The 56,865-nt window shown below is 73.4% G+C and carries 51 protein-coding genes (2 of these 51 running past the window's edge); 38 read left to right on the forward strand and 13 right to left on the reverse strand.

The annotated features are described in order from the left end of the window. On the reverse strand, positions 1-964 hold the beginning of the coding sequence (locus ACFOWE_RS06710) for an FdhF/YdeP family oxidoreductase (RefSeq protein ID WP_377286124.1). It extends 1,280 nt beyond the left edge of the window; 964 of the gene's 2,244 nt are visible here — the first part of the coding sequence; the start codon lies at positions 962-964; its stop codon lies off the left edge, out of view. 262 nt (positions 965-1,226) lie between these two features. Between ACFOWE_RS06710 and ACFOWE_RS06715 the strand changes: the two genes are divergently transcribed. The 9 genes from ACFOWE_RS06715 (at position 1,227) to ACFOWE_RS06755 (ending at position 8,771) form a co-directional block, all read left to right on the forward strand. Continuing rightward, positions 1,227-2,000, forward strand: a complete 774-nt coding sequence (locus ACFOWE_RS06715; RefSeq protein WP_377286461.1) for a biotin--[acetyl-CoA-carboxylase] ligase — start codon at positions 1,227-1,229, stop codon at positions 1,998-2,000. A gap of 94 nt (positions 2,001-2,094) precedes the next feature. Beyond that, on the forward strand, positions 2,095-2,694 hold the full coding sequence (locus tag ACFOWE_RS06720; protein ID WP_377286125.1) for a PH domain-containing protein: 600 nt from the start codon (positions 2,095-2,097) through the stop codon (positions 2,692-2,694). 51 nt (positions 2,695-2,745) lie between these two features. Then, positions 2,746-3,750 carry an adenylate/guanylate cyclase domain-containing protein gene (locus ACFOWE_RS06725; protein WP_377286126.1) on the forward strand — a complete coding sequence of 335 codons (1,005 nt, stop codon included), beginning with the start codon at positions 2,746-2,748 and terminating at the stop codon, positions 3,748-3,750. Positions 3,751-3,901: 151 nt separating this feature from the next. After that, the gene (locus tag ACFOWE_RS06730; RefSeq protein WP_377286127.1) at positions 3,902-4,987 is read left to right on the forward strand and encodes an S-(hydroxymethyl)mycothiol dehydrogenase; all 1,086 of its coding nucleotides are present in this window, start codon (positions 3,902-3,904) and stop codon (positions 4,985-4,987) included. Further along, a complete protein-coding gene (locus ACFOWE_RS06735) occupies positions 4,984-5,595 on the forward strand; it encodes an MBL fold metallo-hydrolase (protein ID WP_377286129.1) in 612 nt (203 codons plus the stop codon). The genes ACFOWE_RS06730 and ACFOWE_RS06735 overlap by 4 nt, the downstream gene beginning before the upstream one ends. 249 nt (positions 5,596-5,844) lie before the next feature. Next, on the forward strand, positions 5,845-6,024 hold the full coding sequence (locus ACFOWE_RS06740; protein WP_377286130.1) for a (2Fe-2S)-binding protein: 180 nt from the start codon (positions 5,845-5,847) through the stop codon (positions 6,022-6,024). Between the two features lie 16 nt (positions 6,025-6,040). After that, complete coding sequence (gene bfr / locus ACFOWE_RS06745; protein WP_377286132.1) at positions 6,041-6,520, forward strand: bacterioferritin; 480 nt, start codon at positions 6,041-6,043, stop codon at positions 6,518-6,520. Between the two features lie 301 nt (positions 6,521-6,821). Beyond that, positions 6,822-7,490, forward strand: a complete 669-nt coding sequence (locus ACFOWE_RS06750; protein ID WP_012888073.1) for a response regulator transcription factor — start codon at positions 6,822-6,824, stop codon at positions 7,488-7,490. Between the two features lie 3 nt (positions 7,491-7,493). Then, positions 7,494-8,771 carry an ATP-binding protein gene (locus tag ACFOWE_RS06755; protein WP_377286134.1) on the forward strand — a complete coding sequence of 426 codons (1,278 nt, stop codon included), beginning with the start codon at positions 7,494-7,496 and terminating at the stop codon, positions 8,769-8,771. 43 nt (positions 8,772-8,814) lie between these two features. Here ACFOWE_RS06755 and ACFOWE_RS06760 read toward each other — a convergent pair whose 3' ends face one another. Next, positions 8,815-9,330: a GtrA family protein gene (locus ACFOWE_RS06760; protein WP_377286135.1), complete on the reverse strand. Its 516-nt coding sequence runs from the start codon at positions 9,328-9,330 to the stop codon at positions 8,815-8,817. A 385-nt stretch (positions 9,331-9,715) separates the two neighbouring features. Here ACFOWE_RS06760 and ACFOWE_RS06765 point away from each other — a divergent pair, with 385 nt between their 5' ends. The 4 genes from ACFOWE_RS06765 to ACFOWE_RS06780 all read left to right on the forward strand — a co-directional run bounded on the left by ACFOWE_RS06765 (position 9,716) and on the right by ACFOWE_RS06780 (position 12,226). Beyond that, complete coding sequence (locus tag ACFOWE_RS06765) at positions 9,716-10,873, forward strand: 5-(carboxyamino)imidazole ribonucleotide synthase (protein ID WP_377286136.1); 1,158 nt, start codon at positions 9,716-9,718, stop codon at positions 10,871-10,873. Positions 10,874-10,964: 91 nt separating this feature from the next. Next, positions 10,965-11,468, forward strand: a complete 504-nt coding sequence (purE, locus tag ACFOWE_RS06770; protein ID WP_377286137.1) for a 5-(carboxyamino)imidazole ribonucleotide mutase — start codon at positions 10,965-10,967, stop codon at positions 11,466-11,468. Between the two features lie 135 nt (positions 11,469-11,603). Next, the gene (locus ACFOWE_RS06775) at positions 11,604-11,807 is read left to right on the forward strand and encodes a type II toxin-antitoxin system VapB family antitoxin (protein WP_377286138.1); all 204 of its coding nucleotides are present in this window, start codon (positions 11,604-11,606) and stop codon (positions 11,805-11,807) included. Then, entirely contained in the window at positions 11,804-12,226 is a 423-nt protein-coding gene (locus ACFOWE_RS06780) for a PIN domain nuclease (protein WP_377286139.1), read from the forward strand. Before ACFOWE_RS06775 ends, ACFOWE_RS06780 begins: the two co-directional genes overlap by 4 nt. Positions 12,227-12,282: 56 nt before the next feature. Here the strand turns inward: ACFOWE_RS06780 and ACFOWE_RS06785 are convergent, their stop codons facing one another. Further along, complete coding sequence (locus tag ACFOWE_RS06785) at positions 12,283-13,602, reverse strand: UDP-glucose dehydrogenase family protein (protein ID WP_377286140.1); 1,320 nt, start codon at positions 13,600-13,602, stop codon at positions 12,283-12,285. A gap of 145 nt (positions 13,603-13,747) precedes the next feature. Here ACFOWE_RS06785 and ACFOWE_RS06790 point away from each other — a divergent pair, with 145 nt between their 5' ends. After that, complete coding sequence (locus tag ACFOWE_RS06790; RefSeq protein ID WP_377286141.1) at positions 13,748-14,911, forward strand: acyl-CoA dehydrogenase family protein; 1,164 nt, start codon at positions 13,748-13,750, stop codon at positions 14,909-14,911. Between the two features lie 204 nt (positions 14,912-15,115). Here the strand turns inward: ACFOWE_RS06790 and ACFOWE_RS06795 are convergent, their stop codons facing one another. After that, positions 15,116-16,888: a serine/threonine-protein kinase gene (locus ACFOWE_RS06795; RefSeq protein WP_377286142.1), complete on the reverse strand. Its 1,773-nt coding sequence runs from the start codon at positions 16,886-16,888 to the stop codon at positions 15,116-15,118. Positions 16,889-17,379: 491 nt separating this feature from the next. Here ACFOWE_RS06795 and ACFOWE_RS06800 point away from each other — a divergent pair, with 491 nt between their 5' ends. Further along, positions 17,380-19,347: a sensor histidine kinase gene (locus ACFOWE_RS06800; RefSeq protein WP_377286143.1), complete on the forward strand. Its 1,968-nt coding sequence runs from the start codon at positions 17,380-17,382 to the stop codon at positions 19,345-19,347. Positions 19,348-19,418: 71 nt separating this feature from the next. Here the strand turns inward: ACFOWE_RS06800 and ACFOWE_RS06805 are convergent, their stop codons facing one another. Next, the gene (locus tag ACFOWE_RS06805; RefSeq protein ID WP_377286144.1) at positions 19,419-19,778 is read right to left on the reverse strand and encodes an STAS domain-containing protein; all 360 of its coding nucleotides are present in this window, start codon (positions 19,776-19,778) and stop codon (positions 19,419-19,421) included. A 58-nt stretch (positions 19,779-19,836) separates the two neighbouring features. After that, positions 19,837-21,435: an LCP family glycopolymer transferase gene (locus ACFOWE_RS06810; RefSeq protein ID WP_377286146.1), complete on the reverse strand. Its 1,599-nt coding sequence runs from the start codon at positions 21,433-21,435 to the stop codon at positions 19,837-19,839. A gap of 65 nt (positions 21,436-21,500) precedes the next feature. Here ACFOWE_RS06810 and ACFOWE_RS06815 point away from each other — a divergent pair, with 65 nt between their 5' ends. Then, positions 21,501-22,523: a glycosyltransferase family 2 protein gene (locus tag ACFOWE_RS06815; RefSeq protein ID WP_377286462.1), complete on the forward strand. Its 1,023-nt coding sequence runs from the start codon at positions 21,501-21,503 to the stop codon at positions 22,521-22,523. Between the two features lie 74 nt (positions 22,524-22,597). Here the strand turns inward: ACFOWE_RS06815 and ACFOWE_RS06820 are convergent, their stop codons facing one another. Further along, positions 22,598-23,344: an IspD/TarI family cytidylyltransferase gene (locus ACFOWE_RS06820; RefSeq protein ID WP_377286148.1), complete on the reverse strand. Its 747-nt coding sequence runs from the start codon at positions 23,342-23,344 to the stop codon at positions 22,598-22,600. 255 nt (positions 23,345-23,599) lie between these two features. On the opposite strand from ACFOWE_RS06820, the gene ACFOWE_RS06825 reads away from it, so the two are divergent. The 6 genes from ACFOWE_RS06825 to ACFOWE_RS06850 all read left to right on the forward strand — a co-directional run bounded on the left by ACFOWE_RS06825 (position 23,600) and on the right by ACFOWE_RS06850 (position 28,726). Beyond that, positions 23,600-24,382 carry a CDP-alcohol phosphatidyltransferase family protein gene (locus tag ACFOWE_RS06825; RefSeq protein ID WP_377286149.1) on the forward strand — a complete coding sequence of 261 codons (783 nt, stop codon included), beginning with the start codon at positions 23,600-23,602 and terminating at the stop codon, positions 24,380-24,382. Next, positions 24,379-25,020 (forward strand): DUF5941 domain-containing protein, encoded by a 642-nt coding sequence (locus ACFOWE_RS06830; RefSeq protein ID WP_377286150.1) that lies wholly within the window; start codon positions 24,379-24,381, stop codon positions 25,018-25,020. Before ACFOWE_RS06825 ends, ACFOWE_RS06830 begins: the two co-directional genes overlap by 4 nt. A gap of 103 nt (positions 25,021-25,123) precedes the next feature. Next, positions 25,124-25,858, forward strand: a complete 735-nt coding sequence (locus ACFOWE_RS06835) for a phosphocholine cytidylyltransferase family protein (protein WP_377286152.1) — start codon at positions 25,124-25,126, stop codon at positions 25,856-25,858. 5 nt (positions 25,859-25,863) lie between these two features. Beyond that, on the forward strand, positions 25,864-26,904 hold the full coding sequence (locus ACFOWE_RS06840; protein ID WP_377286153.1) for an iron-containing alcohol dehydrogenase family protein: 1,041 nt from the start codon (positions 25,864-25,866) through the stop codon (positions 26,902-26,904). After that, positions 26,882-27,649 carry a CDP-alcohol phosphatidyltransferase family protein gene (locus ACFOWE_RS06845; protein WP_377286155.1) on the forward strand — a complete coding sequence of 256 codons (768 nt, stop codon included), beginning with the start codon at positions 26,882-26,884 and terminating at the stop codon, positions 27,647-27,649. Before ACFOWE_RS06840 ends, ACFOWE_RS06845 begins: the two co-directional genes overlap by 23 nt. A gap of 174 nt (positions 27,650-27,823) precedes the next feature. Further along, positions 27,824-28,726: a glycosyltransferase family 2 protein gene (locus ACFOWE_RS06850; RefSeq protein ID WP_377286463.1), complete on the forward strand. Its 903-nt coding sequence runs from the start codon at positions 27,824-27,826 to the stop codon at positions 28,724-28,726. Positions 28,727-28,897: 171 nt separating this feature from the next. Here ACFOWE_RS06850 and ACFOWE_RS06855 read toward each other — a convergent pair whose 3' ends face one another. The 5 genes from ACFOWE_RS06855 to ACFOWE_RS06875 form a co-directional block, all read right to left on the reverse strand. Then, a complete protein-coding gene (locus ACFOWE_RS06855; protein WP_377286157.1) occupies positions 28,898-29,650 on the reverse strand; it encodes an acetoacetate decarboxylase family protein in 753 nt (250 codons plus the stop codon). Next, complete coding sequence (locus ACFOWE_RS06860) at positions 29,635-30,879, reverse strand: glycosyltransferase (protein ID WP_377286159.1); 1,245 nt, start codon at positions 30,877-30,879, stop codon at positions 29,635-29,637. The genes ACFOWE_RS06855 and ACFOWE_RS06860 overlap by 16 nt, the downstream gene beginning before the upstream one ends. A gap of 49 nt (positions 30,880-30,928) precedes the next feature. Beyond that, positions 30,929-32,563, reverse strand: a complete 1,635-nt coding sequence (locus ACFOWE_RS06865) for an acyltransferase family protein (protein WP_377286160.1) — start codon at positions 32,561-32,563, stop codon at positions 30,929-30,931. 314 nt (positions 32,564-32,877) lie between these two features. After that, positions 32,878-34,467, reverse strand: a complete 1,590-nt coding sequence (locus ACFOWE_RS06870) for an LCP family protein (protein WP_377286161.1) — start codon at positions 34,465-34,467, stop codon at positions 32,878-32,880. A gap of 108 nt (positions 34,468-34,575) precedes the next feature. Continuing rightward, positions 34,576-36,165, reverse strand: a complete 1,590-nt coding sequence (locus ACFOWE_RS06875; RefSeq protein WP_377286163.1) for a hypothetical protein — start codon at positions 36,163-36,165, stop codon at positions 34,576-34,578. Positions 36,166-36,269: 104 nt separating this feature from the next. Between ACFOWE_RS06875 and ACFOWE_RS06880 the strand changes: the two genes are divergently transcribed. From ACFOWE_RS06880 to ACFOWE_RS06925, 10 genes are all read left to right on the forward strand, one after another. After that, entirely contained in the window at positions 36,270-38,564 is a 2,295-nt protein-coding gene (locus tag ACFOWE_RS06880) for a hypothetical protein (protein ID WP_377286164.1), read from the forward strand. 44 nt (positions 38,565-38,608) lie between these two features. Further along, entirely contained in the window at positions 38,609-39,487 is an 879-nt protein-coding gene (locus ACFOWE_RS06885) for a permease-like cell division protein FtsX (protein WP_377286165.1), read from the forward strand. Between the two features lie 53 nt (positions 39,488-39,540). After that, positions 39,541-40,491, forward strand: coding sequence for a permease-like cell division protein FtsX (locus ACFOWE_RS06890; protein WP_377286166.1), 951 nt, complete (start codon positions 39,541-39,543; stop codon positions 40,489-40,491). A 108-nt stretch (positions 40,492-40,599) separates the two neighbouring features. Further along, the gene (locus ACFOWE_RS06895) at positions 40,600-41,643 is read left to right on the forward strand and encodes a hypothetical protein (protein WP_377286167.1); all 1,044 of its coding nucleotides are present in this window, start codon (positions 40,600-40,602) and stop codon (positions 41,641-41,643) included. 90 nt (positions 41,644-41,733) lie between these two features. Beyond that, complete coding sequence (locus ACFOWE_RS06900; RefSeq protein WP_377286168.1) at positions 41,734-42,678, forward strand: hypothetical protein; 945 nt, start codon at positions 41,734-41,736, stop codon at positions 42,676-42,678. A 78-nt stretch (positions 42,679-42,756) separates the two neighbouring features. After that, a complete protein-coding gene (locus tag ACFOWE_RS06905; protein ID WP_377286169.1) occupies positions 42,757-43,002 on the forward strand; it encodes a type II toxin-antitoxin system Phd/YefM family antitoxin in 246 nt (81 codons plus the stop codon). Continuing rightward, positions 42,999-43,433, forward strand: coding sequence for a type II toxin-antitoxin system VapC family toxin (locus tag ACFOWE_RS06910; protein ID WP_377286170.1), 435 nt, complete (start codon positions 42,999-43,001; stop codon positions 43,431-43,433). Before ACFOWE_RS06905 ends, ACFOWE_RS06910 begins: the two co-directional genes overlap by 4 nt. Before the next feature lie 368 nt (positions 43,434-43,801). Next, positions 43,802-44,683, forward strand: coding sequence for a permease-like cell division protein FtsX (locus ACFOWE_RS06915; RefSeq protein ID WP_377286172.1), 882 nt, complete (start codon positions 43,802-43,804; stop codon positions 44,681-44,683). Between the two features lie 182 nt (positions 44,684-44,865). Continuing rightward, the gene (locus ACFOWE_RS06920; protein ID WP_377286173.1) at positions 44,866-45,759 is read left to right on the forward strand and encodes a glycosyltransferase family 2 protein; all 894 of its coding nucleotides are present in this window, start codon (positions 44,866-44,868) and stop codon (positions 45,757-45,759) included. Positions 45,760-45,761: 2 nt separating this feature from the next. Then, complete coding sequence (locus tag ACFOWE_RS06925) at positions 45,762-46,871, forward strand: glycosyltransferase family 4 protein (protein ID WP_377286175.1); 1,110 nt, start codon at positions 45,762-45,764, stop codon at positions 46,869-46,871. Here ACFOWE_RS06925 and ACFOWE_RS06930 read toward each other — a convergent pair. Then, positions 46,790-47,812, reverse strand: a complete 1,023-nt coding sequence (locus tag ACFOWE_RS06930) for a lysylphosphatidylglycerol synthase domain-containing protein (protein WP_377286176.1) — start codon at positions 47,810-47,812, stop codon at positions 46,790-46,792. The genes ACFOWE_RS06925 and ACFOWE_RS06930 overlap by 82 nt on opposite strands. 208 nt (positions 47,813-48,020) lie before the next feature. Here ACFOWE_RS06930 and ACFOWE_RS06935 point away from each other — a divergent pair, with 208 nt between their 5' ends. From ACFOWE_RS06935 to ACFOWE_RS06960, 6 genes are all read left to right on the forward strand, one after another. Next, positions 48,021-48,875 carry a class I SAM-dependent methyltransferase gene (locus ACFOWE_RS06935; protein WP_377286177.1) on the forward strand — a complete coding sequence of 285 codons (855 nt, stop codon included), beginning with the start codon at positions 48,021-48,023 and terminating at the stop codon, positions 48,873-48,875. After that, on the forward strand, positions 48,872-49,972 hold the full coding sequence (locus ACFOWE_RS06940) for a lysylphosphatidylglycerol synthase domain-containing protein (protein ID WP_377286179.1): 1,101 nt from the start codon (positions 48,872-48,874) through the stop codon (positions 49,970-49,972). Before ACFOWE_RS06935 ends, ACFOWE_RS06940 begins: the two co-directional genes overlap by 4 nt. A gap of 307 nt (positions 49,973-50,279) precedes the next feature. Beyond that, positions 50,280-51,374: a sugar phosphate nucleotidyltransferase gene (locus ACFOWE_RS06945; RefSeq protein WP_377286181.1), complete on the forward strand. Its 1,095-nt coding sequence runs from the start codon at positions 50,280-50,282 to the stop codon at positions 51,372-51,374. Between the two features lie 9 nt (positions 51,375-51,383). Continuing rightward, on the forward strand, positions 51,384-52,280 hold the full coding sequence (locus ACFOWE_RS06950; protein ID WP_377286183.1) for a DNA-3-methyladenine glycosylase family protein: 897 nt from the start codon (positions 51,384-51,386) through the stop codon (positions 52,278-52,280). A gap of 336 nt (positions 52,281-52,616) precedes the next feature. After that, positions 52,617-55,181, forward strand: coding sequence for a bifunctional FO biosynthesis protein CofGH (locus ACFOWE_RS06955; protein WP_449301203.1), 2,565 nt, complete (start codon positions 52,617-52,619; stop codon positions 55,179-55,181). Between the two features lie 192 nt (positions 55,182-55,373). Beyond that, positions 55,374-56,865 carry the 5' portion of a substrate-binding and VWA domain-containing protein gene (locus tag ACFOWE_RS06960; protein ID WP_377286185.1) on the forward strand. 149 nt of this gene lie beyond the right edge of the window, so 1,492 of the gene's 1,641 nt are visible here — the first part of the coding sequence; its start codon is at positions 55,374-55,376; its stop codon lies beyond the right edge, outside the window.

The following is a 56,865-nucleotide window of genomic DNA, read 5'->3' on the forward strand; positions in this document are numbered from 1 at the left end:
CCTCGAAGCCCGTCGTGTGGGCCTCCACCCACGCGGTGTCCACCCGGCCGCTCTCGACGAGGTGCTTGAGCACGCCGTTCAGGAAGCCGATGTCGCCGCCGACGCTCACTCCGAAGAAGTGGTCGGTGATCTTCGTGCCGAAGACGGCGGACTCGGCGTTGGACGGCACCCAGTACTTCTCCATGCCGGGCTCGCGGTAGGCGTTGACCATCGCGACCTTCGTGCCGGCCTTCTTGGCGTGGTAGAGGTACTTCATCGCGACCGGCTGGTTGTTCGACGGGTTCGACCCGATGAAGACGATCAGGTCCGAGCCGATCCAGTCGGTGTAGGAGCAGGTGGTCGCCGCCGCGCCGATCGCCCGCTTCAGCGTGACCGTCGAGGGCGAGTGGCAGATGCGGGCGGCGTTGTCGACGGAGTTGCTGCCGAGCGCCCGCACGGCCTTCTGCGCGGCGAAGTAGTTCTCGTTCGGGATGCCGCGGCTGGTCAGGAAGACGCCGAGCCGGGAGGGGTCGCGCAGGCGCGGCGCGGCCAGCTCCAGCGCCTCGTCCCAGCCGATCCGCCGGAAGCCCGGCTCGCCCGCGCGCCGCAGCATCGGGTACGGCAGGCGCCCCAGGTCGCGCAGCTCCGCGCTGCTGCGCCGCTCCAGGGCGGAGACGTCGGCCAGCACCGGGACGTCGAGGGCGGGCATGGTGTTCAGCTTGAGCAGCCGGAGCCGGATGTTGCACAGGTGGATCTCGTCCATGGTCCAGTCGCGCATGCCCTTGGTACCCAGCGCGCACCCGTCGCAGGTGCCCTGGTTGAGGAGGCGCCAGGCGTAGCGGCGGTTGCCCTTCACGGACCGGAAGGCCTCGACCAGCTCCATGTAGTTGTTCGGTTTGCGCTCGCCGATCCCGAAGGGCTTCCAGCTCGCCCAGTTGCGCGGGTCGAGCAGCCTCCGCCTGCGCACGTTCCTCATACGCTCCATTGTCGGCTCCTTCCGGCGGGCGTGGCCGGCGGGGAAGGCGGCCATCGGTCCACCATATGCGCGCGGCGCCGGCCGCCCACCGCCCCGCCGGGCTGCGGGCGCCCGCGCGGGGAGGGAGAATGGCGGGGTGTCAGAGCCCGAGTCGCCCGAGTCACCTGAATCGCCCGAGCCGTCCCGGCGGTCCGGGGGGCCCCGGCCGTCCGAGAGGTCCCAGGCGTCCCCGTACACCGACCTCGACCGGCCGCCGCTCTCGCAGGCGGCGCTGAAGCGCGCCCTGGTCCGTCCGGGCGCGCTCTGGTCGGACATCGTCGTCGTCGAGCGGACCGGCTCGACCAACGCCGACCTGGCGGCGGCGGCGCGTGAGGGCGCCCGTGAGGGGACGGTGCTGGTCGCCGAGGCGCAGCTGGCCGGGCGGGGCAGGCTCGGCCGGGTCTGGTCCGCCCCGCCGCGCTCCGGGCTGACGTTCTCGATGCTCCTGCGGCCCGGCCCGCCCCCGGCCCGGCAGGGCTGGCTGCCGCTGCTCGTCGGCCTGGCCGCGGCCTCGGCGGTGCGCCGGGTGGCGGAGGTCGACGCCCGGCTCAAGTGGCCCAACGATCTGCTGGTCGGGGAGCGCAAACTCGCCGGGGTGCTCGCCGAGCGGGTGGAGGACGCGGTGGTCGTGGGCGTCGGGCTCAACGTGAGCCTGCGCGCCGGCGAGCTGCCGGTGCCGACCGCCACCTCGCTCGCCGTGGAGGAGGCCGCCTGCGCCGACCGGGACCCGCTGCTCCGGGCGGTGCTGCGGGAGGTCGAGACGCACTACCGCGAGTGGTCGCAGGCCGGCGGCGACGCCGACGCGTGCGGCCTGCGGGCCGCCTACCTCGGCTGCAGCGCGACGGTCGGCCGGCGGGTCAGGGTGGAGCTGCCGGGAGAGCGGGTGCTCACCGGGCGGGCCGCCGGCGTCGACCGCTCCGGCCACCTGATCGTGGAGTCGCAGGGGCGGCAGCACACGCTCAGTGCGGGTGACGTCGTGCACGTCCGCCCGGACGCCGCCCCCTGACCCGCGGCCGGTCCGCTCCGGGGCCGCGCTCTCCGCGGTGAGGAGCCTCGTGGCCCGCTGACGGGGGAGAGCGGATCGTGCCACGATTCATCCCATGGGTCTCCCCGATCACCACCTGACGGAGGGGGAGCGGCGCATCCGGTCGTTCCACCCGCACTGGAAGCGCCTGGCCGTCCCGTTCCTGGCGCTGCTCGTCATCGCCGCGGCCTCCGGCGCGGCGATGTACCTCATGCCCGGCTTCGCCTACGAGGGGTACGCGCGGATCGCCGTGGCCGCGGTCGCCGTCGGACTGCTCACCGTGTGGTCCTTCGTGCCCTACCTGCAGTGGAAGAACACCTCCTACGTGCTCACCACGCACCGGTTCACGATCAGCGCCGGTGTGCTGAGCAAGTCGCACGACGACATCCCGATGAGCAAGGTCAACACCGTCAGCGCGGACCAGACCCTGCTGGAGCGGCTGCTCGGCTGCGGCACGCTGATCGTCGAGTCGGCGGGCGGGCAGGGCCGCATCACGCTGCGGGACATCCCGCGCATCCAGGAGGTGCGCGCCGAGCTGTTCGGGGCCCTCGACGCGCTGGACGACGCCCATGACGCGCTGGACGGCGTCCACGGCGGCGTCCACGGCGGTGCCCACGGCGGTGCCCAGGACGACGCGGCCGACGGCGGGCCGGGCGACGCCCGCCGCCCGGTCTGACGGACACGGGTGAGAGCCGTGTGGCGTAGCCTCCTGGGCGGGAGGGGGAAGATGGGCACAGAGGGAGCGGGCGCGCGGGAGGGCCGCCCGACGGCCGAGCAGATCGAGCGTCTCTTCGTCGGCCCGCCGCCCCGCTACACGCGGATCCAGGTGGCCGAGATCTCCGGCGTCCCGCAGCGGGTCACCGAGCAGATCTGGCGGGCGCTGGGCTTCCCCACGCTCCCCGACGACGAGGTGGCCTTCACCGACGCCGACGTGGCGATCCTGACGCGGGTCCGGACGATGATGGACGGCGGTCTGCTGGACGAGCGGACGATCATCCGGATGACCCGGGCGCTCGGCCAGACCACGGCCAGGCTCGCCCAGTGGCAGGCCGAGATCATCGTCGGGGCGATGCTGGAGCCGGACCGGCCGCCCACCGGGGCCGACCTGGAGGCGGTGATGGCGCTCGCCCGGGAGCTGCTGCCCGACTTCGAGCGGGTCCTGGTCCACGTCTGGCGCGCCCAGCTCGCCGCGGCCGGGACCCGGCTGCTCGCCATCACCGACATGGCCGAGGAGGCGGCCCCGCCCACCCGGCTGACGCTCGCGGTGGGCTTCGCCGACCTGGTCTCCTTCACCAGGGCCTCCCGGGAGCTGGACGAGAACGGCTTGGCCGAGCTGGTGGAGGGGTTCGAGTCCCGGGCGGCCGACGTGGTCGCCTCGCACGGCGGCCGGCTGGTCAAGACGCTCGGCGACGAGGTGCTGTTCACCGCGGCCGAGCCCGGAACGGCCGCGGAGATCGCACTGGAGCTCGGCGAGGCGATCCGGCGGGACGGGCCGGACGTCAGGGTGGGGCTGGCCTACGGGCCGGTGTTGCCGATGCTGGGCGACGTCTTCGGGACCACCGTCAACCTCGCGGCCCGGCTGACGGCCATCGCCCGTCCCGGCGCGGTCGTCGTCGACGAGGCCATGGCGGGCGCCGTCGAGGGGGTCGGCGGGATCGAGGTGCGCCGCATCCGGCGCAGGCCCGCCCGGGGCCTGGGAGTGGTCCAGCCGTACGTGCTGCGCCGCACGTGAGGCGCCGGGCGCGGTCCGGGTGCACGGGGAGGCCGGAGCGGGTAGGCACCGGCGTGGAGGGTACCGCCGGGTAGGCATTGACGCGGGGGCGCCCGGTGGAAAAGGCTTCCGAGCGGAAGAGATCGAGAACCTCGAAGGCAAGGTGCAGCGTATGCCGTACACCGTGCAGGGCGTGGTCGCGCGCGGCAAAGGTCAGGCCGTCTCCCTCGAGACGATCCGGGTGCCCGATCCCGGGCCCGGTGAGGCGGTGGTGAACGTGCAGGCGTGCGGGGTCTGCCACACCGACCTGCACTACCGCGAGGGCGGGATCAACGACGAGTTCCCCTTCCTGCTCGGGCACGAGGCCGCGGGCGTGGTCGAGGCGGTCGGCGAGGGCGTGACCGGCCTGGCCCCCGGCGACTACGTGATCCTCAACTGGCGGGCGGTCTGCGGCCGGTGCCGGGCCTGCCTGCGCGGCCGGCCGTGGTACTGCTTCGACACCCACAACGCGACGCAGAAGATGACCCTGGAGGACGGCACCGAGCTGTCGCCGGCCCTGGGCATCGGCGCCTTCGCCGACAAGACCCTGGTGGCGGCCGGGCAGTGCACGAAGGTGGACCCGGCGGCGGCCCCGGCGGTGGCGGGCCTGCTCGGCTGCGGGGTGATGGCGGGCATCGGCGCGGCGATCAACACCGGCGGCGTGACCCGCGGCGACAGCGTTGCCGTGATCGGCTGCGGCGGCGTCGGCGGCGCGGCCGTGCTGGGCGCGTCGCTGGCCGGCGCCTCGAGGATCATCGCGGTGGACGTGGACGAGCGGAAGCTGGAGTGGGCCCGGGGGTTCGGCGCCACGCACACCGTGAACTCCCGCGAGACCGACGCGGTGGAGGCGATCCGGGAGCTGACCGGCGGGTTCGGCGCGGACGTGGTGATCGAGGCGGTCGGCCGGCCGGAGACCTACAAGCAGGCCTTCTACGCCCGTGACCTGGCCGGGACCGTGGTCCTGGTGGGGGTGCCCACCCCGGAGATGACGGTCGAGCTGCCGCTGCTGGACGTCTTCGGCCGGGGCGGCGCGCTGAAGTCGTCCTGGTACGGCGACTGCCTGCCCGGCCGGGACTTCCCGATGCTGATCGACCTGTATCTGCAGGGGCGGCTGGACCTGGCGGGCTTCGTGACCGAGAAGATCGGGCTCGGCGACGTCGAGGAGGCCTTCGCCAAGATGCACCGCGGCGAGGTGCTGCGCTCGGTGGTGGTCCTGTGATCGACAAGCTCGTGACCTCCGGGACCTTCTCGCTCGACGGCGGCACCTGGGACGTCGACAACAACGTCTGGGTGGTCGGGTCCGCGAGCGAGGTCCTCGTCATCGACGCCGCCCACGACGCCGACGCCATCGTCGAGCGGATCAACGACCGGTCGGTGACCGCGATCGTCTGCACCCACGCGCACAACGACCACGTCAACGCGGCGGTCGAGCTCGCCTCGCGGGTGGACGCGCCGATCCTGCTCCACCCCGACGACCAGGTGCTCTGGGAGATGGTCCACCCCGGCACGCCGTACGAGCCGCTGGCCGACGGGCAGGTGCTGAAGGCGGGCGGGATCGAGCTGACCGTGCTGCACACGCCCGGCCACTCGCCGGGAGCCGTCTGCCTGTACGCCCCGGAGCTGGGTGCGGTCTTCACCGGCGACACCCTGTTCCAGGGCGGTCCCGGCGCGACCGGGCGGTCCTTCTCCTCGTTCGAGACGATCATCGACTCGATCCGGGAGCGGCTGCTGACCCTGCCGGAGCGGACGGTGGTGCACACCGGGCACGGCCCGTCCACGACGATCGGCGCGGAGGCGCCGCACCTTCAGGAGTGGCTGAAGCGCTGAGCCGCCGCCCGGGGACCCGGGAGGACGGGAGGGCGCCAGAGGGCGCGGAACACCGTGTGGCACGGGGTTCCGCGCCCTTTCCGCACGTGGGAGGCGTACGGCGGGCATGGGGGCGCGGAGCGGGGGAACAGGATTGTGGCGGGGGCCACGTAGGCAAGCCTAACCAAAGTGGGTTATCTTAGGTTTGCCTTACCTGATTGAACCTGATTGACCCGTGCGGTCATCTGCCTGAGAGGTGGCTCGCCCGCCATGTACGTCTGCATCTGCCGCGCGGTTACGGAGAACGAGGTCCACGACTGCATCGCCGCCGGGGCGAGGAGCGCCCGGCAGGTCCGCGACACCACGGGCGCGGGGGGAGACTGCGCCCGATGCGTCAAGAAGATCTGTGCGATCCTGAAGAGGTCCGAAGACCTCATGACGACCGCATAGCACGAGGAGCCCGCCGATGCAGGGCGACAAGCAGATAATCGAGCTTCTGAACGAGCAGCTCACCGCTGAGCTGACCGCCATCAACCAGTACTTCCTGCACGCGAAGATGCAGGAGAACTGGGGATACACCAAACTCGCCAAGTACACCCGCGAAGAGTCCATCGACGAGATGCGGCACGCGGAGAAGCTGACCGACCGGATCCTCTTCCTGGAGGGCCTGCCCAACTACCAGCGGCTGGGCACCCTGCACATCGGCCAGACCGTTCCCGAGCAGCTCCGGGCCGACCTCGAGGTCGAGCTGGAGGTGGTCCAGCGCCTGCGGCCGGCCATCGCGCTGATGCGGGAGAAGGGCGACATCACCTCCGCCCGGCTCTTCGAGGAGATCCTCGCCGACGAGGAGCACCACATCGACTACCTCGAGACCGAGCTGAGCCTCATCGAGAACCTCGGTGAGCAGCTCTACCTGGCCCGCTACGCCGAGCCGCCGTCGGCCTAGCGAGCTGCCCGCCGTACGGCACGTGGTCCGCCCGCGCCGTACGGCTTCTGTGGCGAACTGTCGGAACACGCCCGTCAAGTTAGCTCGAGTCGGGCGTGTCCGCTTTTCTCCCCGGCGATCGTGCGGGTGCTGCCCTTTCCGGAGGCTTCCCGGGGCGCCCCCTTCCCCCGCGGCGTGCCGCGCCGTGGGATGTCTATCCGGGATTTATCAGTGTTTGCCCAGGTCAATAGATAGGTCAACGGCGAGTCAAACTGCGCGCTGTGCCCGGGAAACGATCGCCTAAGGTCCTACGATCCTCAACATGACCTGCGTACTTCTCGCCGAGGATGACACCTCGATCTCCGAGCCGCTGGCGCGCGCGCTGCGCCGTGAGGGCTATCAGGTGGAGGTGAGTCCGGACGGCCCGCAGGCCCTGGAGCGAGCTCTATCGGGTGGCATCGACCTGATCGTTCTTGACCTCGGCCTGCCCGAGATGGACGGCCTCGAAGTGGCCCGGCGCATCCGCGCCGAAGGGCACGGCACACCCGTGCTCATTCTCACCGCCCGTGTCGACGAGGTGGACACCGTGGTCGGCCTCGACGCCGGGGCCGACGACTACGTCACCAAGCCGTTCCGCCTCGCCGAGCTGCTGGCCCGGGTCCGGGCCCTGCTCCGGCGCGGCACCTCCGAGACGCCCGTGGTCCAGGGGGTGCGCATCGACGCCGACTCACGTCGCGCGTGGATGGGCGACAAGGAGCTGCACCTGACCACCAAGGAGTTCGACCTGCTGCGCGTGCTGGTCCGGGACGCCGGGAAGGTCGTCACCCGCGAGCAGATCATGCGCGAGGTGTGGGACACCAACTGGTGGGGGTCCACCAAGACCCTGGACATGCACATCTCCTGGCTGCGCCGCAAGCTCGGGGACGACGCCGCCAAGCCGCGCTACATCACGACGGTCCGAGGGGTCGGCTTCCGCTTCGAACGCGAGTAGGGAATGCGCCGCCGCCTGCTCTCCTCGACCCTGCTCGTCGCGGTCATCGCGGTGCTCCTGCTCGGCATCCCCCTGGGGGTGGCGGTCAATCGCCTGATCCAGGAGGAGGCCATCCAGGAGCTGTCAGGGGAGGCGAAGAGCCTGCTCAACGAGGTGGAGTACGCCCGCATCCAGGAGCAGCCCATCACCCGCGAGCAGTTGGGGAGGAAGTACCCCGAGCGTTACGTCCAGATCTATGCCAGGGGCACGCCTCCCCAGGTGACGACGGTGGGCGTCGAGCCTCCCGAGGACCGCAAGATGAGCGCGGACGCCCAGTCGGAGAGCGGCGTCTACGTCTCGGTCAGCCGGGACAAGACCCAGGTCGAGCAGCAGGTCCGCGCCTGGCTCCTGCTCATCCTGGCGCTCGCCGCGGCGGCCCTCGCGGTGGCGGTGGGGCTGGCCGTGGTGCAGTCGCGCCGCCTGACGCTCCCGCTCCGCGACCTGGCGATGATCGCCGAACGGCTGGGCTCGGGCGAGGCCCGGCCGAGCAAGCACCGCTACGGCATCGGCGAGCTCGACCGGGTGGCCGAGGTGCTGGACCGGAGCGCGACCCGGATCGCCGACCTGCTGGCCCGGGAGCGGGAGTTCGCGACCGACGCCTCGCACCAGCTCCGCACGCCGCTCACCGGCCTGACCATGCGGCTGGAGGAGATCGTGGCGGCCGCGGACGACCCCAGCGTCGTCAAGGAGGAGGGCGAGGCCGCGATCGTGCAGGCCGAGCGGCTGACCGCGGTGATCGACGAGCTGCTGGCCGCGGCCCGGCGGCAGCGCCACGCCCAGACCGCGGTGGTCGAGCTCGACGGCCTGCTGGACCAGCAGTTCATCGAGTGGGGACCCGCCTTCCGCCGGGAGGGCCGCAAGCTCGTGCTGGCCGGCACGCGCGGGCTCAAGGCACTGGGCACCAGCGGCGGCATCAGCCAGGTGCTCTCCACGCTGCTGGAGAACTCCCTGCGGCACGGGGGCGGCCCGGTGACGGTGACCACCAGCAGCACCGACAAGTCCATCGTGATCGAGGTCGCGGACGAGGGCCCCGGCATCACCGACGAGCTGGCCCCCCGGGTCTTCGAGCGGAGCATGAGCGGGGCCGGGGGGACCGGTCTCGGGCTGACCCTGGCCCGGGCGCTGGCCGCCGCCGACGGCGGCAGGCTGGAGCTCGTGCGGCCCCGCCCCGCGGTGTTCGCGATCTTCCTGCGCCCGGTCGGGGACCCGGGCCGGAACCGGGTGGTCAGCGGGCCCGCGTGATCTCCCGCGGCCCCGAGGCCGGCGGGCCCGGGTGGTCCCCGGGTCAGCGGGCCCGCGTGCCCCTGCCGGGCCGGTGCGCCCGGATGCGCTTGTCCGCGGGCAGCTCGCGCGGGGTGTCGAGGTCCTCCGTGGCGGCGAGGAAGACCCACTTCTTGTAGGAGAAGAAGCGGAACAGCGTGCCCAGGCCGATGCCGAACAGGTTGGCGACGTTGATGCTCAGCGGGTCGGTCAGCTCCAGCGTGTAGCGGGTGAAGCCGAGGACGATCATGCCGATCAGCAGCGCGACGCCGTTCAGCAGGAAGAACAGGAAGTACTCGCGGGTCAGCCCGCTCTGCTCCCGGTGCCGGTAGGTCCAGAAGCGGTTGCCGAAGTAGGCGAAGGTGGTGGCGACCACCGTGGCGACGACCTTGGAGGTCAGCGTCCCCCAGCCCAGGACGTAGTGGAGGAGGTTGAAGCCGCCGACGTCGATGACGAAGGCGAAGGCCCCCACGGTCCCGAACTTCGCGAGCTCGTGCACCAGGCCGGCGAACCGCTCGTAGGCGTGTCGAAGAAACCGCACGTTCCCTGCACGATCCTTTCTGGGGTCGGCTGCGGATCCGCCACGCGGGTGCGGACCTCGGGCACTTCCTCAGGCTATCGGGAGCCCCGCAGGCCCCGTACCGTGGTCGGTCAGATGGACATCCAGCCTGACAAGGAATGTTTTCCAGAAATGTCGCATAAAGCCGGATGAATCCTGGGGGTCGAGGTTACGCTGACCCCGTGGCCCGCGGGAAGCCCCCGGAAGGGTTCCGCGCCCGCGGCCACCGCGTACGGTCCGCCGTACGCGACGGCTCTCGGGCGGCCGTGCCCTGTGCGGCGACCCGGAACGGCCGCCCGAGGCCGGCCGCGGGACGGCCCCCGCCCGTTTCCCGCCGCCGGATCCGCGCCCGGTAAGCTCGGCGGACGTGAGCAGCCCTTCCCCGGCCGGGTCCTCCGGCCCCGTCGTCGGCATGATCGGAGCGGGCCAGCTGGCCCGGATGACCCAGCAGGCGGCCATCGCCCTCGGTGTCGAGCTGCGGGTGCTGGCCGGCTCCCGTGACGAGAGCGCGGCCCGGGTCGTCGCCGACGTCCGCCTCGGCGACCACCGGAGCCTGTCCGACCTGCGTGACTTCGCCAAGGGGTGCGACGCGCTCACCTTCGACCACGAGCACGTGCCCACCGAGCACATCCGCGCGCTCGCCGCCGACGGCTCCGCCGTGCACCCGGGGGCCGAGGCGCTCGTGCACGCCCAGGACAAGGCCGTGATGCGCGAGCGGCTGACCGCGATCGGCGCGCCCTGCCCGGCCTGGCGGCGGGTCGAGACCGCCGCCGACGTGGAGGGGTTCGCCGCCGAGCACGGCTGGCCCGTCGTGCTCAAGGCCGTGCGCGGCGGCTACGACGGCCGGGGCGTCTGGATCTGCCGGTCCGCCGGCGACGCCGCGGGGGTCCTGGCGAGCGGGGTGCCGCTGCTGGCCGAGGCGTTCGTGCCGTTCGAGCGGGAGCTGGCCGTGCTGGTCGCCCGCTCCCCGCACGGGCAGGGCGTCAGCTACCCGGTGGTGGAGACCGTGCAGCGCGACGGCATCTGCGTCGAGGTGCTCGCCCCCGCGCCCGGCCTCGACCCCGAGCGGGCCGCCGCCGCCCAGGGACTCGCCCTGAAGATCGCCACCGAGCTCGGCGTGACCGGCCTGCTGGCCGTGGAGATGTTCGAGACCTCCGGCGGGTTCGTCGTCAACGAGCTGGCCATGCGCCCGCACAACAGCGGCCACTGGACCATCGAGGGCGCCCGCACCTCCCAGTTCGAGCAGCACCTGCGCGCCGTCCTCGACCTCCCGCTGGGCGCGCCCGTGATGACCGCGCCCGTCGTGGTGATGGCCAACCTCCTGGGGGGTGAGGACCCGGACGTCTTCTCCCGCTACGAGCACGTCATGGCCCACGACCCCGGGATCAAGGTCCACTTCTACGGCAAGGAGGTACGGCCCGGCCGCAAGATCGGGCACGTCACCGCCCTCGGCACGGACCTCGAGGAGGTCCGCGCCCGCGCCCGGCACGCCGCCGTCTACCTCACCGACGGCGTCTACACCTGATCCGGGATCCTGACGGCCCCCGGCACTCCGGCCGCGGGGCGGGGAACGAACGCACACGACACGGCGGGCACGGGCCCGCGAAGGAGAAGACATGGCCGCGGTCGGCATCGTGATGGGCAGTGACTCCGACTGGCCGGTGATGAGACTCGCCGCCGAGGCGCTGGCCGAGTTCGGGGTGGCGTTCGAGGCCGACGTGGTCTCCGCGCACCGCATGCCCGACGAGATGATCTCCTACGGGCAGCGGGCCGCGGAGCGCGGCCTGAAGGTGATCATCGCCGGGGCCGGGGGCGCCGCCCACCTGCCCGGCATGCTCGCCTCGGTGACCCCGCTCCCGGTGATCGGCGTGCCCGTCCCGCTGAAGTACCTCGACGGCATGGACTCGCTGCTCTCGATCGTCCAGATGCCGGCCGGGGTACCGGTCGCCACCGTCGCGATCGGCGGGGCCCGCAACGCGGGGCTGCTGGCCGTACGGATCCTCGCGGCGGCGGACGAGGAACTGCGCGCGAAGATGGAGCGCTTCCAGGCGGAGCTGCGCGACCAGGCCCACGCCAAGGGCGCCCGCCTCCGCGAGGAGGCCGCCCGCCTCGGCGGCTGACGGCCTGCGGGCGGCACGGCGACGCCCGCTCCGGGAGCGCGCCGCCGGCCCGCAGCGCGAGCGCTCAAGGATGCATACCGCGATGTATATTCGATGCATTGATATATGCATTGGAGGTGCGCGGTGAGCCGGACGATGATCGATCTGGATGACGACCTGGTGGCCGAGGTGGCCAAGGCGCTGGGGACCAGCACCAAGAAGGAGACCGTCAACACCGCTCTGCGGGAGGTCCTGGAGAACCGGCGCCGGGCGCTGGCGCTGGCACGGCTGCGCGGTGCGGCGGCAGAAGGAGCCTTCGACCTGGAACTGCTCGAGGAGAAGCGGAACTACCGGCGGTGAGTCCCGCGCAGTTCCTCGTCGACACCAGTGCGCTGGCCCGGCTCATGCGCAAGGATGCCGGGGCCTACGGCTGGGATCAGGCCGTCGCGGCGGGACTGGTGGCCGTATGCCCCATCACGGAGCTCGAGTTCCTCTACAGTGCACGGTCGCAGGCCGACCGGGAGCAGGGCGTCGAGGACATGAGGCAGCTGTTCGGATGGGTGCCTGTCGATGACCGCGCGTATGACCGCGCATGGCAGGTCCAGGGCCTGCTCACGGCGAGGGGCCGGCATCGCAGCGCCGGGCCGGTGGATCTGGTGGTGGCGGCGACGGCGGAGCTGCGAGGGCTCACACTGCTGCATCGCGATCACGATTTCGACCGTATCGCCGCGATCACCGGTCAGGCACTCCAGTGGTACGGGCCTGAGACCGGCGCGTAGGGCCGCCGCGCAGCCCGGCCGAGCCGGACAGGTCCGGCTCGGCCGACCGGTGGGCGTCAGGGGCGGCCGAGGGCGCGGTAGTGCCAGCCGGCGGCGCGCCAGACCTCGGCGTCGAGGGCGTTGCGTCCGTCCACGATCTTCCGGGAGGCGACCACCGAGCCGAGCTCCTCGGGGTCGAGCTCGACGAACTCCCGCCACTCGGTCAGCAGCAGCACGACGTGGGCGTCGCGGGAGGCCTCCAGCGCGGACGTGCCGTAGTTCAGCTCGGGGTGGAGCCGCCGGGCGTTGTCCATCGCGGCGGGGTCGTAGACCGTGACCTTGGCGCCCAGCTGCGCGATCTTGACGGCGACGTCCAGGGCGGGGGAGTCGCGGATGTCGTCGGAGTCGGGCTTGAACGCCGCCCCCAGCACGGTCATCGTGCAGCCGTGGAAGGATCCCCCGGCCAGCTCGCGGGCCAGGTCCACCATGCGGGCCCGGCGGCGCATGTTGATCGCGTCCACCTCGCGCAGGAAGGTCAGCGCCTGGTCGGCGCCCAGCTCCCCGGCGCGGGCCATGAAGGCGCGGATGTCCTTGGGCAGGCAGCCGCCGCCGAAGCCCAGCCCCGGGTTGAGGAACTTGCCGCCGATGCGCTCGTCGTAGGAGAGCGCCAGGGACAGCTGCTTGACGTCGGCGTGCGCGGCCTCGCACACCTCGGCCATGGCGTTGATGAAGGAGATCTTCGTGGCGAGGAAGGCGTTGGCGGCGACCTTGACCAGCTCGGCGGTCGGGTAGTCGGTGATCACCAGCGGGGTGCCGTGCTCCAGCATGGAGGCGTAGACCTCTCGCATGATCTTCTCGGGCTTCTCCGAGCGCACGCCGAGCACGATCCGGTCCGGGTGCAGGGTGTCCTTGACCGCGAAGCCCTCGCGCAGGAACTCGGGGTTCCAGGCCAGCTCGGCGGCTTCCCCGGCGGGCGCCAGCCGGGCCAGCTTGCCGGCCAGGCGCTCGGCGGTGCCGACGGGCACCGTGGACTTGCCGACGACCAGGCACTCGCGCCTCAGGTGCGGGGCGAGGGAGTCGATCACCGCGTCGAGGTAGGAGGTGTCCGCGGCGTACTCGCCCTTCTTCTGCGGGGTGCCGACGCAGACGAAGTGCACGTCGCCGAAGTCCGCGACCTCCTCGTAGGAGGTGGTGAAGCGCAGGCGGCCGTTGGCGAGGTTGCGGCGGAGGATCGCTTCCAGCCCGGGTTCGTGGATGGGCAGGTTGCCGGCCTGGAGACTGGCGACCTTCTCGGCGTCGACGTCCAGACCGAGTACCTCGAAGCCGAGCTCGGCCATGCACGCCGCGTGCGTGGCACCCAGGTATCCGGTCCCCAGCACGGTCAGGCGGTAGGCCACGGTGGATCCTTTCGGTTCTGCCCAATCCGACCCGCACAGGGTATCCGCATCCTTGACCGTCTCTTTGCGGGCGGTTGTGAAGGTAGCGGCATATATCACAGGTGATGGGTCGGTCCTACATTGTTGGACGTCCTAGTATTTTCCCATGAGCTTCCCTCTCTACGCGCTGCCCGAGGAGCACCAGATGCTCCGGGAGACCGTCCGCGCCCTCGCCGACGAGAAGATCGCCCCCCGTGCGGCCGAGGCCGACGAGACGGGTGAGTTCCCGTGGGACGTCTACAAGGCCCTCGTCGCCGCCGACCTGCACGCCGTGCACGTGCCCGAGCAGTACGGCGGCGCCGGCGCGGACGCGCTCGCCACCGTGATCGTCATCGAGGAGGTGGCGCGCGCCTGCGCGTCGTCCTCGCTGATCCCCGCGGTCAACAAGCTGGGCACCGTGCCGCTGCTGATCTCGGCGTCGGAGGAGCTCAAGCAGCGCTACCTCGCGCCGGTCGCGCGCGGTGAGGCGATGTTCTCCTACGCCCTGTCCGAGGCGGAGGCGGGCAGCGACGCCGCCGCGATGAAGACCCGGGCGGTGGCCGACGGCGACCACTACGTGCTCAACGGCGCCAAGATGTGGATCACCAACGCCGGGGTGTCCGAGTACTACACGGTGATGGCCGTGACCGAGCCCGGCGCCGGCGCGCGCGGCATCTCCGCGTTCGTCGTCGAGAAGGGCGACGAGGGCGTCAGCTTCGGCCCCAAGGAGAAGAAGCTCGGCATCAAGGGCTCCCCGACCCGCCAGGTCATCATGGAGGACGTGCGCATCCCGGCCGACCGCATGATCGGCGAGCCCGGCACCGGCTTCAAGACCGCGCTGGCCACCCTGGACCACACCCGGATCACGATCGCCGCCCAGGCGCTCGGCATCGCCCAGGGCGCGCTGGACTACGCGCTCGGCTACGTCAAGGAGCGCAAGCAGTTCGGCAAGGCCATCGCCGAGTTCCAGGGCGTGCAGTTCATGCTCGCCGACATGGCGATGAAGCTCGAGGCCGCCCGCCAGCTCACCTACGCCGCCGCGGCCAAGTCCGAGCTGGCCATGCACGGCGAGCCCCAGGCCGACCTCACGTTCTTCTCCAGCGCCGCCAAGTGCGCCGCCTCCGACGCCGCCATGGAGATCACCACCGACGCGGTGCAGCTCCTCGGCGGGTACGGCTACACCCAGGAGTTCCCGGTCGAGCGCATGATGCGCGACGCCAAGATCACCCAGATCTACGAGGGCACCAACCAGATCCAGCGCATGGTGATGGCCCGCCAGCTGCTGAAGTAGGCAGCTGAGCAGCGGAGACGCTTTTCCTTCCGAGATCGCCCCGAGGCGCCGCCGGCCTCGGGGCGATCTTCATGGGGGCCCTGTTCCGTGAGGCGCGGAGCGGGGACGGAGCGGAAGTCACCCTGTGCCCGTCGGAGGGAGCCCGCGCGGTGGGCACGACGTGACCGGGCCGCTGGAGGCTCACGCCGGGGCGCGGTGGAGCCGTCAGCGTGCCCGGTGGACGGTGAAGTCGTCGAAGGACACGGTGAGGGCGCCGGTCGTGCTCTCCGGCACCCGCACGACCAGGCCGGCCTGGCTGTTGCCCGCCGCGGGCGGTCCCGAGGAATCGGTGGTGTCGACGGCCAGGGCTCCGTCGATCCACAGGGTGAGGCGGGTGCCGGCGCCGCTCCGGCGGCACGCGGCCCGCAGGTGCACCGGCCGCTCCGCCCGCGGCGCGGCGGCGGGTACGGCGGGCGCCACGTCGCGGGAGGTCCCCCGCGTGGTCTCGACGACCCGGGCCGTGCCGTCGAGGCCGACCAGGAACAGGTATCCGTCGGGCACGTCCTCGTCCCACCGGCACAGGAGCCCGAACCCGCCAGGTCCCGTCGAGCCCTCCCGCACCCGGGCGGTCACCCCGATCAGCACGTCGCGCTCGGCGGACGCCGCCGCGACCGGCGTCTTGGCCGGGACCGGGGACAGCGCGGGGACGGAGGGGGCCGTCGCGTCCGCGTGGATCGAGTAGACGCCGAGACGGGGCTCGTAACCCCTGACGGTGCGTCGGTCACCCGGGGCGCCGGGGTCGAAGGTGTAGCCGTCCCACCCGCCCCGCTCGCCGAAGTCGTCGTGGTACAGCAGTTCGCCTGTCGCGGACTCCGGGCCGCTGGAGCCGGGACGCAGCACGAGGACCGCGACCGTGACGAGCGTCGCCGCGAGCACCGAGGCCACACCCCAGACCCATCGCGGCACCGGCGTCCGGCCCGGCGGGCGGTGCGGGGTGTCGCCGTGGACGAGCCCCGTGCTCTCAGCGGGCACGGGCCCGGTCGGCCCGGAGGTCTCCGCCAGGAAGGCCGTGGACGACGTGAAGACCTCGGCGGCCGGGGACGGCGGGAGGACCTCGGCGGGCGGGGCCGGGGACGGCGCTGTGGCCGGTGGGGTCCGTTCCCGTCGCCGTGCGGGAGCGGTCACCGTGCCGCCCGCTCCCGCCTCCCCGATCAGGCGCATCAGCACGTCCCGTGCGGACGGGCGCCGTTCCGGGTCCCTGTCCAGGCAGGCCGCCACCACCTCCCGCAGGTCGTCCGGCAGGGCCGGGATCCCGGGTTCTGCGTGCAGGATCCGGTACATGACCACCGCGACGGCGTCCTGCCCGAAGGGCGGCCGTCCGCCCGCCGCGTAGGCCATCGTCGACGCCCAGCTGAACATGTCGGAGGCGAAGCCGACGCGCGCGCCGGACACCTGCTCGGGTGACATGTACGCGACGGTGCCGATCACCTGGCCGGTCGTCGTCTCCGCGGTGTCCAGCAGGCGGGCGATCCCGAAGTCGATCACTCGTGGCCCGTCCGGACCGAGCAGGACGTTGGGCGGCTTGAAGTCCCGGTGCACGATCCCGGCCTGGTGGATCGCGGCCAGCGCGGTGACGGTGCCGACCGCCAGGCGCCGCAGGGTCCCTCCGGTCCGGGGCCCGCCGGTGTCGACGGCGGTCCGGAGGGAGGGGCCGTCGACGTACTCGCTGACGATGAAGGGGCGCTCGCCGTCGAGTTCGGCGTCCAGCACCTCCGCCACGCAGAACGACGACACCTGCCGGATCAGCTCGGCCTCGGCCGCGAAACGCCGCCGCCTGTCCGGGTCGGAGCTCGACGCGAGATGCAGGGCCTTGACCGCCACCGGTGTCCCGGACGGGCCCTGCGCGAGGTAGACCGTGCCCTGGCCGCCCTCGCCCAGGCGGCCCAGCAGCCGGTAGCGGCCCAGGCGTTCCGGGTCTCCCGGCAGAAGGGGGTTCAATCGTGCTCCTGTCCGCCCGGCGGAACGGCGGCCTGGACGCCCCGCCCTCCCCGGGTTTTTGCGATGAAGCGTGCCAGGAAACGGTCCGGCCGGGAAGCGGGTTCGCCCGACCGCCGCGCAACCGGCCTCCGGCCGTCAACGGACCGGTCGCGGAGCGGACCGCGCGGGATCCGCGGGAGGGCAGGGCCGCGGCCGAGGGGGATCCGCGCGTTCTCCTGATCGGCCTCGGCCGCCTCTGCGGAGAGGGCGGACGGCCGGCACGACCGTCTCCGCCGTCCGATCCCCTCCGGACGGATGAGGAGATCGGACGGTGTTTCCGCTCCGCTCTGACGGAATCGGTGGTATATCCGTTTCTTCTCGACGGAATCCGTGAGAACGTTTCTCTTCAATCCGGTGTCTAACAGGCGTTCGCGAAGGTTCCGTGCGGCATCGGACGGTAGGACCGCTCCCGGACGGGAGCGGAGAGGACGGAGAGAATGCGCCGCTCGGCGGTGGCTCTGGCGGCTGCGGCCGTGGTCATGGTGGTGGCGGGAGCGGTGGCCCGGTTCGCGATGGCCGGCGGTCCGCGCCCCGCCGTGCTGACCGGCGACGACGTGGTGGGGATCGCCTACCCGGTGCTGGGCGCCCTGCTGGTGCTGCGGCGTCCGGGGCTCCGGGTGGGATGGCTGATGGTCGCGGGCGGCTTCGCCACCGCGGTCCTCGGCCCCTCCCAGGCCGTCTACGAGTGGATCCGCCACTCGGGCGACCCCGCCGCGCTGCACTGGCCCGCCGCCGTCAACGCCGGGGTGGGCACGCTCGCGACGGTCCTGGTGGACCTGCTGCTGCCGTTGTTCTACCCGGACGGGCGGCTGCCGTCGCGGCGCTGGATCCCGGTCGCGGTGGCCGTGCCCGCCTTCACGCTGCTCCAGGGCGCGGCGCTCGTCTGCCGGTCCGCGCCGGCGGGCTCCCCGCGCGGCCCCAACCCGCTGGAGGCCGCCTGGGCCGGGCCGCTGAACGACTGGTTCGCGGCCGTGCCGGTGAACACCTACTACGTCGCCGAGGCGGTCTGCCTGTTCTCCCTGCTCTTCCGGTTCGCCTCCGCGGACGCGGTGGGGCGCCGCCAGATCGGCTGGCTGCTGTACGCGGTGGCGGCCAACCTGATGGTCGAGTTCCACGCCCCCTTCTCTCCGGCGGCGATGGTGACGAGCCTGGCCGTCCCCGCCGCCGTGGCCGTGGCGGTCACCCGCCACCACCTGTACGCCATCGACACCCTGGTCAGCCGGACCGTGATCGTGGCAGGTCTCCTCGGCGCGCTGGGCGCGGTCTACTTCGGGGGCGTCGCCCTGGCCGGCCTGGTCGTCTCCGACCACCACCAGTTCGTCGGGATGGGCGCGGTGCTGCTGGCGGGCGCGTTCTTCCACCCGATCCACCGGGGCCTGCGGCGGCTGCTGGACCGCGCGTTCTACGGGCCGGGCGGGGACCCGGAGCTGCTGGCCGCGCGGGTGCGCCGGGCGGTGGCCCACGACACGCTGGGGGGCGCGCTCACGACCGCGGTGGAGACCGTACGCGACGGGCTGGCGGTCACCGGGACGGCGATGGAGGTGAACGGGGTGCGGACGGCCGCGGGGGAGCTTCCGGAGGTGGTCCGCGAGGTCCCGCTCGTCTGGCACGGCGTGCAGGTGGGGCGCCTGCTGATCGGCCCGGCCGGGGTCCGGCGGCTGCCGGACTCCTACCAGGAACGGGTGCTGGCCGCTCTGGTGCCCTACGTCGCCGACGCCGCGCACGCCGCCTGGCTGACCTGCGCGCTGACCCGCTCCCGGGAGCGGGTGCTCTCCGCCCGGGAGGAGGAGCGCCGCCGCCTCTACCGCGACGTGCACGACGGACTGGGCCGCTCGATCAGCGTGATGGCCAGGTCGGTCAACGAGGCCCGGGGGTCCGTGCGGACCTCCCCCGAGGAGGTGGACCTGACCCTGCGGCGGCTGCGGGCGGGCATGGACGCGGCCTCGGCGCAGATCCGGGAGCTGGTGTACGGCCTGCGCCCGCCCGCGCTGGACGACCTCGGCCTGGAGGGGGCCGTGCGGGCGCTGGCGGGTGACGACGCGGCAGTGGTGGTCACCGGGGACCTGACCGGGCTGCCGGGGACGGTGGAGGCGGCCGCCTACCGGATCGTGCGGCACGTGCTTGCCGAGGCGCGTGGCCGTCCGGAGGCGGCGGATGTCCGTGGCCGTCCGGAGGCGGCGGATGTCCGGGGCCGTCCGGAGGCGGCGGATGTCCGGGGCCGTCCGGAGGCGGCGGATGTCCGGGTCGGGCTGGCGAGGAGCGACCGCCTGCGCGTCACGGTCGAGGTGGGCGGGAAGGGGCTGCCCGGTGGGGCGGGCCCGGACATGGTGCGCGAGTACGCGGCCGAGGCCGGCGGCACCTGCGCGGTCCGTGCCGCTCCCGGCGACGGCACCGTGGTCGAGGCGGTGCTCCCGGGGTGAGTCGGACGCGGCCTCCGCCGCGGTCCGGGAGGGCCGGCCGGGGAAGCCGGACCGGTGCCGCCCGCCGTCGCTCAGGCCGCGGCGTCGAAGGCGCCGAAGGCCTCCTGCACGCTGCCGTACGTCTCGAAGTGCCGGTCCAGGTTGGTGATCGTCAGCAGATGGATGATCATCCCCGGCTCCAGCACGAGGACGAGGCGGCCGCGGGAGTCCCGGACCCGGGTGAGCGTGCTCACCAGGATGCCGAGCCCGACGGAGTCGCAGAACGGCACCCGGGTCAGGTCCATCACCAGGCAGGGCCGGCCGGGCGCCTCCATGACCTGGTCGATCGCGGCCCGGAGGCGTGGGGCGACGGCCATGTCCAGCTCCCCGCTCACCCGGATCACCGTGCAGGAGTTCTCACGCCGCGTCTGGACGTCGAATACAGGGGTCACGATCCTCACCTCCGCCCGCTCCCCTCTGCCCGAGGGGGGAGGTGCTATGCCTCGTATGTCACTTTTTGCAGATGTTCTGTGTCGCGGTCCGCGCGCTGGGCGAGGCGCTCGGCGCCGGGGTGACGACGGCGGTCCCCGCCGAGGGCGCCGCGGACGCCGTGGGCGCCGTCACGGCGACCTCCTTCACCCCCGAGTACTTCCGCCCGATGATGAGCTCGATGCGGTCGCCGAGGTCGTCGATGAGGCGCAGCTCCGCTCCGGGGACGGCCGCGGCCAGGGTCCGGGCCGAGTCCTCGCGGCCGGGGCCGTACCGCACGACCGGGGCCTCGTAGTCGCGGCGCTGGGTGTTCCCGGCGGGCTTGGGCACGAGGAACCCGGCCTTGATCAGGTCGTTCCTGGTGCGCGCGCCCAGGCCGGTGGTCAGGGTGCCGTTGAGCACCTCCACGGAGATCCGCTCGGGCGGCACGGTCAGGGCGGGGGACGAGGGCGACGGAGCGGCGCCGGACGTCATCTGGGGCGTCGCCTGAGGTGTCGCCTGGGCGGGCTTCGAGGTCCCGCCGGACCCGGTGGGCTGCGCGGACGCGGCCGGCTTCGCGGGCTCGGTGAGCGGCTCGTCGGCGGCGATCCGGCGGAACAGCGTGCGGGCGGCCTCGGTGTCCCAGAGCACGGCGGACTCGCCGGTCGGCGTCCTGTGGTCGGGGTCGGCGATCGGGACCTTCGCGAAGACGACGTCGTCGGTGGAGACGTCCTTGAGCTGGTCGGCCAGGCCGAGCAGGTCCCCGCGCAGGGCGTCGTCGACGCGGATCGTGGCCAGCACGGTGTCGAGGAAGGCGGCGAGCTTGCCCGGGTTGGTCAGCGTGTCGCTGCTCAGCGCCCGGTCCAGCAGGGCCGAGATGACCTGCTGCTGGCGGTCGATGCGGTCGAGGTCGGAGCGGGCGGTGGCCCGGGTGCGGGCGTAGGCGAGGGCCTTGACGCCGTCGAGCTCGTAGGTGCCCGGCTGGAGCGTCAGGGCGGTCTTCGGGTCGTCGATGGCCACCGGGGTGCAGACCGAGACGCCGCCGAGCGCGTCGACCACGTTGATGAAGCCGAGCACGTTGACCTCGACGTAGTGGTGGATCGTCAGTCCGGTGGCCTTCTGCACCGTCTGCACGGTGAGCTTCGGGCCGTCCTTCGGGCCGCCGAGCTGGTAGGCAGAGTTGATCTTGTGTTCGCCCTTGCCGGGGATCGTCGTCCAGGTGTCACGGGGGAGGCTGACCACGGTGACCCTGCGGTGGTCCTCCGACAGGTGGATCACCATCATGGTGTCGGTCCGCTGGCCGCTCTCGCGGCCCAGCTTGAGCTGGTTCTGCTGCTGCCGGGTGAGGTCGTCGCGCCGGTCCACGCCGACGAGCAGGATGTTCATCGCGCCGGTGGAGCGCCTGTCGGCCACGCCCGCGTCGACGGAGGTGATCTTCTTCGTGGTGAGGTCCGTCAGCGCCCACGCGGCGCCGGAACCGGCGAGGACCAGGACCGAGAGCGCCCCGGAGACGACCAGGTTGCGCCGCCGGGAACGAGCGCTCCGGGCGGGCCTGCGCCCGCGCCTGGGAGCCACCCGGACGCCGCCGTAGGCGTCACCGCCCACGCGGACGCCCGAGTCCTCGTCTTCCGGGTCGCGCATCAGCCCCCCTAGGCTCCTGACTGGGTCGATGAGGTACCCGTCCGTACAGTAGCGTGAGCGACGCCATGAAGCAGTTCCCCGACTCGCCCGCGCCGGCGCCGTCCCCCGAGACGCGTGTCTGGCCGCCCATCTCCGTCGTCATCCCGGTGCTCAACGAGGAGCGCCACCTGCGGGAGGCGGTGGACCAGGTCCTCTCGCAGCGCTACGGAGGACCGATCGAGGTCGTCCTGGCGATCGGTCCCTCCCAGGACCGCACCCAGGAGGTCGCCGACGCGATCGCCGCCGAGGATCCCCGGGTGACCGTGGTCCCCAACCCGACCGGCCGCACCCCCAACGCGCTCAACGCCGCCATCGCCGCCTCCCGGTACGGGATCGTCGCGCGGGTGGACGGCCACGCCATGCTCCCCGAGGACTACCTGAAGGTCGCGGTGGAGACCCTGGAGGAGACCGGTGCCGACAACGTCGGCGGCATCATGGCGGCCGAGGGGGTCACCCCCTTCGAGCAGGCCGTGGCCCGGGCCATGACCTCCAAGATCGGCGTGGGCGGCGCCCGGTTCCACACCGGCGGCACCGCCGGTCCGGCCGACACCGTCTACCTGGGGGTGTTCCGCCGCGAGGCGCTGGAGCGGGTCGGCGGCTACGACGAGCACTTCCAGCGCGCCCAGGACTGGGAGATGAACCACCGCATCCGCTCCACGGGCGGCCTGGTCTGGTTCCAGCCCCGGATGCGCGTCTCCTACCGCCCGCGGCCGAACGTCAAGGCCCTGGCCAAGCAGTACTTCCACTACGGCCGCTGGCGGCGCGTGGTCGCCCGCACCCACGAGGGCACGATCAACCTGCGCTACCTGGCGCCCCCGGTGGCGGTGCTGGCGATGCTGGCCGGGCTGCTCGTCTCGCCGTTCTTCTGGCCGGGCCTGCTGGTCCCCGGCGGCTACCTCGCGGCGATCGCCGCGGGTTCGGCGGTGACCGGCAGCGGCCTGCAGGCGGGCGCGCTCCTGCGGCTCCCGCTCGTCTACGCCACCATGCACATCTCCTGGGGCTGGGGCTTCCTCACCAGCCCGCGAAGCCTCGTCAAACCGCAGGACTGACCCGGTTCCCCCGCCGGGCCGCGCGGCCCGGCGGGGGAACCGGCCTTACGGCGGCCCGGCCCGCAGGCCTGCTGTCAGCCGCCGGAGCCCGCGGCGAAGCGCAGGAGCGTCTCGGCGACGACGACGTCCACGGGATGGGTGACCTTCATGTTGAGCTCGCTGCCCGGCACGATGTGGATCGGCACGTCCGGCCGGTAGCGCAGCACCACGCCGCAGTCGTCGGTGGCCGGGCGGTCCCCGAAACCGGGATCGGCGAAGGCCCGCTCGTAGGCGTCGCGGATCACCGGCAGGCGGAAGCACTGCGGGGTCTGGGCCCGCCAGAGCCTGCGCCGGTCCGGCACGTCGTGGACGGTCTCGCCGTGCGGTCCCCGCGCGGTCACCACGATCGTGTCGGAGCTCGGGACCGCCACCTCCACGGCGGGGTGCTCCCGCAGGGCGCGCACGCACGCGGTGACGATGCGCGGCTCCAGCAGCGGGCGCGCGGCGTCGTGCAGGAGCACGTCGCAGTCCCGCCCGCCCAGCGCCTCCAGCGCCCGCCAGGTCGTCTCGGTGCGGGTCGCGCCGCCCTGGAGCACCGCGGTGACCTTGGAGAAGCCGTTGCGGGCGACGAGCCGCTCCACCTCCGCGGTGAAGCCGGGCGTCATCAGCACGAGGACCTCGTCGACCTCCGGGGCGCCGTCGAACACGGCGATCGTGTGCTCGATGATCGTCTTTCCGGCGATCTCGATGAGCTGCTTGGGGGTGTCCCGGCCGACCCGCTGGCCGACCCCGCCCGCGAGGACGACTGCGACGGTGCGGCGGCGTGGTTCAGGGGCGGTCACGGCGCGATCCTCCAGTGCTGCGGGGTGCGGGGGCGAGGGGTACGGGGGTGAGGGTAGCGGCTGGGCGGCGCGCCCCTGCGGTGCGCCAGTCCGCGCCGCCGGTCCCCTGCCCGGCCGTGCCCGCGCCGCCGGCCGCACGCCCGGCCCGGCGCCACGCGGCGCCCGCGCCCCCGTGATATCCCGTCAGGATCTCGCTACGCTGGGTGCGCACTCCCGATTCGAACGGTCACCCCGTCGGATGCGAAGGAGCCCGGCTTGAGAGACCCCACCCCCGTCCCGCCCGTCCCGCCCCCGCCGTCCGACGAGGACCGCGCCAGGCTGGAGGCGGCGGTCAAGCGCGACGACGGCTTCTTCACCACCTACTGCGTGAGCTCCTGGTCGCCTCATCTGGTCCGGCTCGCCGCCGAGCTGCGACTGACCCCCAACGCGGTCACCGGCGTCTCCGTCGGACTGGCGGCGCTGGCGGCCGTCTGGTTCTCCGAGGGCACCCGCGAGGCGCGGATCGCCGGGGCCGTCCTGCTCTACCTGTCGTTCGTGCTCGACTGCGTGGACGGCCAGCTCGCCCGCTACACCGGCGCGTTCTCCGCGTGCGGGTCATGGCTGGACGCCACCTTCGACCGGGTCAAGGAGTACACCGTCTACGCCGGTCTCGCCGCCGGGTACGGCGTCGCGCCGGGCGGCGGCTCCGACGCCGCGCAGGACGTCTGGCGGCTCGCCGTGGCGGCGCTGGTCCTGCAGGTGCTCCGCCACACGCTCGACTCGGCCTACGCGGCGGCGCGGCCCCCCGCGCCCGCCGACGGTGCGGAGGCCGCTCCGGCGGGCGGCGTCGCGGTGCTCTCCCGCCGCCTGGAGCGGGGCGCCGTCGCCCGCCGGCTCAAGAGGATGATCGTCCTGCCGATCGGGGAGCGCACGGCGCTGATCGCGGTGACCGCGGCGGTGTTCGACGCCCGGGTGACCTTCCTCGCCCTGCTGGCCTGGGGCGGCCTGGCCACGCTCTACATGCTCGGAGGAAGGATGGGCAGGTCGATGGCCCGATGACCGCTTCCGTGCCGCGCCCCTCCCCGCAGCCGCCGCCCTCGGCGCGCACCGCCGTGGCGGTCCAGCGCGACGACGGCGTGCCGTCCCGGGCGATGGGCGCCCTGGTGTCCGGGCAGCTGCCGCCGCTCCCGCCCGCCCTGGTCGCGGCGTTCGTGACCGGCGTGCTGCTGAGCATCGGCGTGGCCGGCAGCGACGACCTGGCGGTGTTCGCCCCGGCCGTGGTGCTGCTGCTGGCCGGCCCGGGCAGCTCCCACCCGCACGACGGGCGGCTCGACTGGCTGGTCCCGCCGATCCTGCGCCTGACCGAGTACGGCTTCACCACGGCGGTGGGCTTCGCGCACGGCGTGCCGCCGTGGCTGGTCTTCGCGCTGCTCGGCGCGGTGGCCTTCCACCACTACGACGTCGTGCACCGGGTGCGTGAGCGGCTGCGCCCGCCGCCGTGGCTGGCCGCGGCCGGTCTCGGCTGGGACGGCCGGATGCCGCTGGTCGCCCTGGGCGCGGCCACCGGCTGGGAGACCCCGGTCTTCGCGCTGCTCGCGCTCTATCTGTGGGCGCTGTTCGGCTGGGAGAGCCTCACCTACTGGACGCCCGCCCCGCGGCCGCGAGAGGGCCGTTCCGGGCGCGGGACATCCCGCTGAGACCGCCTGGTGAACCCCGGATTACACGATCAGGGGTCAAAGGGAACTAACCTTTGGGGCCAGAAGGGCCCGCCGAGGGTCTCACTTGGATGAGGAGTGCACGTTGCTGGGAATGGTGCTGGCCGCCGGGGCCGGACGACGCCTGCGGCCGTACACCGACACGCTGCCCAAGGCGCTCGTGCCGGTCGACGGCGAGACCACGATCATGGACATCTCGCTGCGGAACCTCGCGGCCGCCGACCTCCGTGACGTCGTGGTCATCGTCGGCTACCAGGCGCAGGCCGTACACGAGCGCAAGGCCGAGCTGGAGCGGCGGCACGGTGTGAAGCTCACCCTCGTGCACAACGACAAGGCCGAGGAGTGGAACAACGCCTACTCCCTGTGGTGCGCGCGCGACTACTTCGACCAGGGCGTGCTGCTGGTCAACGGCGACACCGTACACCCGGTCTCGGTGGAGCACACGCTGCTGTCGGCCCCGGCCACCAGCGACATCCTGCTCGCCGTCGACGACGTCAAGAAGCTCGCCGACGAGGAGATGAAGGTCACCCTCGACGAGGGCGGCCACCTGAAGCGGATCACCAAGCTGATGGACCCCGCCACGGCCGCGGGCGAGTACATCGGCGCGACCCTGATCCGGCCGGGCGTCGGCGCGCGCCTGGCCGACGCGCTGCAGGCGACCTTCGAGCGCGACCCGCAGCTGTACTACGAGGACGGCTACCAGGAGCTGGTGAACCGCGGCGAGAAGATCGCGGTCGCCCCCATCGGCGACGTCGCGTGGGTCGAGGTCGACAACCACGACGACCTGGCGAAGGCGCGGGAGATCGCGTGCCGATACTAGCCAGGATGCTGCCCGCCCCGCTGACCATGGAGGTACGGCGGGGCGCCATCGCGGAGCTCGGCTCGCTGCTGGCCGACAGCAGGGTGGCGACCTCCGGGCGGGTGGCGGTGGCGGTGGGCGCGGGCCAGGGCGACCGGATCTCCGCGGTGATCGCCTCCACCCTCGGCGAGGCCCAGGTGTTCCGGGTGCCCGACGGCTCGGTCGACGCCGCCGTCGCGCTCGGCGCCGACCTGCGCAAGGGCGCCTACGAGGCGGTCGTCGGCATCGGCGGCGGCAAGACCATCGACGCGACGAAGTACGCCGCCTCGCTCGCCGGCATCCCCATGGTGGCGGTGGCGACCAACCTGTCGCACGACGGCATCTGCTCGCCGGTGGCCTCGCTCACCCACGAGAGCGGCAAGGGCACCTTCGGCGTGCCCATGCCGCTGGCCATCATGGTCGACCTGGACTTCGTGCACGACGCGCCCCCCGCGCTGGTCCGCGCCGGGATCGGCGACGTGGTGAGCAACCTGTCGGCGATCGAGGACTGGCAGCTCGGCAACGCCGAGCGGGGCGAGCCGATCGACGGGCTGGCCTGCTCGATGGCCCGCACCGCGGCCGAGGCGCTGATCGGGCGGGGCGACTCCATCGAGTCGGACGCGTTCCTGACCGTGCTGGCCGAGGCGCTCATCCTGTCCGGGATGTCGATGGTCATCGCCGGGTCGTCCCGTCCCTCCAGCGGCGGGGATCATGAGATCCTTCATGCCGTGGACCAGCTGTACCCGGGCACCTCCAACCACGGCGAGCTCGCCGGCATCGGAGCGGCCTTCTGCTTCTTCCTCCGCCGGGACACCGCCCGGCTGACCCAGGTCGTCGACTGCCTGCGCGGGCACGGCCTGCCGGTCACCCCGGGTGACGTCGGGCTGAGCACCGAGCAGTTCACCGCGGCGGTCGAGCTGGCGCCCTCGACCCGTCCGGGGCGGTACACCATCCTGGAGCATCTGCGCCTGTCGGAGCCGGAGATCAGGGATCGGGTGGAGGATTATGTCCGGGCCGTCGGTCGCTGAGCTCCGTGCGGTGGCCCAGCCGCACACGACGATGGAGCGCAACAGCGGCGAGCACTGGGCAGGCGTGCTCTACATGCGCAAGCTCTCGATCTACGTCACGTGGCTGCTGGCCAAGACGCCGATCACCCCCAACCAGACCACCTGGCTGATGATCCTGACGGGGCTGGCGGCCGGTGCGGTGCTGGCGCTGCCCGGCCTCGCCGCGGCCGTGGCCGCGGCCCTGCTCGTCCAGCTCTACCTGCTGCTCGACTGCTCCGACGGGGAGCTGGCGCGGTGGACCGGGCGGACCTCCATCACCGGGGTCTACCTCGACCGGGTCGGCCACTACTTCGCCGAGGCGGCGCTGCTGATCGGGCTGGGCTTCCGGGCGTCGGCGACGCTGCCCGACTGGTACACCGTGGCGGGCTTCGGCGCCGCGCTCGGCGCGATCCTGATCAAGGCGGAGACCGACCTGGTCGACGTGGCGCGGGCCCGCTCGGGCCTGGTGGCGGCGACCGAGTCCTCGGCGGAGCAGTTCCGCTCGCGCGGCCTGGGCCTGGCCCGGAAGGCGGCGGCGGCGCTGAAGTTCCACCGCATCGTCCAGGCGGTGGAGCTCTCGCTCCTGGTGGTGGTCGCGGCGGTCTGGGACCTGGTGAGCGGCGGCGCGGCCGCGACGCGGGTGCTGGTGGTGGCCTGCCTGGCGGTCGCGGCCCTGCAGATGGTCCTCCACCTGGTGAGCATCCTGGCGTCCCGGCGGCTGTCATGAGGAACCGGACGGCGTCCCGGCGCGTCGTAGGTGCGAACACCCATCGGTTTGGTGGGTGTTCGCCGACTGTTCCGATACGCTTGTCCCCTGGTGAACACCAGGCCGCACCTCCGCCAGAATCGCCCACCCCAGCAGACTCGGTGATCATGAAAGTATGTTCCGCGCGTGTCCGCGATGCGTCAGGACGATGACGCGTTGAAGATCTCGTGCGTCATCCTCACCATGGGAAACCGGATCCCCGAGCTGGGCCGGGCGGTCGAGTCCGCCCTGAACCAGGACGACGGTGACGTCGAGGTGGTCATCGTCGGCAACGGCGCGGACGTCCCGGAGCTCCCGGTGTCCGTGCCGCCCGGCTCGTCGGCGTCGATCAAGACCGTGCGGCTGGAGCGGAACACCGGCATCCCCGCCGGGCGCAACCGCGGCGTCGAGGAGTGCTCCGGCGACGTGGTGCTCTTCCTCGACGACGACGGCTGGTACGGCCAGCGGGACATCGTCTCCCACCTGCGGGAGCGCTTCTCCACCGAGCATGACCTGGCGGTCGTCTCCTTCCGGGTGATGGACCCCGACGGCGGCGCCGGGCAGCGCCGCCACGTCCCCCGCCTGCGGGCCGGCGACCCCGAGCGCTCCTCCCCGGTCACGACCTTCCTCGGCGGCGCCTGCGCGATCCGCCGCTCGGCCTTCCTCCAGGTCGGGGGGCTGCCCGAGCGGTTCTTCTACGCCCACGAGGAGACCGACCTGGCCTGGCGGCTGCTCGGCGAGGGCTACCGGATCGAGTACGACGCGCAGACCGTCATGTACCACCCGCAGGTGCCGCCGACCCGGCACGCGGACTTCTACCGGCTGAACGCCCGCAACCGCGTCTGGCTGGCCCGGCGCAACCTCCCCTGGCCGCTGGCGGTCCTCTACCTGCTCAACTGGATCATCCTCACGCTGGTCCGGGAGCGCTCCGGGGCCGCGCTGCGCGCGTGGTTCTCGGGCTTCCGCGAGGGCCTGCGCGAGTCGGCCGGGGAGCGCCGCCCCATGGGCTGGAAGACGGCTTGGCGCATGCTCCGCCTGGGCCGCCCGCCCATCGTCTGACCGGTTTCCATGTTCCGGCTGGGCCGCCCGCCCATCGTCTGACCGGCTCCTCCGGGAAGCGGGCCCTGTACGGTCCCGCTTCCCCGGCCGCGTACGGCACCGCTTCCCCTGCGGCCCGCGCCCGTCCGCCGGGCGGGGGCGCGGGGCCGCGGGGCCGCGGGCTCGCGCCCGTCAGGGCCGGACCGTCGACAGCTCCTTGGCCTCGCCGAAGCTCATGGTGGTGTGGGCGACCGTGAAGGAGGCCAGGGCCCGCCTGGGCAGGCCCAGCTCGCTCAGCTCCCGGGCGACGGGGTGGTTGCCCAGGCGGACCAGTGCGCCGCCCGGGCGCACCCGCACCCCGCGGGGGGTGACCGACCACGGGATGCGGCGGGTGACGCCGTCGAGGTGGCTGTAGGCGTCGGCGGGCTCCACGACGCCGCCGGCCGGGACCGGGAGGCCCGGCTTGACCAGCAGGTCGAGCACGAGACGGCCGTCGCGGCGGACGACGCACCGCTTGTACGGCGAGCTCAGCCGCAGGTCGATCTCGGCCAGCTCCTTGGGGAACCCCCAGATCGACCGCCCGGCCTCCAGGGTGAAGCCCTGGTCCACCGGGAGCCAGTGGACGAACGCCCCGGTGCCAGTGCGGCGCAGCTCGGCCAGACCGGCGCGGAGCCCCCGGCGCGGCGCCGGGCCCGCCTCCGGCGGCCGGATCAGGAAGGCGACCCCGAACTCGTGGTAGGCGTCCAGGTCGCCGTCGGTGTAGTCGACGAACACCAGCGTGCACAGCGCCCTGCCGGGCAGGACCTCGGCGGCGTCCAGCCCCGAGTAGGCGAGCACGGCCCGGGCGGCGTCGGCCCGGACGAGGTAGGAGGCGCCGCAGACCGCGGCGTCCCGGACGCGCACCGGCATGGTCACGTCGCGGCCCTGGATCAGATGGCGTGCCATGGCTCAAGTACATCAAGCGCCGGGTCCGCCGTCACCGGTTTGCCCGCCCATTCCTCCAGCAGGGCCACGAAGGCGCCCGCGTGGCCGGCCCAGTCGTGGCGGAGGGCGGCCTCGGCGTGGCCGCGGGCGCCCATGGCCGCCGCGCCGGCGGGGTCGTCCCGGAGCGCCAGCACGGCCCGCGCCGCGGCTCCGGCGTCGCCGTAGGGCACGACCACGCCGCAGCGGACCCGCTCGACCAGGGCGGCGGTGGCCGGGACGGGGGTGGTGACCACCGGCAGGCCCCGCGCCATGTACCCGATCACCTTCGCGGGCACGGGCCTCGGGTCGCGCGAGACCCCGTCCGGGGCCCCGTCCGAGGCGCCGACCGGCAGGTCGTGCGCCAGGACCAGGCCGGCGAGGGAGCCCTCGGCCATCCGCGCCGCGTGCCGGTCGGGCACGTGGCCGTACCAGTCGAGCAGGCCCTGGCGCTGGGCGTCCCGCAGCAGCGGCCGGGTCCCGGCGTCGGCGGGGCCGATCAGGTCCAGCCGGATCCCGTGCGGGGCCAGCCGCCGGGCAAGCTCCACCAGCTCCGCCGCGCCCCGGTCCGCGGAGAGCCGGCCGAGGTGGACCACCCGGCTCTGCCGGCCGGGCGGGAGCGGGGGGCGCCGGGGCACGCAGGCGGTCTCGGGGACGACGGGGTGGGCCCCGGTGAAGCGCTCCCGGTAGGACTCCTCGGCCAGGATGAGGCGGACGCGCCGCTCCGCGCGGGCCTCGAGCCGGCGGACCAGGGAGGACGGCGAGCCGGACGGGCGGTCCGGGGAGTTCGGGGACGCCGGGAACGCCGGGAACGCCGGGAACGCCGGGAACAGGGCGCGGGCGGCCAGGCGCAGCGGGAGGCGGGCCAGGGCGGCGGCGCTCTCCCCGGGCTCCTGGCGCACGTCCCAGACGGTGACGGGGCGGCGCCTGGGCAGCCGGAGCAGCAGTTCGGCGTCGTGGACGAGGAGCAGGTCGGCGCCCTCGACCCCGCGGCTCAGGGCGCCGCGGGCCGCCCGCAGGGCCCGGGCACGGCGGCGTCCGGTCGCGCGCGGCACGTCGACCGCCCGGATCCGGGGATCCGGGGTGACGTTGCAGTCGGTGAAGGGCGCGACGTAGGTGACGTCGTGCCCGGCGTCGAGGAGCGCCCGGATCTGCCGGTGCATGATCCGGGCGTCTTCGGGGTGGTGGACGAGCGTGGCGAAACATACCCGCATATCCCGATGCTGGGCGCCGCTTCCGTCGTCACCGGGTGGGCGGCGTTAACTACCGGGGAACGGCCGCTGAACTCTCCCTGGAAGGAGCCTGGGCGGGCTCCGCGCCGTCCCTGGACTCCGCGGGCCGCCGGTAGAGCCAGACCAGGCGCGGCTCCAGCAGCCACTTGAAGAGCGTGCGGGTCTCCGGCAGGCACAGGATGATCGCCAGGGCGACGGAGCTGGAGGAGATCGCCAGCACGCCCAGCGGGCCGTGCAGCCAGGAGACGTCGAGCCAGCCCTGGTCCTTGGCGACGAGCACCACGACGCCGTGGAGCAGGTAGGCGTAGAGCGTGCGGGTGCCGAGGTCGGAGAACCACGTCTCGCGCCGGGGCACCAGCGCCAGCAGCGCGAAGGTCAGGGCCAGCGCGGCCAGCAGCATGGCGCCGCGCACGCCGAGCCCCAGCCACCAGTCCATGTCCATCTTCTTGTAGCTGTAGCGGAAGTAGACGGGCTTGAGGTTGACGTGCGGGGCGACGAGGATCGCGACCGCGGCTCCGGCGGCGACCGTCACCCCGGCGACGATCTTGACCCAGAGCGGCTTGAGCAGGTCGAAGTGCTCGGGCTTGAGCATCATGCCGATCACGTAGAACGGGAGCAGCCCGAAGAACCGGTCGAGGCTGAAGTCGCCGGAGATCTCCGAGAAGCCCGCGGCCAGGCAGATGACGAAGGCGACCAGGATCGGCTGGCGCATCCGGTGCCAGATCGGTGTGGAGATGCGCCACAGGACCAGGGCCAGCAGATACCAGTTGAGCCAGGCCGGGTCGGTGATCGTCAGCGTCCACTTCTGGCCCAGGGAGAAGCGGAGGACCGCGTAGCCGATCTCCACGACCACGTACGGCACCAGCATGGTGTCGACGAGCTTGTTGATCTTCGCGTTGGAGTTCCAGAAGTTCCGGCCGAGGTAGCCGCTGATCAGCACGAACGCCGGCATGTGGAACGTGTAGATGAACATGTACGCGGCCTTGGCCGAGTCCGCGTCCAGGGTCGGGACCAGCGAGTGCCCGGCGACGACCAGCGCGATCAGGACGAACTTGACGTTGTCGAGGTACGGCTCGCGCTTCTTCCTGGCCGGGGGAGCGGCCGGCTCCTCCTCCTGCCCGGCCTCCGCGCCGGGGCGCGGCGCGCCCTGCCCGCCGCCGGGGAAGGCGTCCCAGGCGGAGAAGGGCCGCTCACCACCGGGAACCGGGGCGGGGGCGGGCCGCGACGGCTGGGGCGCCCAGGCGGGCGCGCGCTCCGGAGTCCGCACGGCGTCGCCGCCCCATCCTGCCCGCCCCGCCGGCTCCACGGACTCGTGCTCCCAGTCCCAGGAGTCCTGCCCGGGCACTCCGGCCGGGGCCTGGGGGGCGGCGGACGCGGCGACGGCCGGCGGCTGCGCGCCCTCCCGGTACGGCGGGTGGCCCCAGGCGGTGGCCTCGCCGGGAGTCTCCTCCACGGGCCTGCGGCGGCTCCCCCAGCCGGTGGCGGGCGGGCCGTCCGGGAGCTCAGGCCAGGAGGGCTGAGGCGCCGGGGACGGCTGGACCTGCTCGGGCATCGGCCACGGGGCGGGTGTCCCGCCCCGCCCGTCCGCGGGTCCGCCAGGGGCGCCGCCGGGGGCGCCGCCGTTCCTGGGGGCCGGGGCCGAGAAGGGGGATCGGGTGTCGCTCACGAGGGAAACGCTCAGCTATCTGTCGGAGACTGGGGTGCGGAACACCGGCGGAGACGCCCCGGAGGTGCGGCCGGTCGGCCGGGGGCGGGGCCCCGGCGGGTTCGCCTCGCCGACCTGCCAACCATAGACCGACCGGGTGCCGTCTGTCGCATGAGGAGTGGTCTTCGCCGGGGGTTGGCGGGAAATCGTGATCCTCCGCGGAGCCGTACGGGCGGGGGCGGGACCACGGGGGCCGGTGCACGGGACCGGGGATCCGTGGCGGGGGGATGGGCCGGGTGAGCGGGCCGGGCGGGGAGGGCCGCCCGGCCGGCGCGTCACTGGCAGGGGTTGGTCTTGACGTCGACGACCTGGTCCTTGAGGGAGTCGGGGATCTTGGTGGGGACCCGGACACCCTTCCAGTCGTCGCCGATGACCAGCTGGATGACCGGGCCGGCGGGCGGCTCGGTCATCGGGCCGGTGGGCGGGGTGTACTTCTCGGAGCTGACCGGCTTGACCTTGCCCAGGGTGCCGGGCAGCTTCTCGCCGGACAGCCGGGCGGCCAGCGCGTCGGCGTAGGCGGGGCCGTCGGCGGTGTCCTTCTTGGCGTAGCGGACCGAGGTGGTCGGCACGTTGCCGGTGGCGGGGCGGGCGTTGCCCACCTGGGTCACCACGAAGCCCTGGGCGGCGAGCTTGCCGGCCACGTCGGCCGCCAGGCCGGGCTTGTCGGTGCCGTTGAGGACCTGGACCCGGACCTGCTCGTGCTTGACGGCGGGCTTGGCGGAGGCGGTGGGGCTGGCGGTCGGGGTCACCTCGGTGTCGTTCTTGATCGACTCGAAGAGCTCGCTCGCCTGCGGCTGCTTCCAGACGACCCGGTTCGTGTCGGTGGGGTCGGGACCCCACGGGACGGTGATGAACTTGACGCCGTTGGCGGTCAGCTCCTTGGCGCTCATCGCGATGTCGATCAGGGCCTGCTGGTCGTTGGCCAGCTTGTCGTCCATGCGGACGGACTTGGCGGCCTCGGAGATGAAGGACTGGAGCTTGACGGGGTTGGTGAGCAGCTCGCCGCTGGTGGCCTTCTTCACGACCTGGGTGAGGAAGACCTGCTGGCGCTTGATGCGCTGGATGTCGCTGTTGTCGCCGTAGTCGCGCAGCCGCACGTAGCCCAGGGCCTTCTCGCCGTTGAGGTTGTGCCAGCCGGCGGCGAGCTGCAGCTTGGCCTTCTTGCTGTCCACCGGCTGCTTGAGGCAGATCCGGATGCCGCCGAGGGCGTCGACGATGTTCTTGAAGCCGGTGAAGTCGACCTCGACGAAGTGGTCGATGTAGATGTCGGTGAGTTTCTCGAGCGTGGCGATGGTGCAGGTGATGCCGCCCTCGTTGTAGGCGGCGTTGATCATCTCGCGCCGGGCGGGGACTATGTTGCCCTTCTCGCCCTTGCAGGTCGGCATGTCGACCATGGAGTCGCGGGGGAAGCTGACGAGCGTCGCCTTGTCGCGGTTGGGCGAGATGTGCATGAGGATGATCGTGTCGGTGCGCTTGCCCGCGTCGGCCATCTTCTGGCCGTATCTGAGGTTGTCGCCCTCACGGGTGTCGGAGCCGACGAGCAGCACGTTGAGCGCGCCGGTCTGCCGCGGGCGGTCGTCGCCGAGCTTGTCGTCGATCTTGAGCGTCTTGATCTCGCCGAGGGTGTCCCGGTAGACCTTGTAGCCGCCCAGGGTGCCCAGCACCAGCAGGCCCGTCAGGCCGATGCTCGCCCAGCCGCCCGCGCCGATGCGCCGGGCGGTGCGGTCCTTGCCCCGGGGCGGCCTGCCGCTCGGCAGGGTCTCCTGCGCGGGGGGAGCGCCGCCGCCCGCACGCCGCGCGGTGCGGGAGCCCCGGACGGACGGCACGGTCCGCTCCTTCACGGCGACATGCCGATGGTCGCTCATGCACCCTCCCTGGTCGGCGGCAACGCGCTGTGCTGCCTAGGCTCGCTCATCGCGCCCAAAGATTAGGTCACCCGGTCAGGATGAGGGGTTGCCATGGGCTGAACTTGGTCATGCCCGTCCCTCCTGCTGGTCACCGTGATGATCTGGCGGCTCAGCATACTCAAATTCGGACATTTCAGGGAACGTTTGATAAAAAGCCCCGCTGCCTGCGAGGACGAGGGCCAGACAGGCGAGCGGCACGGCAGGCAGGACGTACCGGTGGTCGAACTCGGCCACGGCCGCCGGCATCACGAGCAGCAGCACCGCCACCGCCCACGGCAGCGGCCACAGCGCGGTCCCGGAACCCCGCCCGGCACGGCGCCCGGTCACGTCCGGACCCCGCTCCGGACCGGCCGCGGGGACCTGTTCCGGACCGGCCGCCGCATCCCGCTCCGGACCGGTGCCCGGCCGTGCACCGTGCGCCCGCAGCCGCCGCAGCCGCAGCCGCCGCAGGGCCGCCAGCGCCGGCGGGGCCAGCAGGATCACCAGCAGCACCGCGCCCGGCAGCCGGGCCACGTCCTGGTAGGACCGCATCCATCCGGCGTACGGCTCGGCGATCCGCGTGCCGATCGGCCCCTCCTCGTAGCGCTCGGCGAACTGCGCGCCCACCGTGGCCGGGTAGCGGCCCGGCGGCGGGGGCGTCCGGTCCGGGAACTCGTAGTAGCCGTAGACCTCCGCGTCCGGGTAGACCGGGCGGTCCCAGGTGAAGGAGCGCGACAGCTCCTTCGCGAACGAGGCCAGGTAGTCGAGCGGCTGGCTGCGCAGGGCCAGCGAGGCGAACCGCCCGGCCAGCTCGTCGTTCTCCCGGCTGAAGGTGATGCCGGGCAGCTTCACCAGCGGGGCGTCGGGGCTCCAGATGTACTCCTGCGAGGGCGGCCGCCGAGCGGGAGGCCGGGGGTCGCAGAGCACCGCCAGGTCCGCCGGGGGGTCCATCTTCGCGCAGTCGGCGAAGGCCATCGTCCGGGAGTAGAGGAAGACGCCGTTGGCGCCGACGATGCCGACCCGCTGGTAGGTCGCGTGGAACCACGCCCCGTAGGCCAGGATCGGCAGTACGGCCGCCGCCAGCATCACCCCGGCCGCCGCCGTGCGGCCCCGCGCCCGGTACAGCAGCCACCCCGCGAAGAGGGCGACCAGCGGCAGGCCGACGGTCCTGGTGAGCGTCGCCGCCGCGATCAGCAGGCCGATCCCGCACGCCGTACGCCGGGTGACCCGCTCCGCCAGGGCGAGGCAGACCGCCGCGACGACGAGCAGGGTGAACAGGGTGTCGGAGACCAGCAGGTGCTCCAGCTCGATCTGGTAGGCGTCCAGCAGCACGGGGGCGGAGGCGAGCGCCGCCGCGGGGGCGGGCACGCGCAGCCGCCGGGCGGTGAGGTAGACCAGCGCGCCTGCCGCGAGCCCCAGCAGGTGCTGGGCGAGGGCCACCGCGCCGAAGCTGTGCAACGGCTCCAGCAGCCGCAGGAACATCGGGTATCCCGCCGGGCGGACCAGGTCAGGGCGGGGCTTCAGCGCGGTGACGACGTAGGTGTAGGAGTCGGGGAACCAGATCGCCGGCCGGTAGCCCAGCATCGTGACCGCCCGCAGCACGGCCCCGACACCCAGCAGCGCCGCGAACCACCGGTGCTCCCGGAGGAGGCCGCGCGCCCGTGCCCGTCCGACCACCCGCCGCCCCCCTTCGCGTGTTGCGCGTACGCTATCGGCTCCGGCGGGACGGGGCCGTACCGGCGGGACGCCCCCGCACTTCGGGAGATCGTTTCAGGAGGACCATGAGGAGCACCCGGCCGGGACGGACGCGTCCGCTCTCGGCGGGCCGGACGCGCAGGCCCTCGGCGGGCCGGGTGCTCGCCGTGGCCTCGACGGCGCCCGCGCTGGCGCTGGCCGGCTGGCTGCTCGCCGGGCTCCCGCTGCTCCTGCTCGGCTGGTTCCGGCCGCTCGCCGCGGTGCCGCTCGGGCTGGCCGCCGCCGCGCTGCTCTGCCGGTACGGCCTGCGCCGCCCGGCCGGGGCGGCGCCCGCGATCGCGGGGGCGACGGCGTGGCAGGTGGCCGGGGTGCTCGCCGCCGCGGTGGGCTCGGGGCTGTTCAACGCGCTGCTCCACGGCGAGCAGCTGATCGTCCGGCGGGACCCGGCCACCTACGCCCAGTACGCGGTCTGGCTGGCGGAGCACGGCTCGCTGCCGATCCCGTACGGCGAGGCGGCCTTCGGCGGGCCGGACCCGGCGCTCCGCTCCGGCAGCGTCGGCTTCTTCGACCACGGCGGCGCGGTCGTGCCGCAGTTCATGCCGGGCCCGCCGCTGGTCTACGCGCTCGGCCACTGGCTGGGCGGCCTGCCCGGGCTGCTGCTGACCCCGGCGGTGCTCGGGGCGGTGGCCGTGCTCGTCTTCGCCGGGACCGTCGCCCGGCTGGCCGGGGCCCGCTGGGCGGTGCTCGCCGCACCGGTGCTCGCCGTGTGCGTGCCGGTGCTCTACACCTCGCGGACCACCTTCAGCGAGATCCTCTCGCTGATCCTGCTCTTCGGCGGGCTCTCCCTGCTGCTGGACGCGCACTCCCGGCTCCGTACGGCCCCGCCCGGGAGCGGGCGCACGGATCCGTCCGGGATCGGCCGGGCGGTCCCGGACGGGAGCGACCGGGCGGCGGGGACCGGGGCGTTCCTGGGCGGCCTGGTGCTCGGGCTGGCCGTGCTGGTCAGGATCGACGGCCTGCGGGACGTGCTGCCCGTGCTGGCCTACGCGGGCGCGCTGATCGCCCTGCGCCGGGCGGGCGCGGCAGGGGGATCCGGCGGGACCGGGGAACACGGCTCCCCGGACGGTCCCGGAGCCGAGGGAGCGGGCGGATCCGAGGCCCGCCGGGAGGCGGGTGCGGCCGGGGGACGGCTGGACGGGCGGCTGGGGGCGCCGCTGCTCGGCGGGCTGCTGGCCGGGACGGGGCTGGGCTTCGCCGCCGCGTTCCTGCTCGCCGAGCCGTACCTGGAGTACCTGTCGGGCTCCTGGCGGCCGCTGCTGGCCGTCTGCGCCGCCGTCCTGCTGCTCACGCTGGCCGCCGCCGCGCTCGGGCCCCGGCTGGCGGGCCCGCTCCGTCGGGCCGCGGGCGTCCGGTGGCTGCCGGAGGCCGCGGCGGGGCTGGTCGCGGCCGCCATGGCGGCGTTCGCGCTGCGGCCCTGGCTGCAGACCGTGACCCGCGTGCCCGCCACCCCCGAGGACCGGGAGACCGCGGAGTTCATCGCCAGGACGCAGGCGGCCAACGGGCTGCCCGCCGACGGGACCCGGCTCTACTACGAGGACGCGCTGCACTGGGTCGCCTGGTACCTCGGGGCCCCGGCCGTGCTGCTCGCCACGCTGGCCGCCGCCGTACTGGCCCACCGGCTGGTGCGGGGGAGGGCGCCCGAGTGGCTGCTCCCGCTGGCGGTGGTCGGCTGGACCACGGTCACCACGCTCTACCGCCCGGCCATCACCCCCGACCACCCGTGGGCCGCCCGGCGGCTGGTCCCCGTCGTCCTGCCCGGCCTGGTCCTGCTCGCCGTCTGGGGGCTGCGGTGGGTGCTGCGCCGGGCCCGGGAGCGGGGGTACGGCCCGGCCGCGCGCCGGGCCGCCGCCGTCGCCGGAGTCCTGCTGCTGGCGGCGCCGGGGACGGTCACCTCCATCGGGACCGCCTTCACCCCGGTCGGCAGGGGGGAGCGCGCGGCGGTCGAGGGGATGTGCGCGGCCCTGCCGGCGGACGCCTCGGTGCTGATCGTGGAGCGGGTCACCGCGGACCGGTTCACCCAGCTCGTCCGGGGGGTGTGCGGGGTCCCGGCGGCCGGGGTCGCGGTCGCGCCCGGCACGGACCTGGCGGCCCGCTCCGACGTGACCCGGCTGGTGGACCGGGTCCGGGCGGCCGGCCGCAGGCCCGTCCTGCTCGCCGCCGAGGCCGGCCAGCTCGCGCCGTACGGCACGCCCGTCCAGGTGATGAGGTTGCGCACCCGCCAGGACGAGCGCTCCCTCACCTCGGCCCCGGACGGCACGTGGTCGCTCGCGGTGGACGTCTGGATGGCGGTTCCGGGGGGAGAACCGGCGCGGTCGTCCTGAGCGCGGCCTTGCCGGGCATCGCGAAGATCGACATAGTCGGGCGGATGGAGACCGAAGAGTCGTCGTCCGCACCTCCGGCACGCGGGTCCGGGCGAGGCGTCCGCCGGGCCGTCGTCACGGCCGCGGCCGTCGCCGCCGTGCTGCTCGGAGTGGCCGGAGCCGGGGCCTGGTTCGCCCGTGCCGAGGCCCTGCGGCCGTCGCAGCCCCCGGTGGTTCCCTGGCCCGAGGGCGGGATGTTCCGCGTGTACCTGTGCGAGGGGAGCGGCCTCGACCGGGAGGAGTGCGGTGGCCGGGCGGCCACGCGGGAGGAGAGGAGGGCGCTGGAGGCGCGGCTGCGGGAGTTGCCCCAGGTGACGGAGCTCGCCTTCGAGAGCAGGGAGGAGGCGTTCGCGGCCTTCGCGGACAGCCTGGAGCCGGACGACCCGCGCCGGGAATCGATCTCCCCTGAGGACCTTCCGGAGTCGTTCAAGGGGGAGCTGCGCCGCCACACCGACATCGCCGGGTTCCCCGCCGAGGTGGAGAAGCTGCCGGGGGTCTCCGGCGCGGTCGCCTACGGCCGCGACTTCTGGTGGGGCAGGGCGCACCTGACCGTCAGCCTGTGCGGGGAGCGGGACGTCCTGTGCGACGGCCGGGGACCCGCGACGGAGGAGGAGAAGGACGCGGTGGTGGCCGCGCTGCGTTCCGCGGGCGGGGTCGAGGAGGTCTACTTCGAGGACGCCGCCCACGCGCGCAGGGTGATGTCCCACATCTGGGGTCCGGACGGCGAGTCCGCCACGCCGGTGGAGTCGTACCGGGTCGAGCTCGCGGACCCGGCGTCGGAACGTGCGGTCGTGGCGGCGGTCAGGGGACTTCCGGGGGTCCAGAGCGTGGACGAGGTGGCCCGGGACGCGCTGGGGCCCTTCTCCTCCGTCCCGGGCCCCTGAGGACCATCTCGATCTTGTGGCCGTGCCGGAGGAGATTCGGCATAGTTTCCTGGATGTCTGGTCATGAGGAGCTTTCCTTCGGCGGCGGGGACCCGGACCGGGAGCCGTGGTTCGAGCCGCGGTTGCGGGCGCTGCGGGAGCGGTCGGCGGCGTGCCGGGAGTGGGCGGGGGCGCGTGTCCGGGCGCTGACCGCCTGCGCGGTGGCGCTGGCGGTGCTCGGGGCGGCCGGGGCCGGGGGCCGGTACCTGTACGAGCGCTCCCGCGAGCCGCTGCCTCCGCCTGACATCGCGGTGCCCGCGCAGCTGCGGTTCACGGTCCGCCCGTGCGGCCCGGAGCGGCAGCCGTGGCACTGCCCGGGCCGGAAGGAGGCGACGGAGGGTGAGATCCGGGCGGTCGTGGAGCGTATGCGGGCAATGCCCGAGGTGGCGGAGGCCCGCTACGTGAGCGCGGAGGAGGACCGCCGCGAGACACTGGCCCACTACGCGGACCTGGGTGAGGAACCGCTGGACCACGTGGGCTTCCAGCACGCCATCGACGCCAGGCTCCACCGGAGCGGCGACTTCCCCGAGGTGGCCCGGCGGCTGAGGGAGATGCCCGAGGTGCACCTGGTGGACCGCGATCCCTCGGACTTCTGGGCGGGCACGGCCGACCTAGCCGTCGTCATGTGCGGGACGGAGGAGGTGTTCCGGTACATCTGCGCGGGGAACCGGTCCGGCGGGTCCGGGCGCTCCACCACCCCGGAGGAGAAGGAGGCGATCCTCGACCGGATCTGGGAACTGCCGGAGGCCGAGGAGGTCTACCTGCAGAGCCGGGAGCACCATGCTCGGCTGCTGCGCCACTACTACCCGGAGTCGCCGTCCGGGGACAGGACGTTCCGGATCGAACCGGTGATGGAGACCTTCTACGTGAAGCTCTCCGACCCCGCCGCCTTCCCCGCCGCCGCCCGGGCGCTGAAGTCCCTGCCGGGCGTCGGCTGGGTCGGCCGCGTCCGGTCGGATCGGTAGCGGCCCGCCGTGCGGGGAAGTCCCGCAGGGAGGCCCGTGCGGGACGGGGCCGGCTCGACGGGAGGAGAGCCTGGCGGTCCCGCGGGACGGTTCGGCATAGTTTGTTGGGTGTCGGGTCATGAGGAGCTTTCTTTCGGCGGCGGGGACCCGGACCGGGAGCCGTGGTCCGAGGCCCGGCTGCGGGCGCTGCAGGAGTGGGCGGGGGCGCGTGCCCGGGTGCTGACCGCCTGCGCGGTGGCGCTGGTGGTGCTGGGGTCGGCCGGGTTCGGGGGCCGGTACCTGTACGAGCGCTCCCGCGAGCCGCTGCCCCCGCCCGGCGGACCGCTCCCCGCGCAGCTGCGGATCGCGGTCCACCTGTGCGGCCTGGGCGCGGAGGCGTGGGCCTGCGAGGACCGGCACGAGACGACGGAGGCCGAGGGCCGGGCGCTGGCGGAGCGCCTGCGGGTGATGCCCGAGCTGGCCGAGGTCGTCTACGTGAGCAAGGAGGAGGACCGCCGCAGAGTGCTCGCCTACCACACCGACGCGGGTGAGCCGGGGAAGGCGGAGTACGCCTTCCCCCACGCCAGGGTCGAGGCGGTGCTGCGCCGGAGCGGGGACTTCGAGGCGGTGGCCGCCCGGGTGCGGGAGCTGCGCGGCGTCAACCGGGTGCTCCGGGTGCCGACCGACTTCTGGGCGGACAAGGCGGACTTCGCCGTCCACCTGTGCGGCACGGACGGCTGGTCGCGGTACGCGTGCCCGAAGAACCGGCCCGCCGGGGTCACGGGCTCGGCGGGCGCGGCGGAGAAGGCGGCGATCCTCGACCGGATCTGGGAGCTGACCGGAGCGGAGACGGTCTACCTGGAGGGCCGGGAGCACCAGGTCCGGCTGCTCCGCCACTACAACGCCGACCTGCCCGCGAGCGACCCGCTGTTCCGGGTGGACAGGGCGTACGAGACCTTCTACGTCGATTTCTCCGGCCCGGCCGACCTGCCGGCGGCCGCCGCGGCGCTGAGGTCCCTGCCCGGCGTCCGGTCGGTGGCCCCCGTCCGCTCCGAGGGCAATCCCGAGGAGTGGCCGATCGCCGGAGGGCCGGACGGCCGCGTCCGGCTGGAAAGGGCGCTCCGGGAGATCGTCCGTGGCGGTGCGGTCGTCCGGTCCGGCGTGGGCGCCTGAACCGAGGCTCCCGCCGGTGGACGGTCACCGGGCATGACGGGATGATCTGTGGACGGTCATGGGCGGTGGGAGTCAGGCGGGGTCTGCTGAATGTCGGGTCATGACGAGCTTTCCTTCGGCGGCGGGGACCCGGACCGGGAGCCGTGGTCCGAGGCCCGGCTGCGGGCGCTGCGGGAGTGGCTGGAGGCGCGTGCCCGGGTGCTGACCGCCTGCGCGGTGGTGCTGGCGGTGCTGGGGGCTGCCGGGCTCGGGGGCCGTTACCTGTACGAGCGCTCCCGCGAGCCGCTGCCCCCGCCCGAGGCGGCGTTCCCGGAGCAGCTGGAGTTCGCGGTCATGCTGTGCCAGGGCTACGGCCCGGGCGGAGGCCGCTGCCCGGGCAGGCCGAGGGCCACGGAGGCCGACTACCGGGCGGTGGCGGAGCGCCTGCGGGCCATGCCCGAGCTGGCGGGGGTCGTCCTGCGGAGCCCGGAGGAGGTGCGCCGGGAGCTGTCGGCCCGGCACACCGTCACGGACGGGTGGGAACCGGCGGCCGGCACGGTCTTCGATCCCTCCCTCCAGGGCACGCTGCGCCGCGGCGGCGACTTCGCCGCGGTGGCCGCGAAGGTGGAGGCGATGCCGGAGGTCGACAGCGTGACCCGGCTGATCCCGGACTTCTGGGCGGGGAAGGCCGACCTGGAGGTCGCCCTGTGCGGGCAGGCCGAGCGGCTGCGGCGGGAGTGCACGGAGAACCGGCCCAGGGGAGTCGTGGGAGCCGCGACCGAGGAGGAGAAGGACGCGATCGTGGCCCGGCTCTGGGAGCTGCCCGGCGCCGAGGCGATCTACCTGCAGGACCGCGACCACTTCATGAGGCTGGCCCGGCACTACGGGAAGAAGGACCTGACCAGCGGCAGGCCGCTCCGGCCGGACCATGCCTACGAGAGCCTCTACGTGAAACTCGCCCGCCCGCCCGGGATCGAGGAGGTCGCCGCCGTCGCCAGGGCGCTGACCCCCCTGCCCGGCGTCCTCGGGGTGCTCCCCGTCCGGTCGGACGGTTAACACCCTGTCCCGCTACGCGGGGTCTGCGATGAGTTGGATTCCCGCCTATGTGGCCACATGGAAGGGTAGAGTTGCCACATGAGTGAACCGGTGTTCGAAGATCACGTGGTCGGAGTGCGAGATCTCACCCACAAGACCAGCCAGATCCTGGCCCGGGTCAAGGGAGGAGAGACGCTGACGATCACCGAGCGGGGTGAGCCCATCGCCAAGGTCGTCCCGCTCCGGCAGCCGAGGATGGTCATGCCCTCTGTGGGATACGTGGCGAGTGGAGATCCCACGTGGGCCTCTCGTGCCGACGAAGAACTCGAGGGCTTCGGCGAGTGATCATCGCGGACACGGGAGCGATCCTGGCCGTTGCCGATGCCACCGCTCCTGAGCATCAAGCCTGTGTCGACGTGCTCGCCGGTCTCGAACGCCCGATGCTGATCACGCACATGGTGGTCGCCGAGGTCGACTACATGTTGACCAGGAGGTTCGGTGTCGTGGCGGCGAACCGCTTCCTCTCGGACGTCGCCAGGGGTGCCTACACCCTGATCTCCGGCGATGAGCAGGATCTGGAGGACGTGATCACTGTCAACGCCAGGTACGCGGATTTGAAACTGGGAGCGACCGACTGTATGAACGTCGTTCTCGCAGCACGTTATGACACGTCGACGATCTTCACCTTGGACGAGCGGCACTTCCGGGCGATCAAGCCGCTCAACAAGGCGGAAGCGTTCACTCTTCTCCCGGCTGACCGGGCCTCTCGGGTGTGAGGAAGACCATTTCCACTGGTGGAAATGGCCTGGCAGGAAGCGTGACGGTGACCGATGACGTCCACCAGGACGCGTCGGGTGGAGAACCGGACGCTTCCGCCCTGCCCCGCCACCTTGCCGCGCTCGTCGGTGCGTTGCGGGGCCTGCGGATCTCGGTCTCGACCACGACCGGTACCTGATCTGCTCCGCCTCTGCGGGGCAGGAGGCCTGGGGCGTACCAGACCTTTTACGTCGACTTCTCCGGCCCGGCCGACCTCCCGGCGGCCGCCGCGGCGCTGAAGCCCCTGCCCGGCGTCCTCGGGGTGCTCCCCGTCCGGTCGGGGGAATAGGACTTGCCCCGGTGGAGGGAGGATCGGCATAGTCGGCGGGTGAAGATCGGAAATCCGCCCTCCGCACGCCGGGCCCGCACGTTCCGGACCCTGCTCGCCGCGGCGGCCGTCGCCGCCACCGTCGTGACGCCCGCCGGTACGGCCGGGGCCGAGGACCGGTCCTCCGCGTCCGCTCAGGCGGCCCTGCCGGACGGTTCCCGGACCGACGGCCGGAAGATTCTTCCTCCGCCGGCCGGGCCGTGGCCCAAGGGCGCGGAGTTCACCGTCTTCCTGTGCAGGAACGGTGACGCGTTCGACAGGTGCCGCGAGCGGGCGATCACGGCGGAGCAGCGGCGCGCGCTCAGGACGAGGCTGAAGGCGATGCCGCAGGTCGGGAAGGTGAGATTCGAGTCCCGCCTGGAGGCGTGGAAGAAGTTCAAAGCGGAGAACAAGGACAACAGGACCCTGCTCTCGGCGATGAGCGCCGATGACATGCCTGAGTCGTTCCGGGGCAGGCTCCACCGGCGGGCCGACGTCGCGCCGTTCACGTCCGCGATCAGGAAGATGCCCGGCGTCTCCAACATCCAGAGCTGGGGCGGTCGTTTCTGGACCGGGAAGGCGGACGTCCGCGTCTCCCTGTGCGGGCGGAAGGCCGAGGAGGGCCCCTGCGCCGGACGGGGTCCCGTCACCGAGGCGGAGAAGGACGCGATCGAGACCAGGTTGAGCGCCCTGCGTGAGGCCCGGCGGATCTACGCCGAGGACACCGCGCACGCCAAGCGGGTGTTCGAGTACTTCTGGGCGAATGACACGAAGTTCCCCATCGGGATATTCCAGGAGTCCTACTACGTCAAGCTCGCGGACCGCCGGGACGCGCGGGCGGTGATCGAGGCGGTCGAGGGCATGCCGGGTGTCGACGGGGTGGACGTCGTCGACGCCGGCTGACCACCGGATCGCCCGGAACCGGTGCTGGAGGCGCGTCCTTCCCCGGTCCGGGAGGCCTCCCGGAAGACCGGCCGCCGGGGCGCCGCCGTCCGCGAGAAGGGTGATGTGCGTCCGGGCTCCGGCGGCAGGGAGTATCCTCGCCGGTCGTGAGCACGCCCGAGACCCCCGAGAGTGGACCAGCTGTGGACGCAACGCCGTACGTCACGATCGTCCTGCCCTGCTACAACGAGCAGGACCACGTCATCGACGAGGTCGAGCGCATCTGCCGGGCCATGGACGGCAGCGGCTACACCTACGAGCTGGTGGCCGTGGACGACTGCTCCACCGACGAGACCCTGGCCCGGCTCCAGGAGGCCGCGCCGCGGTTCCCGAACATGCGGATCCGGGCCTTCCACCGCAACGGCGGGTCGGGCACGGTACGCCGGATCGGCACCCAGGAGGCGCGCGGCGAGATCGTCGTGTGGACCGACGCGGACATGACCTACCCGAACGAGCGCATCCCCGAGCTGGTCTCCATCTTGGAGAAGGACAACACCGTCGACCAGGTCGTGGGCGCGCGCACCACCGAGGAGGGCTCGCACAAGTTCCTGCGGGTCCCGGCCAAGTGGTTCATCCGCAAGGTCGCCGAGCTGCTGGCCGGGCAGAAGATCCCCGACCTCAACTCCGGGCTGCGGGCCTTCCGCAAGTCGGTGGCCAGGCCGTACCTGCGGCTGCTCCCGCCCGGGTTCTCCTGCGTCACGACGATCACGCTGTCGTTCCTGTCGAACCAGCACGACGTCTACTATCTGCCGATCGAGTACAGCAAGCGGGCGGGCAAGTCGAAGTTCGGCTTCGTCTCCGACGCCTACCGCTACATCCTGCAGGTGCTGCGGATGGTGATGTACTTCAACCCGCTCAAGGTGCTCATGCCGCCGGCGATCTGGCTGGTCGGCATCGGCATCGTGAAGGGGGTCTACGACAACGTCAAGACCCCGTTCTACCTGGCCAACAACACCATCATCATCTTCGTGACCGGACTGCTGATCGGTTCGCTGGCGCTGCTGGCGGACCTGATCGTGCGCTCCCGGAGCGAGTAGGCGTGCGCATCGCGATCGTCGGGCCGACCTACCCCTACAAGGGCGGCGGGGCCGCGCACACCACCGAGCTGGCCCACCGCCTTTCGGCCGCCGGGCACGACGTGGTGATCGAGTCGTGGAGGGCGCAGTATCCGTCGTTCCTCTACCCGGGGCAGCAGACCACCGACAGCCCCGACGGCGAGCCGTTCGGGAACGTCCGGCGGCTCCTCGACTGGCGCCGCCCGGACGGCTGGCTCGCCTGCGGGCGGCGGCTGCGCTCGGCCGACCTGGTGGTCCTGGCCGTGCTCAGCCCGGTCCAGGTCCCGCCCTACCTGGGCATCCTGTACGGCCTGCGCCGCCGGACGAAGGTGGTGGCGCTCTGCCACAACGTGCTGCCGCACGAGCGCAAGCCGTACGACGTGCCGCTGATGCGGGCGCTGCTGCGCCGGGTGGACGGGGTGCTGGCGCACTCGCAGGCGCAGGCGGAGCTGGCGCGCGGCCTGGCGCCCGTCCCGGTGACGGTGGCGCAGATGGCGCCGCACCTGCCGGTGAAGGCGGAGCGCAGGGCCGAGCCGGGGCGCCTGCACCGGCGGCTGCTCTTCTTCGGGCTGGTCCGGCCGTACAAGGGGCTGGACGTGCTGGTCCGCGCGCTGCCCGAGGGCGTCGCGCTCCGGGTGGCGGGCGAGTTCTGGGGCGGGCAGGCCGAGACGGAGGCGCTCGTCGCCGAGCTGGGACTGGGCGACCGGGTGGAGCTGCGCCCGGGCTACGTGGCCGCCGAGGACGTGCCCGGCCTGTTCGAGGACGTGGACGCGCTGGTCCTGCCGTACCGCAGCGGCACGGCCAGCCAGCAGGTCTGGCTCGGCCACGAGCAGGGCGTGCCGGTGATCGCCACCCGGGTGGGCACGCTCGGCGACCACGTCACCGACGGGGTGGACGGGCTGCTGGCCGAGCCGGGCTCGGTGGAGTCGCTCCGCGAGGTCCTCACCCGGTTCTACGCGCCGGGCGAGCCGGAGCGGCTGCGCGCCGGGGTGAGGCCCGTCGACCCCGGGCCCTACTGGGCGGCGTACGTCGAGGCGCTGGTCTCGGGGGCGTCCTCCGCCGAGGGGCCGGCGGTGCCCGCCGCCGGGGGCTGAACCCCGCGGCCGATCAGCCAGCCGATCCCGGCCCAGGCCACGTCGCACGCGGTGAAGGCCAGGCGGGAGACGACGGCGACGACGAGGGCGGCGCCGGTGGCGGCCTCGGCGCCGAGCCCGCCGGCCGCGGCGAGCGGCGCGGTGAGCACCAGCACCATCGCGCCCTCGCGCACGCCCACGCCCGCCGGGACGAACGCGGCGAGCAGGCCGGTGGCCCAGGCGAAGGCGTAGGCCCCGGCGCCGGCCAGGTAGAGCGAGAAGTCGCCCGTCAGGTCGCCCATGACCAGCCAGGTGTGCAGGCCGTACAGCAGCCAGCCGGCCAGCGTCCAGGCGACGCAGGAGACCAGGGCGCGGCCGGGCAGGACCTGGTCGACGACGTCCCGGCGGGCGAGGCGGAGCACGAGGTTCAGGCCCCAGGCGAGCACCTTCGGGTGCAGGCAGACGATGATCACCGGGATGATCAGGGCGAGGTACCACATGCGCCCGGCGACGTCGCCCGCGGTGAACGGCAGGGTGGCGGCGGCCAGGCCGACCGCGCAGCCGAGGGAGATCACCAGGGCGATGGAGGTGCCGCTGAAGGTGCGCCGGGGCGGGCAGCCGTGGTCGCGGCCCAGCTCCATCATCGCGGCGTAGGCCCAGACCGAGCCGGGGACGTACTTGCCGAGCTGGCCGACGTAGAGCACCCGGGCGGCCACCCGGAGCGGCAGCGGCGAGCCGAGCCCGGCGATCACCCGCTGCCAGGCGACCATCATGCAGCCGGCCCCGGCCATCACCGCGGCGACCGCCCCGGCGACCGACCACCACGACAGCTCGGCGAGCGCGGAGACGGTCCCCTCCCAGTTCCTGGCCAGGCCGTAGCCGACGAAGGCCAGGGCGAGCAGGGCCAGCAGGACCCGGAGCAGGCGGCTCGCCCGCAGGCGGTTGAGCAGACGGCTGAGCATTGGCACAGAGTACGACGTGGGGGTTACCCGGCGGTAGGGTCGCGCCGCGCCGGTAGCCTGGGGCACCGCGCGCGTCCAGGCGGCCGCGTCCGGGAGGAGACCCGGGCGCGGACCCGGGCGGATCCCGGGCGGTTTCCCGGGCGCGCCCCGGGCGGTCCCCGGGGCGGACGCGCCGCGCGCACGTAGGCGGACGGGAAAAGTGGAGCGGATGATGGCGGGCAGGGCGGATGCCGGACGGCAGGCGCAGCTGGAGTACTCCGAGTTCCAGGCGGCGATGCTGGACGAGGAGAAGCGCCGCCGGAAGGCCGCGAAGATCGTGGCCGTGCTCGGCCACTTCCTGGGGCGCGACAAGGACGTCCTGGAGGGGCTGACGGTCGCCGACATCGGCTGCTCGGCCGGGTTCATCGCCGACGAGCTGGCGAACGCGGGCGCCGCCCGGACCTTCGGCGTGGACATCGACGTGCCCGGCCTGCGCAAGGCCGCCGCGCGCTTCGGCGAGCGGGTCGAGTTCGTCTGCGCGGACGGCACCGCGCTGCCCTTCCCCGACGGCTCGGTCGACGTGCTGGTCTTCAACCACATCTACGAGCACGTGGTCGACCCCGACGCGATCATGGCGGAGATGCGCCGGGTCCTGGCCGACGACGGCGTGCTCTACCTGGGGCTGGGCAACCGGCTCGGGGTGATGGAGCCGCACTACAAGCTGCCGTTCCTGTCCTACCTGCCGCCCGCGCTCGCCGACCGCTACGTGCGCCTGTCCGGCCGGGCCGACAGCTACTACGAGCGCTACCGGACCCGGCGCGGCCTGCGGAAGATGGTCCGCGGCCTGCGGGTCTGGGACTACACCTTCCCGGTGCTGGCCACCCCGGCGGCCTTCGCCGGCTCCGAGCTGTTCCCCGGCGCGGCCGGCCGGGCGGCCCAGGCCGTGCTGGCCCGGCTGCCCCGCGCGGTGCTGCGCGCGCTGCTGCCGGTGGTGCCGACCTACCTGTGGGTGGCGACCAAGGGCGGCCGCCGCCCGGCGGGGGCGAGCCTGCCGCAGCCGCCCGAGCCGGTCCGGCCGCTGTGACCAGGGTCTCGGCCGACGTGCCCGCCGGACCGGCGCCGGAGGAGCCCGCCGCCGGCGGGGCCGGCGCGCCGCGCTCCTCCCCGCTCCGCAAGCTGGTCCGGGTCGCCTTCCTGGTGGTGGCGCTGGGCTTCGGCACGTGGGCGGTGGCCTCGCAGTGGGACGAGGTGCGCGCCGGATTCGCCCTCCTGTCGTGGCCCGCGCTGCTGCTCTCGCTGGTCGCGGTGGTCGCGGCGCTGGGCGGCGGGATGATGACGTGGCGGGCGCTGCTGGCCGACCTCGGCTCGCCGCTCCCGCTCCGTCCCGCGGCGAAGGTCTTCTTCGTCGGCCAGCTCGGCAAGTACATCCCCGGCTCCGTCTGGCCGGTGCTCGCCCAGATGGAGATGGGCCGCGCGCTGGGCGTGCCGAGGACGCGGAGCGCGGCGGCGTTCTTCCTGACCATGCCGGTCCAGCTCGGCAGCGGCTTGCTGGTCTCGGCGGTGACGCTGCTGGCCGCCCTGCCGGGGTCCGCCGCGCCGTACGCGTGGGTGTTCCTGCTGGTGCCGGTGCTGGCGGTGGCGTTCGAGCCCCGGGTGGTCAACGCGGTGATCGGCTTCGGGCTGCGCAGGCTCGGGCGGCTGCCGCTGGAGCGCCCGCTCACCCGGCGGGGCATGCTCACCGCCCTGGGCTGGGCGGTGCTCGGCTGGAGCGCGTACGGCCTGCACCTGGCCGCGGTCCTGTACGAGCTGGGCCCCTCCGGGCCGTCGGTGGCGGTCTTCTCCATCGGGGCGTTCGCGCTCTCCTGGTGCCTGGGGATCATGACGTTCGTGGTCCCGGCCGGGGCCGGGGTGCGCGAGGTCGCGATGGTCGCCGTGCTGGCGCCGGTGCTGGACCGGGGCTCGGCCATCACCGCGGCGCTCTGCTCCCGGATCGTGATCGTCCTGGGGGACCTGGTCTGCGCGGGGGCCGCCGGGCTGGCGGCGCGGCGCCGGGCCGTACCCGGGCGGGGCGGATCCGGCCCGGGGGAGGCCGCGGGGGAGGCCGCGGGGGAGGGAGGGGCCGCTCCCGGAGACGGCGGCGCCGGTCCGGAGCGCGGCCGCCCCGGCGGAGAGGCGGTGTGATTCACCTCACGGACCGAGCGGCCCGGCGGCTATGGTGGCGGGAGGAGGGACCTGCGGGTTCCGGGGTCCGGCGAGGGAGAGCTTTCTTGGCGGGTCGATTCCGGAGGGGGACGGCGAGGCGACCGTCCGTACGGGGTCCGGCACGGATAGCATCGCCGTCGATCCGGACGCCCGGAGCCGCCGCGGGAGCGTCGGCGGAGGACCGCCGCCGGCGCGGTCCGGGGCCGGGGAGCCCGCCTGGGCAACTTGGCCGGGGCGCGTTCCCGCCGTATCAACACGCTGTCGAATAGTGGGCTAACCTCTCTAGATGACGGAGACCCTTTTGTCGGATCTTGAGGCGATTCTCCTGGTCGGAGGTCAGGGGACGCGGCTGCGTCCGCTGACGCTCGGCACCCCCAAGCCGCTGCTGCCGACGGCGGGCGTGCCCTTCCTCGCCCACCAGCTCGCCAGAGCCCGCTCGTTCGGCGTCCGGCGCATCGTGTTCGCGACGTCCTACCGGGCGGAGATGTTCTCGGAGGCGTTCGGGGACGGCTCGGCCTTCGGGCTGGAGATCGAGTACATGACGGAGGAGACCCCGCTCGGCACCGGCGGCGCGATCCGGAACGCGGCCGCGGCGCTGACCTGCGACCCGGACGCGCCCGTGCTGGTGCTCAACGGCGACATCCTCTCCGGTCACGACATCGGCGCCCAGGTCGCCCTGCACACGGCCCGCCGGGCCGCGGTCACGCTGCACCTGACCGAGGTCGAGGACCCCTCCCGCTTCGGCTGCGTGCCGACCGACGGCGAGGGTCGGGTGACCGCCTTCCTGGAGAAGACGCCCGACCCGGTCACGAACCGCATCAACGCCGGCTGCTACGTCTTCACCCGCTCGGTGATCAACGGCATCCCCGAGGGCCGGATCGTCTCGGTCGAGCGCGAGACCTTCCCCGGGCTGATCGAGGCCGGGGCGCCGGTGCTCGGCTACGCGGAGGCGTCCTACTGGCTGGACGTGGGCACCCCGGCGGCCTTCGTCAAGGGCTCCCGCGACCTGGTGCTCGGCCGGCTGGCCTCGCCCGCGCTGCCCGGCCCGCCCGGCGACTTCCTCGCGCTGCCCGGCGCCATGATCTCTCCCGAGGCCGTGGTCGCCGACGGGTCGGTGGTGGGCGCCCGCGCGGTCGTGGAGGCCGGGGCGCGGGTCAGCGGGAGCGTGCTCGGCGACGACTGCGTGGTCCACGCCGGGGCCGAGGTGGTCGACTCGGTGGTCGGCATCGGCGCCCGGGTCTCCTCCCGCTCGGTCCTGCGCGACGTGGTGATCGGAGACGGGGCGGTGGTGGGCTCCGGCAACGAGCTGCTGGCCGGCAGCCGTGTCTGGCCGGGCGTCGTGCTGCCCGAGTGCGCGGTCCGCTTCTCCAGCGACGTCTAGCGGGCGCCGGTGCGGGAGCGGTGCTGGAGCTGGGAGGGTCCGCTCGACCTGGAGCTCGTGCTGCGCCCGCACCGGCGCGGCGCCGCCGACCCCGCCTGGCGCCGGACGCCCGACGGGGCGGTCTGGCGGACCTGCCGCACCCCTGACGGTCCCGGCACGCTCCGGATCGCCGGGGGCGGCGGTTCGGCCGTGGGCACGGCCTGGGGACCGGGCGCGGACTGGCTGCTGGAGACGCTGCCGGCGCTGCTCGGCGCGGGGGACGACGCCTCGGGCTTCACGCCCGGGCACGCCGTGCTCCGCGAGGCCGCCAGGCGCCACCCAGGCCTGCGGGTCGGAAGGACCTTCAGGGTGCTGGAGGCCCTGGTGCCGGCCGTGCTCGAGCAGAAGGTCGTGCTGGCCGAGGCGCGGCGGGCGTGGCGGTGGCTGCTGACCCGGTACGGCGAGCCCGCGCCGGGCCCCGCCCCGGAGGGCATGCGGGTCTTCCCCGAGCCCGAGGTGTGGTGGTCGATCCCGTCGTGGGACTGGCACCGGGCGGGGGCGGAGGCCGTACGGGCCCGGACCGTCGCGAACGCGGCCCGGCACGCGGCGAAGCTGGAGGCGGCGGAGGGCAGCGCCGCGGCCGACCGGCTGCTGCGGGCGCTGCCCGGGATCGGGGTGTGGACCTCGGCCGAGGTGCGCCAGCGCTCCCACGGCGACCCCGACGCGGTCTCGGTCGGCGACTACCACCTGCCGTCGCTGGTGGGCTGGTCCCTGGCGGGCGAGCGGGTCGACGACGCGGGGATGCTCCGGCTGCTGGCCCCCTACCGGGGGCACCGGTACCGGGTCAGCCGATTACTGCGGCTGGGTGGTGCGCGGCCGCCCGCTCGCGGGTCGCGGCGGCCGGCACGGGACTACCGCTCGTTCTGAAACCGTCGGCTCCGAGGCCGTAGGGCTCGGGCTCGGCGGATATCCAGTCGCGGCCGTCGCGCGTGTCGGCGCCGATCAGCGGGGCGAGGACGGCGACGGCGACGAAGAAGACGAGGAAGGCGATCATTTTCCGCTCCTGGGGATGGGGTCCGGTGGGACGCCTCTAATCTATGCACGCGCAAGCATTTACGTCTATCTAGATGTCCTTGATGGATGTGTTTAGCATTCCTGAAGAGTGGGCGGCCCGTTGATCGGACGGGAGGCGGCCCCGGGGCCGTTCCGGTGCCGGACGCGCCGTAATGTGCCTGCATGAGCGCCAATCCCACCGACGCCGCGATGCGCCGGGCCCTGGCCCGGGCGCGTGACGGCAAAGCTCTCGACCCGTCCGAAGCCACCGTCCTGCTGCACGCCCGGGGCGCCGACCTCGACACGCTGCTCGGCCACGCCGGGCGGGTCAGGGACGCCGGTCTGGAGGCCGCCGGACGGCCCGGGGTCGTCACCTACAGCCGCAAGGTCTTCATCCCGCTCACCCGCCTGTGCCGGGACCGGTGCGGGTACTGCACGTTCGCCACCGCCCCGCACAAGCTCGAGTCCGCCTTCCTCGGCCCCGACGAGGTCCTCGAGATCGCCCGGCAGGGCGCGGCCATGGGCTGCAAGGAGGCACTGTTCACACTCGGCGACCGGCCGGAGGACCGCTGGCGCCAGGCCCGCGAGTGGCTGGACGCGCACGGCTACGACGACACCCTCTCCTACGTGCGGGCCATGGCGATCCGGGTGCTGGAGGAGACCGGGCTGCTCCCGCACCTCAACCCCGGCGTCATGACCTGGCGCGACCTGCAGCGGCTCAAGCCGGTCGCCCCCTCGATGGGCATGATGCTGGAGACCACCTCGCGCCGGCTGTTCGAGGAGAAGGGGCAGCCGCACCACGGCTCCCCCGACAAGGACCCCGCCGTGCGGCTGCGGGTGCTCCAGGACGCCGGGCGCTCCAACGTGCCCTTCACCAGCGGCATCCTGATCGGCATCGGCGAGACCGTCGAGGAGCGGGCCGACGCGCTGTTCGCGCTGCGGAAGGTGGCCCGCGAGTACGGCGGGCTGCAGGAGGTCATCGTCCAGAACTTCCGCGCCAAGCCGGACACGGCGATGCGCGGCATGCCCGACGCCGACCTGCAGGAGCTGGCCGCCACGATCGCGGTGGCCCGGCTGGTCCTGGGGCCGAAGATCCGCCTGCAGGCCCCGCCGAACCTGGTGGACGCCGAGTACGACCTGATGATCCGGGCCGGGATCGACGACTGGGGCGGCGTCTCCCCGCTCACGCCCGACCACGTCAACCCCGAGCGCCCCTGGCCGCAGATCGACGAGCTGGCCGCGCGCACCGCCGCCTCCGGGTTCACCCTCCGGGAGCGGCTGACGATCTACCCGGAGTACGTGCTGGCCGGGGAGCCCTGGCTCGACCCCCGGCTGGCCGCCCACGTCGCCGCGCTCGCCGACCCGCGGACCGGGCTGGCGCGTGAGGACGCCGAGATCACCGGCCGCCCCTGGCAGGAGCCCGACGGCGGGTTCGCCTCGCTCGGCCGGACCGACCTGCACACCGCCGTCGACACCGAGGGGCGCACCGGCGACCGCCGCGCCGACTTCGACCACGTCTACGGGGACTGGGAGGCGCTGCGGGAGCGCCTGCCCGCCGCGGCGGCCGCGCCGGTCTCCGGTGACGTGCGGCAGGCGCTGCGCCGGGCGGAGTCCGACCCGGCGCACCTGACCGAGGCCGAGGCGCTGACCCTGCTCGGCCTGGCCGGCGGCCCGGACGGCTCCGGGGCCGACGACGCCGCCCTGGACGAGCTGTGCCGGATCGCCGACGGCCTGCGCCGCGAGGCGGTCGGGGACGACGTCACCTACGTGGTCAACCGGAACATCAACTTCACCAACGTCTGCTACACCGGCTGCCGGTTCTGCGCCTTCGCGCAGCGCCGCACCGACGCCGACGCCTACACGCTCTCCCTGGACCAGGTCGCCGACCGTGCGGAGGAGGGCTGGCTGGCCGGGGCGACCGAGGTCTGCATGCAGGGCGGCATCCACCCCGACCTGCCCGGCACCGCCTATTTCGACATCGCCCGGGCGGTCAAGGCCCGCGTGCCGCAGATGCACGTCCACGCGTTCTCCCCGATGGAGGTCGTCAACGGCGCCAGCCGGACGAACATGTCGATCGAGGACTGGCTGGCCGCGGCGAGGGAGGCGGGCGTCGACTCGCTGCCCGGCACCGCCGCGGAGATCCTCGACGACGACGTGCGCTGGGTGCTGACCAAGGGCAAGCTGCCCGCCGCCGAGTGGATCGAGGTCGTCACCACCGCCCACCGGCTCGGCATCCCGACGACCGCCACGATGATGTACGGCCACGTGGACACCCACGCCCACTGGGTGGCGCACCTGCGCCTGATCCGACGCATCCAGGAGGAGACCGGCGGGTTCTCCGAGTTCGTGCTGCTGCCGTTCGTCCACCACAGCGCGCCCATCTACCTGGCGGGGATCGCCCGCCCCGGCCCGACCGCGCGGGAGAACCGGGCCGTGCACGCGCTGGCCCGGATCATGCTGCACGGCGCGATCGGCAACATCCAGTGCTCCTGGGTGAAGCTCCGCGACGACCTGTGCCGCCAGGTGCTCTCCGGCGGGGTCAACGACCTGGGCGGCACGCTGATGGAGGAGACGATCAGCCGGATGGCCGGGTCGGAGAACGGCTCGTTCAAGACGATCACCGAGATCGCGGCCATGGTCGCCCCGACCGGGCGGCCCGTGCGGCAGCGGACCACCTCCTACGGCGTGCCGGACGCGGAGCGGATGGCCGCGGCGGCCGCCAGTGATGGTGTTTGTCAGAGCGTGCGTAAGTTCGTGCCGTTGGAGCGTCTATAACAAGTTCTCTGTTGACTTGCGCTCTGTAAGGGGGGTGTTGCGAGAATTGTCACCCCCCTGAGATCGTGAGGTATCAGCGTGCCCTCTCCCGGCCGACACCGCGTCGCCGTCGGTGCTGAACGGCGCCAACGCCAGGCTCTGACACGTGTTGCCCTCGTCGCGGTCGCCCTGGCTGTCGCCGCGGCCGGGAGCATGGTGCTGATCGCGGACCGGTTCGGTGGAACGTGTTCCGGTGACCCGGTCCTGGTGGAGGTCGCGGCCGCGGTGGACATCGCGCCCACCGTGATGGAGGCGGCCGGGCGGTTCAACGCCCGCAAGGAGCAGGTCGACGGGCGGTGCGTGCTCGTGGAGGTCAGCGAGCAGCCCCCGGCGACCGTGCTGCGGACCGTGATCGGGGACACCGCAGGGGTGCTCGAGACCCGCCCGGACGGCTGGATCGCCGACTCCTCCGCCTGGATCCGGCTGGCCCGCAAACAGGGCGCGGCCGACATGGCGGGCACCGAGACCGTGATGGCCACCTCCCCGCTGGTCTTCGCCACCCGCACCTCCCTGTCCGAGCGGTTCACGGTCGGCAGGACCGAGATGAGCTGGGAGATGGTCTTCCCCGCGACCACCCGGGGCCGCGTCCAGCCGACCGACAAGGAGCCGGACGTGGTCCGGGTCCCCGACCCGTCGCTCGCCGGGGCGGGCATCGCCACCGTGGCCGCCGCCCGCGACCTGGTGGGCAACGGGACCGAGGCCGACCAGAAGCTCACCGCGTTCGTCCGCTGGGCCCAGGCCGGAGCCGCCCCGGACTACCGGAGCATGCTGGACGCGCTCGGCGAGCGCTCCTTCTGGAAGCGGCCGGTGGTGATCGTCCCCGAGCAGTCGGTCTGGGAGTACAACCGGAGGCCCTCGGCCGACCCGGTGGTCGCGCTCCACCCCCGGGAGGGGACCGTCAACCTCGACTACCCCTACGTGGTCACCGCCGCCGACCCGGCCAAGGCGAGCGGGTCGCGGGCCTTCGCCTCCTGGCTCCGCTCCCCGGAGATCCAGGACGCGGTACGGCGGGCGGGCTTCCGCTCGGCGGACGGCGTCCAGGGCCCCTACTCGCCCGGACCCGAGATCCCCACCGAGGCGCCCAGCGCCCGCGCGAGCATCCTGCCCGCGACGATCGACGAGGCGCTGGAGGCGTGGAGCAGGCTGGCCCCGCCGACCAACATCCTGGTCCTGGCCGACGCCTCCCGGCACATGGCCGAGCCGATCAAGGGGGAGAAGGGCCGGACCAAGCTGAACGTCGCCCTCGACGCGGCCCGGCTGGGCCTGCAGCTGTTCCCCAACTCCACCCACATGGGCATGTGGGAGTTCTCCGACGCCAAGGGCTCGTCCGGCGACCACCGCGAGCGGGTGGGGCTCGGCCCGATCACCGAGGCCGAGGACGGGAAGGTCGTCCGGCGCGGCGCGCTGGAGGAGCTGACCCGGACCATGCGCGCCGACCCCCGGCGCGACAGCTCCCTGAACGACTCGATCCTGGCCGGATTCCGCGAGCTGACCGAGTCCTACGACGAGGGGATGAACAACACCCTCCTGGTCATCACCGCCGGCAAGGACGACGCCAAGGGCGTCTCCGGGAGCGAGCTGGTCACCGCCCTCCGCGAGGAGTGGGACCCGCAGTACCCCGTCCAGATCGTCGTGCTGGCCTTCG

It is taken from the genome of Planomonospora corallina, from assembly GCF_042650625.1.
In the GTDB taxonomy this organism is placed as follows: domain Bacteria; phylum Actinomycetota; class Actinomycetes; order Streptosporangiales; family Streptosporangiaceae; genus Planomonospora_B; species Planomonospora_B corallina.

Coding starts and splice junctions, on each gene's coding strand:
- ACFOWE_RS06720 (WP_377286125.1), top strand. CDS start 2,095: ATGGGTCTCCCCGATCACCACCTGACGGAGGGGGAGCGGCGCATCCGG.
- ACFOWE_RS06725 (WP_377286126.1), top strand. CDS start 2,746: ATGGGCACAGAGGGAGCGGGCGCGCGGGAGGGCCGCCCGACGGCCGAG.
- ACFOWE_RS06730 (WP_377286127.1), top strand. CDS start 3,902: ATGCCGTACACCGTGCAGGGCGTGGTCGCGCGCGGCAAAGGTCAGGCC.
- ACFOWE_RS06740 (WP_377286130.1), top strand. CDS start 5,845: ATGTACGTCTGCATCTGCCGCGCGGTTACGGAGAACGAGGTCCACGAC.
- bfr (WP_377286132.1), top strand. CDS start 6,041: ATGCAGGGCGACAAGCAGATAATCGAGCTTCTGAACGAGCAGCTCACC.
- ACFOWE_RS06750 (WP_012888073.1), top strand. CDS start 6,822: ATGACCTGCGTACTTCTCGCCGAGGATGACACCTCGATCTCCGAGCCG.
- ACFOWE_RS06755 (WP_377286134.1), top strand. CDS start 7,494: ATGCGCCGCCGCCTGCTCTCCTCGACCCTGCTCGTCGCGGTCATCGCG.
- purE (WP_377286137.1), top strand. CDS start 10,965: ATGGCCGCGGTCGGCATCGTGATGGGCAGTGACTCCGACTGGCCGGTG.
- ACFOWE_RS06775 (WP_377286138.1), top strand. CDS start 11,604: ATGATCGATCTGGATGACGACCTGGTGGCCGAGGTGGCCAAGGCGCTG.
- ACFOWE_RS06790 (WP_377286141.1), top strand. CDS start 13,748: ATGAGCTTCCCTCTCTACGCGCTGCCCGAGGAGCACCAGATGCTCCGG.
- ACFOWE_RS06810 (WP_377286146.1), bottom strand. CDS start 21,435: ATGCGCGACCCGGAAGACGAGGACTCGGGCGTCCGCGTGGGCGGTGAC.
- ACFOWE_RS06815 (WP_377286462.1), top strand. CDS start 21,501: ATGAAGCAGTTCCCCGACTCGCCCGCGCCGGCGCCGTCCCCCGAGACG.
- ACFOWE_RS06830 (WP_377286150.1), top strand. CDS start 24,379: ATGACCGCTTCCGTGCCGCGCCCCTCCCCGCAGCCGCCGCCCTCGGCG.
- ACFOWE_RS06840 (WP_377286153.1), top strand. CDS start 25,864: ATGCTGCCCGCCCCGCTGACCATGGAGGTACGGCGGGGCGCCATCGCG.
- ACFOWE_RS06845 (WP_377286155.1), top strand. CDS start 26,882: ATGTCCGGGCCGTCGGTCGCTGAGCTCCGTGCGGTGGCCCAGCCGCAC.
- ACFOWE_RS06850 (WP_377286463.1), top strand. CDS start 27,824: ATGCGTCAGGACGATGACGCGTTGAAGATCTCGTGCGTCATCCTCACC.
- ACFOWE_RS06855 (WP_377286157.1), bottom strand. CDS start 29,650: ATGGCACGCCATCTGATCCAGGGCCGCGACGTGACCATGCCGGTGCGC.
- ACFOWE_RS06860 (WP_377286159.1), bottom strand. CDS start 30,879: ATGCGGGTATGTTTCGCCACGCTCGTCCACCACCCCGAAGACGCCCGG.
- ACFOWE_RS06870 (WP_377286161.1), bottom strand. CDS start 34,467: ATGAGCGACCATCGGCATGTCGCCGTGAAGGAGCGGACCGTGCCGTCC.
- ACFOWE_RS06880 (WP_377286164.1), top strand. CDS start 36,270: ATGAGGAGCACCCGGCCGGGACGGACGCGTCCGCTCTCGGCGGGCCGG.
- ACFOWE_RS06885 (WP_377286165.1), top strand. CDS start 38,609: ATGGAGACCGAAGAGTCGTCGTCCGCACCTCCGGCACGCGGGTCCGGG.
- ACFOWE_RS06890 (WP_377286166.1), top strand. CDS start 39,541: ATGTCTGGTCATGAGGAGCTTTCCTTCGGCGGCGGGGACCCGGACCGG.
- ACFOWE_RS06900 (WP_377286168.1), top strand. CDS start 41,734: ATGTCGGGTCATGACGAGCTTTCCTTCGGCGGCGGGGACCCGGACCGG.
- ACFOWE_RS06905 (WP_377286169.1), top strand. CDS start 42,757: ATGAGTGAACCGGTGTTCGAAGATCACGTGGTCGGAGTGCGAGATCTC.
- ACFOWE_RS06930 (WP_377286176.1), bottom strand. CDS start 47,812: ATGCTCAGCCGTCTGCTCAACCGCCTGCGGGCGAGCCGCCTGCTCCGG.
- ACFOWE_RS06935 (WP_377286177.1), top strand. CDS start 48,021: ATGATGGCGGGCAGGGCGGATGCCGGACGGCAGGCGCAGCTGGAGTAC.
- ACFOWE_RS06945 (WP_377286181.1), top strand. CDS start 50,280: ATGACGGAGACCCTTTTGTCGGATCTTGAGGCGATTCTCCTGGTCGGA.
- ACFOWE_RS06955 (WP_449301203.1), top strand. CDS start 52,617: ATGCGCCGGGCCCTGGCCCGGGCGCGTGACGGCAAAGCTCTCGACCCG.